This window comes from Micromonospora sp. NPDC049301 (genome assembly GCF_040678715.1).
Classification (GTDB): domain Bacteria; phylum Actinomycetota; class Actinomycetes; order Mycobacteriales; family Micromonosporaceae; genus Micromonospora.
Genome location: NZ_JBFAQO010000018.1, coordinates 1 through 56,349 on the forward strand (window position 1 = coordinate 1; position 56,349 = coordinate 56,349).

General features: G+C 72.6%; 55 protein-coding genes and 1 pseudogene (1 of these 56 only partly in view). 18 read left to right on the forward strand and 38 right to left on the reverse strand.

All coding sequences use genetic code 11. The annotated features are described in order from the left end of the window. Nucleotides 1–95, forward strand: a pseudogene (locus AB0K07_RS29955) (phytochelatin synthase); the annotation flags it as partial. A gap of 67 nt (nt 96–162) precedes the next feature. On the opposite strand, the gene AB0K07_RS29960 reads toward AB0K07_RS29955, so the two are convergent. Continuing rightward, nucleotides 163–822, reverse strand: a complete 660-nt coding sequence (locus tag AB0K07_RS29960) for a DedA family protein (protein WP_363760740.1) — start codon at nt 820–822, stop codon at nt 163–165. A gap of 281 nt (nt 823–1,103) precedes the next feature. Here AB0K07_RS29960 and AB0K07_RS29965 point away from each other — a divergent pair, with 281 nt between their 5' ends. Then, nucleotides 1,104–3,956 carry an aconitate hydratase gene (locus AB0K07_RS29965; protein WP_363760743.1) on the forward strand — a complete coding sequence of 951 codons (2,853 nt, stop codon included), beginning with the start codon at nt 1,104–1,106 and terminating at the stop codon, nt 3,954–3,956. A gap of 81 nt (nt 3,957–4,037) precedes the next feature. On the opposite strand, the gene AB0K07_RS29970 is transcribed toward AB0K07_RS29965, so the two are convergent. The 9 genes from AB0K07_RS29970 to AB0K07_RS30010 form a co-directional block, all read right to left on the reverse strand. After that, a complete protein-coding gene (locus tag AB0K07_RS29970) occupies nt 4,038–5,267 on the reverse strand; it encodes a sigma-70 family RNA polymerase sigma factor (RefSeq protein ID WP_363760877.1) in 1,230 nt (409 codons plus the stop codon). A gap of 54 nt (nt 5,268–5,321) precedes the next feature. After that, nucleotides 5,322–5,657: a YciI family protein gene (locus tag AB0K07_RS29975; protein ID WP_363760746.1), complete on the reverse strand. Its 336-nt coding sequence runs from the start codon at nt 5,655–5,657 to the stop codon at nt 5,322–5,324. Between the two features lie 96 nt (nt 5,658–5,753). Continuing rightward, nucleotides 5,754–6,365 (reverse strand): ATP/GTP-binding protein, encoded by a 612-nt coding sequence (locus AB0K07_RS29980; RefSeq protein WP_363760749.1) that lies wholly within the window; start codon nt 6,363–6,365, stop codon nt 5,754–5,756. After that, nucleotides 6,346–6,732: a DUF742 domain-containing protein gene (locus AB0K07_RS29985; RefSeq protein ID WP_363760752.1), complete on the reverse strand. Its 387-nt coding sequence runs from the start codon at nt 6,730–6,732 to the stop codon at nt 6,346–6,348. The genes AB0K07_RS29980 and AB0K07_RS29985 overlap by 20 nt, the downstream gene beginning before the upstream one ends. A gap of 5 nt (nt 6,733–6,737) precedes the next feature. Continuing rightward, entirely contained in the window at nt 6,738–7,160 is a 423-nt protein-coding gene (locus AB0K07_RS29990; RefSeq protein ID WP_363760755.1) for a roadblock/LC7 domain-containing protein, read from the reverse strand. A gap of 90 nt (nt 7,161–7,250) precedes the next feature. Then, nucleotides 7,251–9,836, reverse strand: coding sequence for a nitrate- and nitrite sensing domain-containing protein (locus AB0K07_RS29995; protein WP_363760757.1), 2,586 nt, complete (start codon nt 9,834–9,836; stop codon nt 7,251–7,253). Between the two features lie 124 nt (nt 9,837–9,960). Continuing rightward, nucleotides 9,961–11,577 carry a prenyltransferase/squalene oxidase repeat-containing protein gene (locus AB0K07_RS30000; protein WP_363760760.1) on the reverse strand — a complete coding sequence of 539 codons (1,617 nt, stop codon included), beginning with the start codon at nt 11,575–11,577 and terminating at the stop codon, nt 9,961–9,963. Next, entirely contained in the window at nt 11,570–12,487 is a 918-nt protein-coding gene (locus AB0K07_RS30005; RefSeq protein WP_363760763.1) for a terpene synthase family protein, read from the reverse strand. The genes AB0K07_RS30000 and AB0K07_RS30005 overlap by 8 nt, the downstream gene beginning before the upstream one ends. After that, the gene (locus AB0K07_RS30010) at nt 12,484–13,821 is read right to left on the reverse strand and encodes a cytochrome P450 (protein WP_363760880.1); all 1,338 of its coding nucleotides are present in this window, start codon (nt 13,819–13,821) and stop codon (nt 12,484–12,486) included. The genes AB0K07_RS30005 and AB0K07_RS30010 overlap by 4 nt, the downstream gene beginning before the upstream one ends. A gap of 460 nt (nt 13,822–14,281) precedes the next feature. Here AB0K07_RS30010 and AB0K07_RS30015 point away from each other — a divergent pair, with 460 nt between their 5' ends. Continuing rightward, nucleotides 14,282–14,530 (forward strand): DUF2630 family protein, encoded by a 249-nt coding sequence (locus AB0K07_RS30015; RefSeq protein ID WP_363760766.1) that lies wholly within the window; start codon nt 14,282–14,284, stop codon nt 14,528–14,530. 49 nt (nt 14,531–14,579) lie between these two features. Here the strand turns inward: AB0K07_RS30015 and AB0K07_RS30020 are convergent, their stop codons facing one another. From AB0K07_RS30020 to AB0K07_RS30030, 3 genes are all read right to left on the reverse strand, one after another. Beyond that, on the reverse strand, nt 14,580–15,512 hold the full coding sequence (locus AB0K07_RS30020) for an RIO1 family regulatory kinase/ATPase (protein WP_363760769.1): 933 nt from the start codon (nt 15,510–15,512) through the stop codon (nt 14,580–14,582). 223 nt (nt 15,513–15,735) lie between these two features. Then, complete coding sequence (locus tag AB0K07_RS30025) at nt 15,736–16,380, reverse strand: HAD family hydrolase (RefSeq protein ID WP_363760772.1); 645 nt, start codon at nt 16,378–16,380, stop codon at nt 15,736–15,738. Between the two features lie 65 nt (nt 16,381–16,445). Continuing rightward, nucleotides 16,446–17,303: a carbon-nitrogen hydrolase family protein gene (locus AB0K07_RS30030; RefSeq protein WP_363760775.1), complete on the reverse strand. Its 858-nt coding sequence runs from the start codon at nt 17,301–17,303 to the stop codon at nt 16,446–16,448. Between the two features lie 88 nt (nt 17,304–17,391). Between AB0K07_RS30030 and AB0K07_RS30035 the strand changes: the two genes are divergently transcribed. The 6 genes from AB0K07_RS30035 to mug all read left to right on the forward strand — a co-directional run bounded on the left by AB0K07_RS30035 (nt 17,392) and on the right by mug (nt 21,703). After that, nucleotides 17,392–17,964, forward strand: coding sequence for a helix-turn-helix domain-containing protein (locus AB0K07_RS30035; protein WP_363760778.1), 573 nt, complete (start codon nt 17,392–17,394; stop codon nt 17,962–17,964). A gap of 86 nt (nt 17,965–18,050) precedes the next feature. Continuing rightward, nucleotides 18,051–18,971, forward strand: coding sequence for a TIGR04222 domain-containing membrane protein (locus AB0K07_RS30040; protein WP_363760781.1), 921 nt, complete (start codon nt 18,051–18,053; stop codon nt 18,969–18,971). Further along, a complete protein-coding gene (locus tag AB0K07_RS30045; RefSeq protein WP_363760784.1) occupies nt 18,968–19,786 on the forward strand; it encodes a DUF692 domain-containing protein in 819 nt (272 codons plus the stop codon). The genes AB0K07_RS30040 and AB0K07_RS30045 overlap by 4 nt, the downstream gene beginning before the upstream one ends. After that, a complete protein-coding gene (locus tag AB0K07_RS30050; protein ID WP_363760787.1) occupies nt 19,783–20,355 on the forward strand; it encodes a hypothetical protein in 573 nt (190 codons plus the stop codon). The genes AB0K07_RS30045 and AB0K07_RS30050 overlap by 4 nt, the downstream gene beginning before the upstream one ends. Continuing rightward, nucleotides 20,340–21,101 (forward strand): SDR family oxidoreductase, encoded by a 762-nt coding sequence (locus AB0K07_RS30055; protein ID WP_363760790.1) that lies wholly within the window; start codon nt 20,340–20,342, stop codon nt 21,099–21,101. The genes AB0K07_RS30050 and AB0K07_RS30055 overlap by 16 nt, the downstream gene beginning before the upstream one ends. Beyond that, nucleotides 21,098–21,703: a G/U mismatch-specific DNA glycosylase gene (gene mug, locus AB0K07_RS30060; RefSeq protein ID WP_363760793.1), complete on the forward strand. Its 606-nt coding sequence runs from the start codon at nt 21,098–21,100 to the stop codon at nt 21,701–21,703. Before AB0K07_RS30055 ends, mug begins: the two co-directional genes overlap by 4 nt. Nucleotides 21,704–21,720: 17 nt before the next feature. On the opposite strand, the gene AB0K07_RS30065 is transcribed toward mug, so the two are convergent. From AB0K07_RS30065 to AB0K07_RS30075, 3 genes are all read right to left on the reverse strand, one after another. Next, nucleotides 21,721–23,697, reverse strand: coding sequence for an ABC transporter ATP-binding protein (locus AB0K07_RS30065; protein ID WP_363760883.1), 1,977 nt, complete (start codon nt 23,695–23,697; stop codon nt 21,721–21,723). A 113-nt stretch (nt 23,698–23,810) separates the two neighbouring features. Then, the gene (locus AB0K07_RS30070) at nt 23,811–24,578 is read right to left on the reverse strand and encodes an enoyl-CoA hydratase/isomerase family protein (RefSeq protein ID WP_363760796.1); all 768 of its coding nucleotides are present in this window, start codon (nt 24,576–24,578) and stop codon (nt 23,811–23,813) included. Nucleotides 24,579–24,624: 46 nt separating this feature from the next. Next, entirely contained in the window at nt 24,625–24,852 is a 228-nt protein-coding gene (locus AB0K07_RS30075; protein WP_007462679.1) for a helix-turn-helix domain-containing protein, read from the reverse strand. Nucleotides 24,853–25,071: 219 nt separating this feature from the next. On the opposite strand from AB0K07_RS30075, the gene AB0K07_RS30080 reads away from it, so the two are divergent. Further along, nucleotides 25,072–25,671 (forward strand): cadmium resistance transporter, encoded by a 600-nt coding sequence (locus tag AB0K07_RS30080; protein ID WP_363760799.1) that lies wholly within the window; start codon nt 25,072–25,074, stop codon nt 25,669–25,671. A gap of 40 nt (nt 25,672–25,711) precedes the next feature. Here the strand turns inward: AB0K07_RS30080 and AB0K07_RS30085 are convergent, their stop codons facing one another. After that, on the reverse strand, nt 25,712–27,316 hold the full coding sequence (locus AB0K07_RS30085; RefSeq protein ID WP_363760802.1) for an ABC-F family ATP-binding cassette domain-containing protein: 1,605 nt from the start codon (nt 27,314–27,316) through the stop codon (nt 25,712–25,714). Between the two features lie 263 nt (nt 27,317–27,579). Here AB0K07_RS30085 and AB0K07_RS30090 point away from each other — a divergent pair, with 263 nt between their 5' ends. Beyond that, entirely contained in the window at nt 27,580–28,503 is a 924-nt protein-coding gene (locus AB0K07_RS30090; RefSeq protein WP_363760805.1) for a neutral zinc metallopeptidase, read from the forward strand. A 64-nt stretch (nt 28,504–28,567) separates the two neighbouring features. Here the strand turns inward: AB0K07_RS30090 and AB0K07_RS30095 are convergent, their stop codons facing one another. The 11 genes from AB0K07_RS30095 to AB0K07_RS30145 all read right to left on the reverse strand — a co-directional run bounded on the left by AB0K07_RS30095 (nt 28,568) and on the right by AB0K07_RS30145 (nt 37,513). After that, the gene (locus AB0K07_RS30095; RefSeq protein ID WP_363760808.1) at nt 28,568–28,933 is read right to left on the reverse strand and encodes a hypothetical protein; all 366 of its coding nucleotides are present in this window, start codon (nt 28,931–28,933) and stop codon (nt 28,568–28,570) included. 163 nt (nt 28,934–29,096) lie between these two features. Continuing rightward, nucleotides 29,097–29,759, reverse strand: coding sequence for an acVLRF1 family peptidyl-tRNA hydrolase (locus AB0K07_RS30100; protein WP_363760811.1), 663 nt, complete (start codon nt 29,757–29,759; stop codon nt 29,097–29,099). A 52-nt stretch (nt 29,760–29,811) separates the two neighbouring features. After that, complete coding sequence (locus tag AB0K07_RS30105) at nt 29,812–30,444, reverse strand: LysE family transporter (protein ID WP_363760814.1); 633 nt, start codon at nt 30,442–30,444, stop codon at nt 29,812–29,814. Nucleotides 30,445–30,822: 378 nt separating this feature from the next. Further along, complete coding sequence (locus tag AB0K07_RS30110) at nt 30,823–31,263, reverse strand: metal-sulfur cluster assembly factor (RefSeq protein WP_363760817.1); 441 nt, start codon at nt 31,261–31,263, stop codon at nt 30,823–30,825. Continuing rightward, nucleotides 31,260–31,733 (reverse strand): Fe-S cluster assembly sulfur transfer protein SufU, encoded by a 474-nt coding sequence (gene sufU / locus AB0K07_RS30115; protein ID WP_363760820.1) that lies wholly within the window; start codon nt 31,731–31,733, stop codon nt 31,260–31,262. The genes AB0K07_RS30110 and sufU overlap by 4 nt, the downstream gene beginning before the upstream one ends. Further along, nucleotides 31,733–33,037, reverse strand: coding sequence for a cysteine desulfurase (locus AB0K07_RS30120; RefSeq protein WP_363760823.1), 1,305 nt, complete (start codon nt 33,035–33,037; stop codon nt 31,733–31,735). Before AB0K07_RS30120 ends, sufU begins: the two co-directional genes overlap by 1 nt. Nucleotides 33,038–33,057: 20 nt before the next feature. Beyond that, nucleotides 33,058–33,831, reverse strand: a complete 774-nt coding sequence (gene sufC / locus AB0K07_RS30125) for a Fe-S cluster assembly ATPase SufC (RefSeq protein WP_363760826.1) — start codon at nt 33,829–33,831, stop codon at nt 33,058–33,060. Next, complete coding sequence (locus AB0K07_RS30130; RefSeq protein ID WP_363760829.1) at nt 33,831–34,157, reverse strand: non-heme iron oxygenase ferredoxin subunit; 327 nt, start codon at nt 34,155–34,157, stop codon at nt 33,831–33,833. Before AB0K07_RS30130 ends, sufC begins: the two co-directional genes overlap by 1 nt. Next, nucleotides 34,157–35,299, reverse strand: a complete 1,143-nt coding sequence (sufD, locus tag AB0K07_RS30135; protein WP_363760832.1) for a Fe-S cluster assembly protein SufD — start codon at nt 35,297–35,299, stop codon at nt 34,157–34,159. The genes AB0K07_RS30130 and sufD overlap by 1 nt, the downstream gene beginning before the upstream one ends. A 64-nt stretch (nt 35,300–35,363) precedes the next feature. Next, entirely contained in the window at nt 35,364–36,794 is a 1,431-nt protein-coding gene (sufB, locus tag AB0K07_RS30140; RefSeq protein ID WP_074312771.1) for a Fe-S cluster assembly protein SufB, read from the reverse strand. Next, on the reverse strand, nt 36,791–37,513 hold the full coding sequence (locus AB0K07_RS30145; RefSeq protein WP_363760886.1) for a transcriptional regulator: 723 nt from the start codon (nt 37,511–37,513) through the stop codon (nt 36,791–36,793). Before AB0K07_RS30145 ends, sufB begins: the two co-directional genes overlap by 4 nt. Nucleotides 37,514–37,689: 176 nt before the next feature. On the opposite strand from AB0K07_RS30145, the gene AB0K07_RS30150 reads away from it, so the two are divergent. After that, nucleotides 37,690–38,655 carry a COX15/CtaA family protein gene (locus AB0K07_RS30150; RefSeq protein WP_363760834.1) on the forward strand — a complete coding sequence of 322 codons (966 nt, stop codon included), beginning with the start codon at nt 37,690–37,692 and terminating at the stop codon, nt 38,653–38,655. A gap of 398 nt (nt 38,656–39,053) precedes the next feature. Here AB0K07_RS30150 and AB0K07_RS30155 read toward each other — a convergent pair whose 3' ends face one another. The 3 genes from AB0K07_RS30155 to AB0K07_RS30165 form a co-directional block, all read right to left on the reverse strand. Continuing rightward, the gene (locus AB0K07_RS30155; RefSeq protein ID WP_363760837.1) at nt 39,054–39,971 is read right to left on the reverse strand and encodes a hypothetical protein; all 918 of its coding nucleotides are present in this window, start codon (nt 39,969–39,971) and stop codon (nt 39,054–39,056) included. Nucleotides 39,972–39,985: 14 nt separating this feature from the next. Beyond that, complete coding sequence (locus AB0K07_RS30160; protein ID WP_089019865.1) at nt 39,986–40,321, reverse strand: hypothetical protein; 336 nt, start codon at nt 40,319–40,321, stop codon at nt 39,986–39,988. A 324-nt stretch (nt 40,322–40,645) separates the two neighbouring features. Continuing rightward, a complete protein-coding gene (locus AB0K07_RS30165) occupies nt 40,646–41,599 on the reverse strand; it encodes a heme o synthase (protein WP_363760841.1) in 954 nt (317 codons plus the stop codon). A 265-nt stretch (nt 41,600–41,864) separates the two neighbouring features. Here AB0K07_RS30165 and tkt point away from each other — a divergent pair, with 265 nt between their 5' ends. The 6 genes from tkt to pgl all read left to right on the forward strand — a co-directional run bounded on the left by tkt (nt 41,865) and on the right by pgl (nt 50,478). After that, the gene (gene tkt / locus AB0K07_RS30170) at nt 41,865–44,003 is read left to right on the forward strand and encodes a transketolase (protein ID WP_363760844.1); all 2,139 of its coding nucleotides are present in this window, start codon (nt 41,865–41,867) and stop codon (nt 44,001–44,003) included. A gap of 16 nt (nt 44,004–44,019) precedes the next feature. After that, complete coding sequence (tal, locus tag AB0K07_RS30175; protein ID WP_363760847.1) at nt 44,020–45,198, forward strand: transaldolase; 1,179 nt, start codon at nt 44,020–44,022, stop codon at nt 45,196–45,198. A gap of 67 nt (nt 45,199–45,265) precedes the next feature. Next, complete coding sequence (locus AB0K07_RS30180; protein ID WP_363760850.1) at nt 45,266–46,915, forward strand: glucose-6-phosphate isomerase; 1,650 nt, start codon at nt 45,266–45,268, stop codon at nt 46,913–46,915. Nucleotides 46,916–46,917: 2 nt separating this feature from the next. Continuing rightward, nucleotides 46,918–48,468 (forward strand): glucose-6-phosphate dehydrogenase, encoded by a 1,551-nt coding sequence (zwf, locus tag AB0K07_RS30185; RefSeq protein WP_363760889.1) that lies wholly within the window; start codon nt 46,918–46,920, stop codon nt 48,466–48,468. A 61-nt stretch (nt 48,469–48,529) separates the two neighbouring features. Further along, entirely contained in the window at nt 48,530–49,546 is a 1,017-nt protein-coding gene (locus AB0K07_RS30190) for a glucose-6-phosphate dehydrogenase assembly protein OpcA (protein WP_363760853.1), read from the forward strand. A 161-nt stretch (nt 49,547–49,707) separates the two neighbouring features. Continuing rightward, complete coding sequence (gene pgl, locus AB0K07_RS30195; protein ID WP_363760856.1) at nt 49,708–50,478, forward strand: 6-phosphogluconolactonase; 771 nt, start codon at nt 49,708–49,710, stop codon at nt 50,476–50,478. A gap of 59 nt (nt 50,479–50,537) precedes the next feature. Here pgl and AB0K07_RS30200 read toward each other — a convergent pair whose 3' ends face one another. From AB0K07_RS30200 to AB0K07_RS30230, 7 genes are all read right to left on the reverse strand, one after another. After that, nucleotides 50,538–50,879, reverse strand: coding sequence for an RNA polymerase-binding protein RbpA (locus AB0K07_RS30200; RefSeq protein WP_210918114.1), 342 nt, complete (start codon nt 50,877–50,879; stop codon nt 50,538–50,540). A 137-nt stretch (nt 50,880–51,016) separates the two neighbouring features. Then, nucleotides 51,017–51,277, reverse strand: coding sequence for a preprotein translocase subunit SecG (gene secG / locus AB0K07_RS30205; protein ID WP_363760859.1), 261 nt, complete (start codon nt 51,275–51,277; stop codon nt 51,017–51,019). 95 nt (nt 51,278–51,372) lie between these two features. Continuing rightward, nucleotides 51,373–52,164 carry a triose-phosphate isomerase gene (gene tpiA, locus AB0K07_RS30210; protein WP_363760862.1) on the reverse strand — a complete coding sequence of 264 codons (792 nt, stop codon included), beginning with the start codon at nt 52,162–52,164 and terminating at the stop codon, nt 51,373–51,375. Continuing rightward, on the reverse strand, nt 52,165–53,364 hold the full coding sequence (locus AB0K07_RS30215; RefSeq protein WP_363760865.1) for a phosphoglycerate kinase: 1,200 nt from the start codon (nt 53,362–53,364) through the stop codon (nt 52,165–52,167). Further along, nucleotides 53,361–54,365, reverse strand: a complete 1,005-nt coding sequence (gene gap, locus AB0K07_RS30220) for a type I glyceraldehyde-3-phosphate dehydrogenase (RefSeq protein WP_363760868.1) — start codon at nt 54,363–54,365, stop codon at nt 53,361–53,363. Before gap ends, AB0K07_RS30215 begins: the two co-directional genes overlap by 4 nt. Before the next feature lie 263 nt (nt 54,366–54,628). Then, nucleotides 54,629–55,609, reverse strand: a complete 981-nt coding sequence (whiA, locus tag AB0K07_RS30225) for a DNA-binding protein WhiA (RefSeq protein ID WP_074312802.1) — start codon at nt 55,607–55,609, stop codon at nt 54,629–54,631. Between the two features lie 54 nt (nt 55,610–55,663). Beyond that, nucleotides 55,664–56,349: the 3' portion of a 2-phospho-L-lactate transferase CofD family protein gene (locus tag AB0K07_RS30230; protein ID WP_363760871.1), read on the reverse strand. 325 nt of this gene lie beyond the right edge of the window; the window shows 686 of its 1,011 coding nt (coding positions 326–1,011); its start codon lies beyond the right edge, outside the window — the gene reads right to left on this strand; it ends in the stop codon at nt 55,664–55,666.

Genomic DNA, 56,349 nt, shown 5'->3' on the forward strand with positions numbered 1-56,349 from the left:
TCGCCGACTCCGCCGACCCGAACACCGCCTCCTACGAGGTCACCGTCGGGCACCTCGCCGACTGGATCGCCACCCGCGGCTACGCCACCAGCTGACCCGCACCACACAAACGGCAAGGGCCGGACCCCCACCAGGGGTCCGGCCCTTACGTCATACCCGGGGTCAGTGTTCGCCGCTGCCGGTGCGGACCGGCTCGGCGTCCGGAGTCGGGTCGGCCGCCTCGATCCGGTGGGCCCGTCGGCGCAGCCACCACGTGCTGGCTAGGCCGGCGAGCACCGCGAGGGCCAGCCCGGCCCAGGAGATGTCCTTGAGCCAGTGCTCGGCCGCGCGGCCCACCGTGAACAGCAGGTAGGTGGTGCCGAACGCCCAGACCAGCCCGCCGGCCGCGTTGGCCACCAGGAACCGGCGGTATGGCACGTGCAGCGCCCCGGCGAGTGGGCCGGCCAGGATCCGCAGGAGTGCCACGAACCTGCCGAAGAAGACCGCCCAGACTCCGTGCCGGGCGAAGCTCTGCTCGGCGCGGGCGAGCTGTGCCGGGCCGAGGTGTCGGGGGAAGCGTCGGCCCAGCCGGGCCAGCAGTGGGCGGCCACCTCGGCGGCCCACCGCGTACCCGATGGAGTCCCCGATGATCGCGCCGGTGGCGGCGGCGGTGGCGACCCACTCCGGTTCCACCACGCCGGTGGCGGCGAGCAGGGCGGAGCTGACCAGAACGATCTCGCCGGGCAGCGGGACGCCCATGCTCTCCACGCCGATGACCCCGGCGACGAGCAGGTAGACCGCGATCGGCGGCAGCGCCACGAGCCAGTGCTGAACGTCGAACACCGTCGACCCCTTCCCCGTCCGGCCTTGAACCCTACCTGCGGCCGACCGACCGGATCTGCCCCCGCCGATCACTCGGCCGGGCGCCCGTGGCGGCCCGCACGTCCGCTAGCGCGTCCTAGGAGGCTAGGGATGAGGCGTCGCTCGGACTCACGCCGGGTTGCGAAACTAGCAAGACGGACGTACGGTTTTGTTGAGAGCGGAATCGCTGGTAAGTGTCACCTAACCTCGGCGGCATCTTGGCCGGTGCGACAGACTGCTCAGGACTACTCACGGTCGCTGGTGTGAAGGAGTACGACGTGGCGAGCCTCGACACCTTCGGTGCGAAGACCCAGCTACGCGTCGGAGACGCGAGCTACGAGATTTTCAAGATCGACAAGGTGGACGGCCACGACCGGCTGCCGTACAGCCTGAAGATCCTGCTGGAGAACCTGCTGCGGACCGAGGACGGCGCGAACATCACCGCCGACCACATCCGCCAGCTCGGCGGGTGGGACCCCACCGCCGCCCCGAGCGTGGAGATCCAGTTCACCCCGGCGCGGGTGCTCATGCAGGACTTCACCGGCGTGCCCTGCGTGGTCGACCTGGCCACGATGCGCGAGGCGGTGCGTGACCTGGGCGGCGACGCCACGAAGGTCAACCCGCTCGCCCCGGCCGAGCTGGTCATCGACCACTCGGTGATCGCCGACCTGTTCGGCCGCGAGGACGCGTTCGCGCGCAACGTCGAGCTGGAGTACGAGCGCAACAGGGAGCGCTACCAGTTCCTGCGCTGGGGCCAGACCGCGTTCAACGAGTTCAAGGTCGTCCCGCCGGGCACCGGCATCGTGCACCAGGTCAACATCGAGTACCTGGCCCGCACCATCATGGAGCGCAACGGCCAGGCGTACCCGGACACGGTGGTCGGCACCGACTCGCACACCACGATGGTCAACGGCCTGGGTGTGCTGGGCTGGGGCGTCGGTGGCATCGAGGCCGAGGCCGCGATGCTCGGCCAGCCGGTCAGCATGCTGATCCCCCGCGTGGTGGGCTTCAAGCTGCACGGCGAGATGCCGGCCGGCACCACCGCCACCGACCTGGTGCTCACCATCACCGAAATGCTGCGCAAGCACGGCGTGGTCGGCAAGTTCGTCGAGTTCTACGGCCCCGGCGTGAGTGCCGTGCCGCTGGCCAACCGGGCCACCATCGGCAACATGTCCCCCGAGTACGGCTCCACCGTGGCGATCTTCCCGATCGACGGTGAGACGGTCCGCTACCTCCAGCTGACCGGTCGCGACGAGCAGCAGGTCGCCCTGGTCGAGGCGTACGCCAAGGAGCAGGGCCTCTGGCACGACCCGGAGGCCGAGCCGGACTACTCCGAGCGCCTCGAGCTCGACCTGAGCACCATCGAGCCGTCGCTGGCCGGCCCGAAGCGCCCGCAGGACCGGGTGCCGCTGGGCAGCGCCAAGACGCTGTTCCGCTCGGCGCTGACCGACTACGTCGCCGACGACGAGGCCGGCGAGCGCGACCTGAAGCCGGGCGTGCCCCGTGAGCAGCTGCCGATCGGCGCCAACGGCCCCGCCGACGAGGCCAGCGCCGAGTCCTTCCCGGCCAGCGACCCGCCGGCCAACGAGTTCAGCGACCCGGCCGACGAGCCGCGCGACCTGGAGACGGCCGCGGTCGGCTCCGGCGGCCGGGCCACCGACCCGATCCGGGTCACCAGCGCCGACGGCGTCGAGTACGAGCTGGACCACGGCGCCGTGGTGATCGCCGCGATCACCTCGTGCACCAACACGTCCAACCCGCAGGTGATGATCGGCGCGGCGCTGCTGGCGCGCAACGCGGTGGAGAAGGGCCTGACCCGCAAGCCGTGGGTCAAGACCACGCTGGCGCCGGGCTCCAAGGTGGTCATGGACTACTACGAGCGGGCCGGCCTCACCCCGTACCTGGACAAGCTCGGCTTCAACCTGGTCGGCTACGGCTGCACCACGTGCATCGGCAACTCCGGCCCGCTGCCGGAGGAGGTCTCCGCCGCGGTCAACGAGAAGGACCTCGCCGTCGTCTCGGTGCTCTCCGGCAACCGGAACTTCGAGGGCCGGATCAACCCGGACGTCAAGATGAACTACCTGGCGTCCCCGCCGCTGGTGGTGGCGTACGCGCTCGCCGGCACGATGGACATCGACCTGGCCAACGAGCCGATCGGCGAGGACAGCGAGGGCAACCCCGTCTTCCTGCGGGAGATCTGGCCGAACAGCGCGGAGATCCAGGACGTCATCGCCCAGGCGATCGGCGCCACCGGCTTCAGCGCCGCGTACGCCGACGTCTTCGCGGGCGACGAGCGCTGGCAGTCGCTGCCCACCCCGACCGGCGACACCTTCGCCTGGGCGGACGACTCCACCTACGTGCGCAAGCCCCCGTACTTCGAGGGCATGCGGCAGGAGCCGAGCCCGGTCGCGGACATCGCCGACGCCCGCGTGCTGGCCAAGCTGGGTGACTCGGTGACCACCGACCACATCTCGCCGGCCGGCTCCATCAAGGCCGACTCCCCCGCCGGGAAGTACCTGGCCGAGCACGGCGTGCCGCGGCACGAGTTCAACTCGTACGGCTCCCGCCGGGGCAACCACGAGGTGATGATCCGGGGCACCTTCGCCAACATCCGGCTGCGCAACCAGCTGGTCCCGGGGGTGGAGGGCGGCTTCACCGTCAACCACCTCACCGGCGAGCAGACCTCGATCTACGACGCCTCCACGGCCTACCAGGAGGCCGGTATCCCGCTGGTCGTGCTGGCCGGCAAGGAGTACGGCTCCGGCTCGTCGCGGGACTGGGCGGCCAAGGGCACCATGCTGCTGGGCGTCCGGGCGGTCATCGCCGAGTCGTACGAGCGGATCCACCGCTCGAACCTGATCGGCATGGGCGTGCTGCCGCTGCAGTTCCCGATGGACACCACCGCGGAGTCGCTCGGCCTCACCGGTACGGAGACGTTCACCATCACCGGGGTGACCGCGCTCAACGACGGCGAGACCCCGCGCACGGTGAAGGTCACCACGGACACCGGCGTGGAGTTCGACGCGGTGGTCCGGATCGACACCCCGGGTGAGGCGGACTACTACCGCCACGGCGGCATCCTGCAGTACGTGCTGCGCCGCATGATCGCCAACTGACGTACCGACGTCACCAGGGCCCCTGACCGCCGCGAGCGGTCAGGGGCCCTGCCGCGTGAGGGGCCCGCGTGGCCGGGCGGGCTACGGCGCGAGCTCTCCGGCCCGGCGCAGCAGGGCGCGACGCTCGGCCGGCGAGTCCACCGCCGCCGCGGCCCGCCGGAACAGGGTGGCGGCGCGCGGCCGGTCGCCCTGCCGGGCCACCAGGTCCGCCTCCACCGCCACGGCGAGCGGGTAGCCGTCCAGCCGGCCGCCGGCCCGGGCCGCGTCGAGCAACGCCAACCCGGCGGCCGGACCGTACGCGTAGCCGCGCGCGACCGCGCGGTTGAGCGCCACCACCGGCGACGGCCGGATGCCGGCCAGCGCGTCGTAGGCCCGCGCGATCGCCGGCCAGTCGGTGGCCTCGGCGGACGTGGCGGTGGCGTGGCAGGCGGCGATCCGGGCCTGCCACGCGTACGGCCCGTCGTCGCGCACCCGGGCCAGCGCGGCGAGCCCGTCGGCGATCCCGCTGTGGTCCCACCGGCGGCGGTCCTGCCGGTCGAGCGCCAGCAGGTCGCCGGCGGCGTCGCGGCGGGCGTCCCGGCGGGAGTGCTGGAACAGGAACAGCGCCAGCAGCGCGGCCACCTCGGACTGCTCCGGCATCAGCCGGTCGAGCAGTCGGGCCAGCCGGACCGCCTCGTCGGCGAAGGCCGGTTCGCCGTCGGCGACGTAACCCCGGGTGAAGAGCAGGTACAGCACGGCCAGCACGCCGGGCAGCCGTTCGGCCAGCGCCGGCCCGCTCGGCACCCGGTACGGGATGCCGGCCTGTGCGATGCGGGTCCGGGCCCTGGTCAGCCGTCGGGTCATCGTCGACTCGCTGACCAGCAGGAGCCGGGCGATGGCGGCGGTCGGCACACCGCAGACGGTGCGCAGCGTCAACGCCACCCGGGCCTCGATCGCGAGCGCCGGGTGGCAGCACGTGAAGATCAGTCGCAGCCGGTCGTCCACCACGTCCTCCCTCACACCGGGCCCGGGTTCCCCGTCGGTGGGCGTGAGCACCGCCAGGTCGTGCAGCTTGCGGCGCTCCACGGCGGCCCGGCGCAGCACGTCGATCGCCCGGTTGCGGGCCACCGTCATCAGCCAGCCGCCCGGGTTGGCCGGAACGCCGTCGCCGGGCCAGCGTTCCAGGGCGACGGTCAGCGCCTCCTGGGCGCAGTCCTCGGCCAGCGCCCAGTCCCCGGTCACCCGGATCAGGGTCGCGACGATCCGTGGGTACGCCTCGGCCCCGGCGGCCGCGACGGCCTCCGCCGCCGCGGCCGCCCCGGCGCCGGTCACCCGGGCGGCGCTTGCGCGCCGCTCGGCGGCCGGCGCGTCGGTGGGGGCCACCGGTCAGGCGGGCAGGCCGGCGTACGGGCGCAGTTCCAGCCGTCCCTGCCGGGCCATCGGGTGGGTCCGCGCCACCTCGATCGCCTCGTCGAGGTCGGCGCAGTCGAGCAGGTCGAAGCCCACGATCACCTCCGTGGTCTCGGCGAACGGCCCGTCGGAGACGAGCAGCTCACCGCCGCGCACCCGGACCGTGGTGGCCGCGGTGGTCGGCGCCAGCGCGTCGCCGTGCACGCGGCGGCCACGGGCGTCGTTCTCGGCGACCCACGCGTGGATGTCGGGTAGCTCGGTCGGGTCGGTGTCCGGTTCGGTGTCGGTGCAGACGAACATCATGTACTTCATCTGAGCGCTCCCTGGTGTGTCCGGGTATCGCCAGCATGACGATCGGCCGCGGCCGTAGCGGACACCGGGGTGCCGGGAAATCTCGCCGGTGGTCGGTCAGTTCCCGCCGGCGGCGCGGCGGCGGGCCTCCCGGGTCTTCATGGCGTGCTCCATCAGCGTGACGAGCACCTCCTTGCTGGACTCGCGCTGACGGGCGTCGCAGAGCAGCACCGGCACCCCCGGGTCCAGGTTCAACGCGGACTGCACCTCGTCGAGCCGGTAGTTCCGGGCCCCCTCGAAGCAGTTCACGGCGACCACGAACGGCGTGCCCCGGCCCTCGAAGTAGTCGATCGACGGGAAGCAGTCGGCCAGCCGCCGGGTGTCGGCCAGCACCACCGCGCCGATCGCGCCCAGGGCAAGCTCGTCCCAGACGAACCAGAACCGGTCCTGCCCGGGCGTGCCGAACAGGTAGAGCACCAGGTCGTCACTGATGGTGATCCGACCGAAGTCCATCGCCACGGTGGTGGTGGTCTTCTCCTCCACCCCGGACAGGTCGTCGATGCCGACCCCGGACTCCGTCAGCACCTCCTCGGTGCGCAACGGCCGGGTCTCGCTCACCGCGCCGACCATGGTGGTCTTGCCCACGCCGAAGCCACCGGCGACCAGGATCTTGATCGCGGTGGGCAGTGGGGTCGCTCCCGCCGGCCGGTCAGAGTGCCCGTAGTCCATTGATTACCGCCTCGAAGATGCTGTTGTCGGGAAGACCGGCCGTGGTCTGTGGCTCGCGGACCTGCACCAGGCTGCGGGCCGCGAGGTCGCCGAGGAGCACCCGGATGGTGCCCACCGGCAGGTCGAGATGGGCGGCGATCTCGGCGACGGACTGTATTCGTTGGCACAGTCCGACGATCGCCAGGTGCTCCGGACCGAGGCCGACCTCGGGTGTGACGTCGGCTCGGGTCGCGGTGACCAGGGAGATCAGGTCGAACGTGCCGGTGACCGGGCGGGCCCGCCCGCGCGTCATCGCGTACGGGCGGACCACCGGGCCCGCATGGTCATCCACCCACTGGTGGTCCGCGGACTCTCCCTGCACCGTCATCGCCGCTACTTCTCGCCGGTCGGCTGGTCGGCGCCACGGGATGGGGAGGCCACGTACTTGCCTACCCGGGTGACCAGCATCGCCATCTCGTAGGCGATCAGGCCGACGTCGGCGTCCTCGCTGGCCAGCACCGCCAGGCAGGCGTTGCGCCCGGCCGCGGTGACGAACAGGAACGACGACTGCATCTCGATGATGGTCTGCTGCACCTGCCCGCCACCGAAGCGCTTGCCGGCGCCCCGGGCCAGGCTCTGGATGCCGGCCGCCATCGCCGCGAGGTGCTCGCCGTCGTCCCGGCTCAGCCCCTGCGAGGAGGCCATCAACAGCCCGTCGGTGGAGAGCGCCACCGCATGCTCGGCCTGCTTCACCCGGCCCACAAGATCATCCAGCAACCACGTCAGGTCGGCACTCGAAGCCGTCTTCTGGGCCACTCGTCGTCCTCTTCTCCCCCGGCTGTTGTCGCCGTACTCGTCTGGGGCTGACCGTCACACCGCGCGGAAACCCGCATCACCGGCGCCCGGTCAGGTAGTTTGCGGGTCCTCGTCGGTCGGCTCGGGCGTTTCCGCCGGCGGGGCGCCGGAAGCGCCGCCGAGCAGTCGCGCCGCGTCGGTCCGACCTCGCCGCGTGCCGGTCTGGTAGGAGCTCATCATTCGGCGCACCTGCTCGGGCGGGCGCGCCACGTCCTCCTCGTCGGTCTCCGTCGCCGCCGGGTCGTCGCGCAGCTCGGGCACGATGCTCGCCTGCCGGACCCGCACCGGGAGGCCGGAGTCCGTCCGGTCCGGCTCGGCCCGGGCGGGCGCGGGCCCGCCGTCCGCGCCCGGCTCGCCGGGACGGGTGCTCTCCGGTGATCCGGCCCGGTCGACCGCGGGCAGGCCGGTGGGCACCGTCGGGCCCTCCAGGGCCGGTTGACCGAGGGCGCGTCGGGCCCGGCTGGGCAGCTCCGACGAACCGTTGGCCGGCATCGTGCGCTGGCGGGTGGGCAGGGCGTCCAGGTCCGTTCCGTCGGTCTGCACCGTCGGGCTGGTGGTGTCGGTCTGCGCCGACGCGTCGGCCGGGACCGCCGCCGAGGAGGCCGGGGTCAGCAGGTCCGGGACGTCCGGCGTCGGCGGTGCGGCCAGCGCGAGGCTGGCCGGGCGACCGCTGTCGGCGGGGCCGGTGGTCGGCGACGAGCTCAGCGGTATGGCGGGCGACCCGGTCCGCATCGCGCCGGAGTCCTCCGGGGCCGCGCCGTTCTCGGTGACCAGGTCCAGCGGGATCAGCACGACCGCGGTGGTGCCGCCGTACGCCGACTCCTTCAGCCGTACGCGTACGCCGTGCCGCTCGGTCAGCCGGCTCACCACGTAGAGGCCGAGGCGGGCGGCGTTGGCGAGGTTCAGCTCGGACCGGTCGACGATGCGGTGGTTCGCCGCGGCCAGGTCCTCCTCGCTCATGCCGAGGCCGCGGTCCTCGATCTCGATGGCGAAGCCGTTGGCCACCAGCTGACCACGAACCTCCACCGTGGTGTGCGGCGGGGAGAACGACAGGCCGTTCTCGATCAGCTCGGCGAGCAGGTGGATGATGTCGCCGACCGCGCGGCCGGCGAGCGAGACCGGCCCGAGCGGCAGCACGTTGACCCGGGTGTAGTCCTCCACCTCGGCCACCGCGCCGCGCACCACGTCGACCATCGGCACGTTGCGCCGCCAGGCCCGACCCGGGGTGGAGCCGGAGAGCACGATCAGGTTTTCCGCGTTGCGCCGCATCCGGGTGGCCAGGTGGTCGACCCGGAACAGGTCCTCCAGCTCCTCCGCGTCCTGTTCGCGCCGCTCCATCGCGTCCAGCAGGGTGAGCTGGCGGTGCACCAGCGCCTGGGTGCGCCGGGCCAGGCTGAGGAAGACCTCACGGACGTTGCGGCGCAGGTCGGCCTGCTCGACGGCGGTACGCAGCGCGGTCTCCTGGACCGCGTTGAACGCCTTGCCGACCTGGCCGATCTCGTCGGTGCCGAACTCCAGCGGCGGCGCCTCGGTGGCCACGTCGACCTCCTCGCCGTGGCCGAGCCGCTCCACCACCCGCGGCAGCCGCTCGTCGGCGAGTTGCCAGGCGGCCTGCCGCAGCCGGTCGAGCTGGCGCAGCAGGTTACGGGCCGTGGTGATCGAGATGACGACGGATGCGATGACGGCGAGCAGGCCCAGGCCGGTGGCGAGCACCAGCCGGACGACGACCATCACGGCGACGCCGGTGGCCCGGCCCACGATGCCCTCGCCGCCGTCGGCGACCGCGTCGTTCACCTCGGCGAGCGCGGGCTCGACGGTGCTGCGCCACTGCTCGGCGCTGATCGGCAGCTGGGTCGCCGGCCGTCCCTCGCGGATGATGCCGTCCTGCACGGAGCGCAGCCGGGTGAACGCCTCGCCCTCGACGAGCTGCTGGTAGCGGCGCTGATCGGAGTCGGCGAGCCGGGCCCGGGTCTCCTCGCCGAGGAACCGCTCGGCGCCGACCAGGCTGACGTAGCGGGCGTACTCCGGCCCGCTCATCCGGCCGTTGCCGAACAGGCCGCTGAGCAGCGCGTCCTCCTGGGAGATCAGCTCCTTCATCCGGTTCAGCTGGATCAGGGCGGCCGCGTCGGCGGCGATCTCCTTGTCGTCCAGGCTGCCGGTCACGTCGTAGACCTGGAAGATCGACTCGATGGCGCCGGTGTAGGCGTCCGCGGCGGCGATCCGATCGATCTTGCGGCCCAGCACCTCCGCCCGGGTCTGCTCGAGGGCGTTGATCTCGGCGACCGTGGCGTCCAGCTGGGCGTCGAGGGCGGAACTGCCGGCCACGTCGACCTGCCAGTTGCGGATCGAGCTGGCGAAGTCGGCCGCCAGCTGCGCGGTCTTGCGCTGCTCGGCCTCCAGCGCGGCCCGCTGCCCGGCGTCGGGGTTGCTCAGGTACGCCTGGGTCAGCCGCCGCTCCAGCTGGAGCTCCTGGAGCAGCGGTTCGCTCGGCGAATAGACCTTGCTGTTGAGCAACTGGACACCGAGCAGGTTGAAGCCGTCCCGCAGGGTGACCCATGCCGCGAACATCCAGAGCGCGACCAGGGAGAGCAGCAGGGCGACAACCTTGGTGCGAATACTGGTACCGCGAGAACGCATTGAACCGTCCCAGGCCGGGCGTTGACTCAGCTCATCAACGAATGATCATGGAGGGCGATGTCCCACCGCAGCGGGGCATACGGGGCTGAGGCTCTGCGTACGCTAGCAGTGTCCACACAACCCCTCAAGTTGTTGTTTTTGTTGCCTGGTAACCGCAATCCACCACCGAACGGTCGACACCCGCGGACCGGGCGCTGACCAGGCGGCAGGCGCCCAGCACTGCCGCGCGGACGATGGCGGTAGGACAGTACAACTCCTTGCCGTACCACAGTGGAGGGTGCTTCCGGCCGGACGGTTCGTGCAGGTAGGCGTGCCCACGGGCCATTGCGTCGTCGACCCGCGGCCCCGCCGCCGGCGCCGCCAGCAGGATCCGCAGGGCGTACGCGGTCTCCTCGGCGGTGCCGGCCCACCGCCCCCACGATCCGTCGGCGCGCTGGCTGTCCAGCACCCACAGCGCCGCCCGGTCGACCGCCTCGGCCGCCGCCGCGCCCCGCCCGAACTCGGCCAGCGCCAGCACGCAGCAGGCGGTGGCGTAGTACGGCGAGGCGTGCCAGCGGTCCTGCCAGCCGCCCTCGGCACGCTGGTGTCCGGACAGCACGACGCTGAGCCGGTCGACCGCCCGGTGGTACCGGGCGTCGGCGTCCGGGTGGCCGGCCACGTGCTGGCCGAAGGCGTCCAGCACGTGCGCGTTCGTGGTGACCGAGAAGCCGTCCTCGCCCGGCCAGGTGCAGAAGCCCTCCGCCGTCTCGTACGCCCACAGGCTGCCCGGGTCGGCCGGGCGGCCCAGCCGGGCCAGCGCGTCCAACGCCACCGAGGTGGTGTCGGCGTCGGTCGGCAGGCCGTCGCCGGTGGCGATGCCCTCGGCGCCGGTGGCACCGGCCAGGCTCTCCAGCAGGGCGCCCGGCGGGTTGACCGCGATGCCGGCGCGGCGCAGTCCACTGAGCACCCAGGCCCGTTCGAAGACGGTGATCGGTGCCGGGCAGGGCACCGGGCCGCCGCCGTCGCGGATCAGCTCCCGCAGGAAGGCGTGCGCGGCGGGTCCGGCGTCCGGGCCGGCCGTGGTCAGCCAGGCCGCGGTGGCGGCGGGCGAGGCGCCGACGGCGGTCAGGGTGAGCCCGGCGTCGCCCGGCGCGGCGTCCAGCACCTCGTAGAAGTGGGCCAGCTTCGGCGGCAGCGTCGCCCCCGCGGCCACCGCCGCCCGTACCGCGCCCAGCCGGCCGGGGCCGAGCCCGGCGGGCAGCCCCAGCGGAGGTCGGGGCAGCTGGTCCGCGGTCTCCCGGTCCAGCCCGGCCAGCCGGTCGTTGATCGACTCGACCAGCGCGGGGACGATGAGGTCCAGCGCCGGGGTGTCCGGTAGCTCCCGGGCGTCGGTGGCGAGCAGCGTGCCGGTGAGCGCGCGCAGCCCGCGGGCCACCGCGGCGAGCAGGTCCGTCCCGGCCCGGCCGTCGGCCAGCGCGGCGAGCAGCGCGTCGGTGGCGCTCAGCGTGGGGACGAGGGCGTACCCCTCGGGCGGGCCCCACGCGCCGTCGGGGCGCTGGCCGCGCAGCAGGAACCCGATCCGCTGGTGGTGCCCGGCCAGCCACGGCGCGCCGGCGACCAGCCGTCCGGTCTCGTACACCGACGGGGCGACCTGCCCCCACGGCCGCAGCACCAGACCCGCGATCAGCTCGCGGGCGGCGTCGGTGGCCGGTTCGCGGCCGGTGACCGGCCCGGCCAGGACCCGGAACGCGCCGTCACTCATCGCGCACCCCCCAGAAGTCCGACAGCTGGTAGAAGCCGCCGGTGAAGGAGATCTGCCGGTGCAGGTAGTCCGCCTGGCGCGGCGAGCGCTCGGCGAGGGCGGCCAGCTCCGCGCGGGAACGGGCGGTCAGCTCGGCCAGCCGGGCGTGCACCTGCGCCGGGTCGGCGACCAGCAGCAGCGCGTTCAGGTCGCCCCACTCGGCGTCCCGACCGTGCGTGGCCAGGTCGTTGACCAGCCGCAGCACCCGCTGCACGCCGCGCCCGACGGCCAGCAGATCGCTCAGCTGAGCGAGGGTCTCGTCGTCGCCGGTGGCGATCCAGTGGGTGACGTTGACGAAGGAGCAGGCGAGGTTGTCGGCGTTGTCCAGGTAGCCGTCCAGGTCCGGCAGGCGCTGCCCGGTGGACGGGTCGTCCGGAAGCTTCTTCCAGTCCCACTCCCGGGCCACCGCGGCGAGCATCCGGGCCAGCTCGTCGCGCCAGACCGGCCGCAGCCGGGCGAAGGCCGGCACGGCGGCGAGCTCGTCGCGCAGGTCGGCCAGCAGCCGCGCCAGGTGCCGACCGGGCGGTGGCGCGGCGCCGTCGGCCACCGCCAGGCAGTCGGTCACCACCTCCCGGACGTCGTCGGCGGACCGGGCGAGGTAGTCGACCTGCCAGTCGGCGGCGAAGACCCACAGCAGGGTACGGGTGGTGATGCGCAGCTCGGCGGCCGTGTGCCAGGGCGCGGTGAAGGCGATGGCGGTGGCCACCGAGCTGAGCAGCGCCGGGTCGAACGGCGCGGCGTCGAACAGCTCGGGGTGGGCGGCGGTGACGTCCTGCAGGTCGCGTACGCCCCGTACGGCCAGCGCGCACACCCGGCCCTGCTCGGCGACGGCGTCCCGACCGGTCTGCACCGGCCGCGGCGCCCCCGTCACGGTGCGACCGGCCGCTCGACGGGGGTGAGGACCAGCTTGGCCCGCTGCTTGGGTTGCAGCGAGGCGCCCATCCGGGGCGTCAGGTCGACCGGCTCCTGCAACCGGAAGCGGTAGCGGCTCAGCACGGTGCTGACGATGAGCTGGGCCTCCAGCAGGAACAGGTACTGCCCGAGGCACTGGTGCGGGCCACCGCCGAACGGGAAGTAGGAGTAGCGGTAGGGCCGCCGGGGCTTCTCCGGGGCGAAACGCTCCGGGTCGAAGAGTTCCGGGTCGTCCCAGAACGTCGACATCCGCTGGGTGACGTACGGGCTGACCAGCACGGTGCCGCCGGCCTTGATCCGGACCCCGCCCAGCACGTCGTCACCGACCGCGGTCCGCGGGATCATCCAGCCGGCCGGGTAGAGCCGCAGCATCTCGTCCAGCACCATCCGCCCGTAGCGCAGCTGGGGCAGGTGCTCGCGGCCGACCCGGCCGGCGCCGACCACCCGCTCGATCTCGTCGGTCATCCGCTCGGCCACGTCCGGCCGGGAGGACAGCACCGGCCAGAGCCAGGACAGCAGGGCGATAGTGGTCTCGGTGGCGGTGGAGAACATCGCCACCACGTCGCCGCGGATGGCGTACTCGTCGGGTTGCCGCCCGTCCGCGCGGGGTCGGCAGAGGGTGGAGATGATGTCGTCGCCGTCGGTGGGCCGGGCCCGGGCCTCCCGGATGATCGGCAGCACCACCTCGTCGATGGTCCGCACCGCCTCCCGGAAGGGCCGGTCGCCGGGCATCGGCACCGCGTACGGCACGAAGGGCACCAGCAGGCGCGGGAGCATAGCGGTGGTGACGGTGTCCAGCGCCTCGCTGATCCGCAGCGCGTCCGGCACCGAGATCCGGTCGGCGAAGAGCACCCGCATGGTGGTACGCAGCACGATCCGGGTCAGCTCGGCGCCGCCGTCGATCGGGCGGCCCTCGCGCGCCGGCTCCAGCCACTCGTCGACCGCTTCGTTGATCGCGTCGGCCATCCTGTCGACCAGCGTCTCGGCCCGTTTGGCGGTGAACAGCGGTTGCAGCGCGCCCCGGCTGGACTCCCAGACCTCACCCTCGGCCACCAGGATCGCGTCGCCGACGATCCGGCGGACCGGGCGCCAGAGCAGCCCGTCCCCGTCGCGGGTGTAGTTGGCAACGTTGTCCCTCAGCACCCGTTGCAGATGCTCGGGGTGGCTGACCAGGTAGGGCCGGAACGAACCGAGGTTCAGTCGGACGACCTCGCCGGCGGCGTCGTCCGCGAAGCCGACCAACGCGCCGAGCGGGTCGCGGACCAGCGCGGGCAGGACGCGACGGAGCGGAATCATCCGGGGTTCGGTGCTGACGGGGGCGGGGCCGGCATCGGACACCTGCGACATGGAACCACTTCTCCTCGGCGTCCCACCGACCGTAGCGGTCCACTTCGGTCGGTCGGGACTGTGGAACTTTCACCTTCTGGGCGACGGAAGCATCTCACCAAACGCGAGGCACCTCCAGACCTGTGGTCGGTGAGATTCCACCACCGTTCCTGGCTCGTGGCGACGACACCGTCGCCCCGGCATCCTGAGTGGACGGTCAGGATGAGCCCCAGGCGCAGGTGGGAGCCGCACCGAGCCACGCCGGTGTCCGGCCGGGTCGGCCCAGCCCCGCCGACCGCCAGGTGGGACGGCGACACCGGGACGAACCGGGACCGGTGGACCCTCCGGGCCGAGCCACGGTGACCGGAGACCAACCGGTACCCCCGAATCCGGGCGACGCCGGGCACCCTGTGCCAGGCTCTGTGACATGGACGACAAGACCATCCTGAACCGGATCTCCGAGCTGGTCGACGAGGAGCACAAGCTGCGTGCGGCGGCTCAGACCCACGAGTCGGGCACCGAAGGCGAGGCCAGCGAGCGGCTGCGCGACCTGGAGGAGTCCCTCGACCAGTGCTGGGACCTGCTGCGCCGCCGGCGGGCCGCCCGGCAGACCCACGGCGACCCGGATTCCCAGGGCGAACGCCCCAAGCCGGAGGTGGAACGCTACCTGCAGTAATCGGCGCGAAGGGTCGGACGGCCGGTGGAGGCCGCCCGACCCGTCCCGGTCAGCGAACGCCCGCCTCGCGCAGCAGCTCCCCGGTCAGGGCGACGGGATCGGCCTGCTCGGCGGCCAGCCCCCGGGCCACGAACCAGGCGCCGACGACCCGTACGTCGCGGGCCAGGAACTCGGGCCCCTGCGGGTTCGCCACCACGTCGACCACCTGGGGCAGATCGATCACGACCAGCCGACCGCGGTGCACGAGCAGGTTGTACGGCGACAGGTCGCCGTGCGCGTAACCGGCCCGGGCCAGCACCCGTAGCGCCTCCACCAGCTGATCCCACAGGTCGCGCAGCTCGGTCGGACCCGGCCGCAGCTGGGCCAGCCGGGGCGCGGCCTGCCCGGACTCGGCGTCGCCGACGAACTCCAGCATCAACTCGGTGCCGCGCAGCTGCACCGGGTACGGCACGGCGATCCGGTCGTGCCCGGCGCCGATCTCCCAGAGCCGGGCCAGGGCGTCGAACTCGGCGGCCGCCCACTGCCCGGCGATCATCTGCCGGCCGAAGGCCGTCCGGCCGGCCATCGCCCGGTTCTCGCGGGACCGGCGCACCCGCCGGCCCTCCAGGTAGCCGGCGTCGCGGTGGAACAGCCGGTGTTCGACGTCCCGGTAGCGCTTGACCGCCAGCAGGCAGGACCGGTCCGTGTCGGGCACCGCCCGGCGGACCAGGTGCACGTCCGCCTCCTTGCCGGTCTTCAGCACACCCAGCTCGGTGTCCTTCGCGGCCAGCTCGGTGACCAGCCAGTCCGGATGCGGCTCCGGGCCGTGCACGGCGTCGTCCCAGGACGACCAGCGCTCGCCGGTGTCCGGATCAGGTTCGCCGTCGGGGTCGGCGGGCGACTCGGTGGGCCGCCCGCGCTTCAGAAACTGCGGCTCGTCGTCGTCGAAGCGACTCTTGCCGCGGGTCCGGCGCTCCAGCGCCGGAAGGTCGTGATCGCGCACTGTGGTGAGGTTCCCTTGGTCGAGGCTGAAGAAGGCAGCTGGAAGCGACCTGCGAAGACGGCCATGACCGACCCCCTCTCCTCGACCGGGCGCGCGCCCGGGGTGCACGTTGCGTCGACCATGCTCGCCGCCACCCCGGCGGCCGGTCAACCGAATTACCGCTGCGCCGCCGTGACCAACCGGGGCCGGCGGCCCGAGCGGCGGCACCGCGCGGGACGACCCGTCAGCCGGCGAGCACGGTGGCGACCGCGGCGATCAGCCCGTCCACCGACCGGCTCGGCGCGAACCGGGTGTCCGACCAGGTACGCCCCCGGTGCAGCCAGACGCTGGGCAGCCCGACCGCGGCGGCGCCGCCGATGTCCGCCTCCGGGCTGTCCCCGACCACCCAGGCGCCGCGCAGCGGCATCCGGACCCGCTGCGCGGCGAGCGCGAAGATCCGCGGGTTCGGCTTGCTGACCCCGGCCTCCTCGGAGATCACCCAGTCGGCCACGTAGCGGTCCAGGCCGGTCTGGCGGATCTTGGCGTCCTCGACCCGTACCGTTCCGTTGCAGACCACCACCGGCACCCACCCGGCGTCGTCGGCGATCCGCAGCGCGCAGGCGGTCAGCGGATCGAGCCGGGTTTGCGACACCACCCCGTCGTGCAGCTCCTCCACCAGGTCGATCGAGGGGATCCGCAGCTCGTAGCGGTCCCGGATGGCGTCGGCCAGATCCCACCGGTCGGTCAGCCCGTCGGCGTCGATCGAGATCAGCCAGTCGATGTCCGTGGGGGGCGCGCCGATGCCGCTCAGGAAGCGCTCACCCCAGCGGCGGAACGGCCCGGCCCGGTCCAGCAGGGTGTTGTCCAGGTCCAGCAGGAGCAGTGGCACTCGGGCACCCTACGGGACCGACGTGTCCGCCAACAGATCCGGCGGGTGTCGACCTGACGGTGTGCTCAACCGGACATCGACGCCCGCGGGCCGCCCTGGTCGGGCAGTCGATCGGCGAGCATCGAATGGGCCGCCCGGGTGGCGGCCAGCGTGGCCGGGTCCAGCGTCGCCACCAGCACCGCGGTGCCCTCGTCGGCGCCCCGGGCCAGCGCACGTCCCTGCGGGTCGTAGATCGCCGCGCCGCCGTTGAAGCGCCACGGATCGGTGCCGCCGACCGCGTTGGCGAAGACGACGAACATGGTGTTGTCCAGGGCGCGCGCCGCGTAGTACAGGTCCCGACGGTGCTCCGAGCCGACCAGGTAGCCGCTGGGGCAGAGGTAACCGTGCGCGCCGTCGAGGGCGGCGGCGCGGCCGTGCTCCGGGAAGCAGCCGTCGTAGCAGATGCCCAGGCCGAGCCGCCAGTCGTCGATGAGCAGCGTGGCGCCCCGGGTGCCGGGGCTGAACAGGTCGGCCTCGCTGCCCCACAGCTGCTGCTTGTCGTACCCGACGCGGACGTCGCCGGCCCGGTCGACCACCAGCGCGGCGATGGTCCGCCGGCCGTCCGGGTGCCGGACCGCGGCGCCGACCACCACGGTGACGCCGGCCTCGCGCGCCGCCGCGCGCAGCGGATCGAGCCGGGGGTCCGCGACCGCCCCGGCCGAGTCGGCGGCGACGTCGGTGCCGGCCGGGTCGGCGGCGAGGACCGGCGGGTGGTACGCGCAGAGGTACAGCTCGGGCAGGACGGCCACCCGGGCGCCCTGCCCGCCGGCCCGACGGACCAGGTCAGCGCCGGCCACCGCGTTGCCGGCGACGTCGCCGGGGGTCGGCGTGGCCTGGACGGTGGCGACGGTCAGCGGGGCGGCGGGGGTGCGGGGCGCGATCATCGGGCGATGGTAACGGTGCCGGCTCCGGCGACATACCAAGCCGTACGTACGGTTTGCGTGACGCGTGGTGACCTGCGACGATCGACGCGTGCCCAGAGTAAGCCAGGATCAGCTCGACGCGCGCCGGCAGGAGATCCTCGCCGCCGCGCGAGCCTGTTTCGCCCGGCACGGCTACGAGGGGGCCACCGTACGCCGCCTCGAGGAGGCCACCGGGCTGTCCCGGGGTGCCATCTTCCACCACTTCCGCGACAAGGACTCGCTCTTCCTCGCCGTCGCCGAGGACGACGCCGCGGCCATGGTCGAGACGGTGGCCCGCAACGGTCTGGTGCAGGTGATGCGCGACCTGCTGGCCGTCGCCGTCTCCCCCGACACCACCGGCTGGCTCGGCAGCCAGCTGGAGGTCTCCCGCCGGCTGCGCACCGATCCCGCGTTCGCCCGACGCTGGGCGGAGCGGTCCGCGGCGATCGCCGAGGCGACCCGGGACCGGCTGGCCCGCCAGCGGGACGCCGGTGTGCTGCGCGAGGACGTGCCGATCGACGTGCTGGCCCAGTTCCTGGAGCTGGCCTACGACGGCCTGGTGCTGCACCTGGCGATGGGCCGGCCGGCCGGCGACCTGGGCGCCGTGCTCGACCTCGTCGAGGAGGCGGTCCGCCGCCGCTGACCGTCCCACCCGGACACCGGGCCGCCAACCGTGGCGCCGCTGCTCCACAATGAGGCCGCCGATCCCTCCGGCGACAGGAGCAGCCGATGATCGTCCACGCAGCGTCGGGCGACACCTGGGGCATCCCCGGCCCGACCTTCCTCCGGTTCTACCTCGTGGCGACCGCCGTGGTGGTCGCGCTCGCGGTGCTCTACCGGATCCGCCTCGCGGCCGGATCGGTGGACGCCCCGACGGGTCCGCTCGACCCGCAGCAGGTCGCGTACCTCAACGGTGGGCCCGGGCTCGCCGTGCACGCCGCGCTCGGCGGGCTGCGCGGCAGCGGCGCGATCGCCGTGGGACCCGACCGCCGACTGGTCACCACCGGCCCCACGCCGTCCGGGCTGACCCCACTGGACCAGGCCATCCACTGGGCCGCCCACCAGCGCGCCCGGGCCCGGGACCTGCCGCAGGACCAGCGGGTCCGCGACGCGCTCGAGCAGCTCCGCACCGGCCTCGAACAGCGCGGGCTGCTGCCGAGCCAGGAGCGGCGGGCCGCCGCCCGGCGGTGGTCCCGGCTCCTCGCCGCCCTGCTGGTGCTCGGCGTGGTCCGGCTGTTCGCCGGTCTGACCAACGGGCGGCCGGTGGGCTATCTGCTGCTCACCCTGATCGGGGTACTGGCGGCGGTGCTGCTGCTCTGGCGGGTGCCGCAGACCACCCGGGCCGGTCGTGCCGCACTGCGCGACCTGCGCCGCCAGCACGCCCACCTGGCCCCGGCCTCGTCGCCCGCGTTCGCCACCTACGGCGCGGCCGGCGCGGCGATGGGCGTGGCCCTGTACGGCACGGCGTCGCTCTGGGCCCTCGACCCGGGCTTCGCCGAGCAGGCCGAGATCCAGCGCCAGGCCCTCGGCGGCGGCTGGACGTCGAGCTCCGGCAGCGGATCGTCGGGCGTCGGGGGCAGCTCCTGCAGCGGCGGCAGCTCCTGTGGCGGTGGCGGCGGCTGCGGCGGCGGCGGCGGGTGCGGCGGATGACCGGCCCACACGGCGTCGGCATCGGCTGGCGCCCGGAGATCGCCGGCTTCGTGGCCGAGCTGCCCGGGCTGCGCTTCGTCGAGGTGGTGGCCGAGTCGGTCCCCGCGACCGGGCCGCTGCCGCCGGGCCTGGCGCAGCTGCGCGAGCGCGCGGTGACCGTCGTACCGCACGGGGTGCGACTCTCCCTCGGCGGCGCCGAGCCCGTCGACCCGGCCCGGGTCGCCCACCTGGCCGCCGTGGCGCAGCGGCTCGACGCTCCGCTGGTCAGCGAGCACATCGCCTTCGTCCGGGCCGGCGGCCTGGAGGCCGGGCACCTGCTGCCGCTGCCGCGCAGCCGGGAGGCGGTCGACGTGGTCTGCGCCAACGTCGCCCGGGCGCAGGCCGAGCTGCCGGTGCCGATCGCGCTGGAACCGATCGCCGCGCTGGTCGACTGGCCCGACGACGAGCTGAACGAGGCGGACTTCCTCACCGAGATCCTGGACCGGACCGGGGCGCTGCTGCTGCTGGACGTGGCCAACGTGCACGCCAACGCCCGCAACCGGGGCACCGACCCGCTCGCGCTGCTGGACCGGCTGCCGCTGGACCGGGTCGCATACGTCCACGTGGCGGGGGGCGCGGAGCACGGCGGCTTCTACCACGACACGCACACCGACCCGGTGCCGCCGGCGGTGCTGGAGCTGGTCGGCGCGCTCTGCGCCCGGCGGCGACCGCCCGCGCTGCTGCTCGAGCGCGACGGCGACTACCCGCCGGCGGCCGCGCTCCACGCGGAACTTGACGCCCTGGCCGCTGCCGCCGGCTTCCCGGCCGTGACATGACCGGCACGTCACCATCCGCCGCCGACGGACCGACGGCAGCCGGCGACCCGACCACCGGCCGGCTCGCCCGACGGCAGGCGGAACTGGTCGCGGCGCTGGTCGCCGGGGGGCCGCCACCGCCCGGGTTCGCGCCCGCGCCGTTGGCCGCCACCCGGGCGGCGCTGCTGCGCAAGCGGGCCGGTGAGGTGGCCCGACACTGGCCGCTGCTCGCCGCCTGCCTCGGCGTCGACTGGCCGGCGACCTTCGCCGGCTGGGCCGCGAACCGCCCCACCCTCGGGTCGCTGCGCGACGGCTGGGACCTGGCCCGGGCGTTGCGCGAGCGGGGCGCGCTGCCCCCGGCGGGCGCGGAGGAGCTGGCCGCCCGGGAGGCGGGCCTGCGCTACGACGGGCGCCGCGCGCCGCGTCCCCGTCGGCTGCCGGCCGTGGCCCGCGCCGGCGGCGCCGTCGCGGTGCAGATCGCCGGCCGGGTACGCCTGCTGCGCCCCGCCCCGCGTCCCCCGGCGGCGCATCCCGTCGGTGGCGACGGTGTACCGGATGCGGCAGGATCGGCGGCATGGATCTCGGACTGACCGACCGGGTGTACGTCCTCACCGGCGCCTCCCGTGGCCTGGGTTACGCGACGGCGCAGTGCCTGGTCGCCGACGGCGCCCGGGTGGTGCTCTCGGCCCGGGACGCCGACGCGGTGGCCGCCGCCGCCGCACGGCTGGGCGGACCGGAGCGGGCGGTCGGGCTGGCCGCGGACCTCGCCGACCCGGAGACCCCCGGGCAGCTCGTCGAGGCGGCCCGGCGGCACTTCGGTCGACTCGACGGCGCACTGATCTCGGTCGGCGGCCCGCCCGCGGGCAAGGCCGCCTCGATCAGCGACGAGCAGTGGCGGGTCTCCTTCGAGACGGTCTTCCTGGGCACCGTCCGCGCGGTACGCACCATCGCCGGCGAGTTGACCGACGGCGGCGCGATCGGGCTGGTGCTCTCCACCTCGGCCCGCGGCCCGGTGCCCGGCCTCGGCATCTCCAACGGCCTGCGGCCCGGTCTGGTCGGCGTCGCCAAGGACATCGCCGACGACCACGGCCCGCGCGGCGTACGCGTGGTCGGCCTGCTGCCCGGCCGGATCCTGACCGACCGCAACCGGGAGCTGTTCGCCGCCACCGGCGACCCGGAGCGGGCCCGCGCCGAGGCGGAGGCCTCCATCCCGCTGCGGCGCATCGGTGACCCGGCCGAGTTCGGTCGGGTGGCCGCGTTCGTGCTCTCCCCCGCCGCGAGCTACCTGACCGGCCTCACCGTGCCGGTCGACGGTGGCGCCCTGCGCGGGCTGTGACACCCGACCCCGTCCGGCGAGCCACCGACGCCGCCGGACACCCCCGGCCGACCCGGGCGGAGCTGGCCGCCGCCGCGGACCGGACCATCCCCGACGTGCTCGCGCCGGGGCTGGCGGTGCTCTTCGTCGGCATCAATCCCGGCCTCTGGTCGGCCGCCACCGGCTGGCACTTCGCCCGGCCCGGCAACCGGTTCTGGCCGGCCCTGCACCGGGGAGGATTCACGCCTCGGCAGCTGCACCCGAGCGAGCAGGCCGAGCTGCCCGCCCTCGGGCTCGGCATCACCAACATGGCCGCCCGGGCCAGCGCCCGCGCCGACGAGCTGACCACCGAGGAGCTGCTCGACGGGGCCCGGCTGCTGACCGCCACGGTGGCCCGGTACCGGCCGCGCTGGGTGGCGGTGGTCGGTGTGACGGCGTACCGGATCGGGTTCGGCCGGCCGAAGGCCACCTTCGGGCCGCAGCCGGAGTCGCTGGCCGGGGCGCGGCTGTGGGTGCTGCCCAACCCGAGCGGGCTGAACGCCCACTTCACGCCGGCCACGCTGGGCACTGCGTTCGCCGAGCTGCGCGAGGCGACCGGCCTGCCGGACCGCCGCGCGACCTGACCGGACAGCGGCCGGGGTCAGTTGGCCACGGCTGGCGGCAGCGCCTCGTCGGCGACGTAGGTGCCCAGCGGCATGACCACGGGCTCGGGGCCGGTCGCGTCCACGTACGGGGTGGGCGAGTCGGCGACCGCGAACTGGGTGCGGTACAGCTCGGCGTAGAGCCCGCCGACCGCGACCAGCTCCTCGTGCCGCCCGCGCTCGACGATCCGCCCGCCGTCCAGGACCAGGATCTGGTCGGCGTCGCGGACGGTGGAGAGCCGGTGCGCGATCACCAGTGCGGTCCGCCCGGCCAGCGCCACCGACAGCGCCCGCTGCACCGCCGCCTCACTCTCCGAATCCAGGTGTGCGGTCGCCTCGTCGAGGATCACGATCGACGGGGCCTTGAGCAGCAGCCGGGCGATGGCGATCCGCTGCTTCTCACCGCCGGAGAACCGGTAGCCACGCTCCCCCACGGTGGTGTCCAGCCCGTCGGGCAGCGACCGGACCAGGTCGGCGACCTGGGCGCCGGCCAGCGCGGCCCAGATCTCGTCGTCGGTGGCGTCCGGCTTGGCGTAGCGCAGGTTCTCGGCGATCGTCTCGTGGAACAGGTGCGAATCCTGGGTGACGACGCCGATCTCGTCGCGCAGGGAGGCGAGTGTCGCGTCGCGCACGTCCACGCCGCCGACCAGCACCTGACCGTCGGTGACGTCGTAGATCCGGGAGATCAGCATCGACAGGGTCGACTTGCCGGCGCCGGACGGGCCGACCAGGGCCACCATCTGCCCCGGCTCGACGCTGAACGAGACGCCCTTGAGCACCGGCTCGTTGACGGTGCGGTCGAGCGTGGCGACCTCCTCCAGCGAGGCGAGGGAGACCTCGGCGGCGCTCGGGTAGCGGAACCGCACGTCGCGGAAGTCGACCCGGCCGGCGCTCCGGGGGACGGGCACCGCGTCGGGCTTCTCCACGATGCCCGGCTTCAGGTCGAGCACCTCGAAGACCCGGTCGAAGGAGACCAGCGCGCTCATCACGTCCACCCGGACGTTGGAGAGCGCGGTCAGCGGGCCGTACAGACGGGTGAGCAGCAGCGCGAGGGTCACCACGGTGCCCGCGCTGACGCCGCCGGTCACCGCGAGCCAGCCGCCGAGGCCGTAGGTGAGAGCCTGGGCCAGCGAGGCGACCAGCAGCATCGCGACGAAGAACGTCCGCGAGTACATGGCGGACTGGATGCCGATGTCGCGCACCCGCTCGGCCCGGCCGGCGAACCGGCGGGCCTCGATCTCGGGCTGGCCGAAGAGCTTCACCAGCAACGCGCCGGCCACCCCGAACCGCTCGGTCATGGTCGCGTTCATCTTGGCGTCGAGGTTGTACGCCTCGCGGGTGATGTCGGCCAGCCGCCGGCCGACCCGGCGGGCCGGAATGATGAAGATCGGCAGCAGCACCAGCGAGAGCGCGGTGATCTGCCAGGAGAGGGTGAACATCACCGCGGCGGTGAGCACCAGCTGGATGACGTTGCTGACCACCCCGGACAGGGTGGACGTGAACGCCCGCTGGGCGCCGAGCACGTCGTTGTTGAGTCGGCTGACCAGGGCGCCGGTCTGGGTACGGGTGAAGAACTGCAACGGCATCCGCTGCACGTGGTCGTAGACCCGGGTGCGCAGGTCGAGGATGATGCCCTCGCCGATCCGGGCGGAATACCAGCGCTGGGCCAGCGAGAGCAGCGCGTCGGCGACCGCCAGCGCGGCGATGAACAGGGCCAGCCGGACCACCAGCTGGCCGGCCTCGGTGCCGCCCCGGTTGATCGCGTTGATCACGTCACCGGCGAGCACCGGGGTGGCCACGCCGATGATGGCGGCCAGCACCACGGTGGCCAGGAAGACGATGATGTCGCGCCGGTAGGGCTGGGCGAAGGCGACGATCCGCCGGGCCACCCCGCGCTTCAGCCGGTGGGTGGAGACCTCGTCGCGGTTACGCATCGACCGGAGCATGCTCCATCCCGCCATGCCACCGCCGGACATCGGGTTGGACACCACTCACCTCCGGGTCGTCGGGCGGACCGCCTCGTCAGGTCAATTGTCCCGACGACTGTGACAACCTCGGTCGTAACCCGGATCTTCCCGTACGGTCCTTACTATTCTCCCTGGCCGGCGAGGTCGCGCAACCGGCGGGTCTGCGCCTCCCGCTCGGCACGCTGCTGGTCGGCGTGCGACCGCCCGGCCGCGCCGGCGAGCAGCGCCTTGATCTCCACCACCGCGTCGCGGGCACCGGCGAGCAGGCCGGCGGTCAGGTCCCGGACCGCGCCGTCCAACTCGGTGGGTGGCACGACCAGTGTGGCCAGCCCGATCCGGTCCGCCTCGGCGGCGTCCAGCCGACGGCCGGTCGCGCAGATCTCCAGTGCCCGGGAATAGCCGACCAACTCGACCAGCCGCTTCGTGCCGGCCAGGTCGGGCACCAGACCGAGGGTCACCTCGGCCATCGACAGCTTCGCGTCGGTGGCCAGCACCCGCAGGTCACAGGCGAGAGCCAGCTGGAACCCGGCCCCGATCGCGTGACCCTGCACGGCGGCGACGGAGATGACGTCCGGGCGGTGCAGCCACGTGAAGCCGGCCTGGAACTCGGCGATCCGGTCCGCGCACTCCTGCTCGGGCAGCGTGGCCAGCTCAGCGAAGGACCCGGGGCCGGAAGCACCGGCCACCGAGAGGTCGAGACCGGCGGAGAACGCACGGCCCTCGCCCCGGACCACCACCACCCGTACGTCACCGGGCAGGTCGCGAGAGAACTCGCTCATCGCCCGCCACATCGCGGGAGTCTGGGCATTGAGCACGTCGGGCCGGCACAACGTCACCGTGGCAACCGGCCCGTCGCAGGTCAGCCGGACCCCGGTCGCCTCGGCGGTCACCGGGCGGCCCGGGGAGCGGCGCTGTCGGACGACGCTGGGGGGCGGGTCACGCCTTCTTGCGGCGCCGGGCACCGCCGCGCTGACGCAACTGCACCCCGGACTCAGTGAGCACTCGGTGGATGAACCCGTAGGAACGGCCGGTCGAGGCCGCCAGCGCGCGGATGCTCTCCCCCGAGGTGTACCGCTTTACCAGGTCCTTGGCGAGCGTCTGACGCTCGGCTCCGACGATCCGGCGACCCTTCTCAGTGCTGGTGGCTGTGCCAGTGGCTGCCATGCTGTGTCCTCACGTCCCAGACTGTGCGGTTCGGATACGGTCCCACCTATTAGACCGCCTCGAACGATCATGCGCCAGATATCAACTCTTCGCCAACCGACACGCTATGCAATGTCAGCTTCCCGATAGAGTGATCCTGGCGATCCGTCCCGCCGCACCGGCCGGGCGTACCACCGTCGCCGCACGGCGATGCCCGCCGACGACCCGTACCCTGCGGTCGTGATCGACCTTCTCGGCAGCGCGGTCGGGGCGGCAGTGGTCTTCGCCGCCACCGACATCGACGACATCGTCATCCTGACCCTGTTTTTCGTCACCGCCCGCCGCACCGGCCGACCGCGGGCCTGGCAGATCGTCGCCGGGCAGTACCTGGGCATCGGGGCGCTGGCGCTGGCCAGCGCGGTGGTCGCCGCCGGCCTGCTGGTGGTGCCCGACCCGTGGACCGGGCTGCTCGGGCTGCTGCCGATCGCGCTCGGGATCCGCGCCCTCGTGCGGCGCGACGGCGACGAGGCGCCCGCCGTGGTGGCCTCCACGCTCGGGGTGGCCGGGGTGACGATCGCCAACGGCGCCGACAACGTGGCCGTCTACGTCCCCGTGTTCCGCGCCCTCGGCCCGGCCGACAGCGCGGTCTTCCTGCTGGTCTTCGTGCTGCTCATCGCGCTGTGGTGCGCCGTCGGCGCCTGGCTGGGCGGGCACCCCCGGGTGGTGCGGCTGGTCGAGCGCGCCGGCCACTGGCTGGTGCCGGCGATCTTCGTCGGCATCGGGGTGGTGATCCTGGTCAGCTCCGGCGTGCTCGACCGGCTGGTCGACCTGCTGGGCTGAGAGCGGCCGGACGGGCCGCCCCCGCACGAGACGCGACCGGTCAGGCCAGCTCGACCAGCTCGAGCAGGTCGTCGCTCCAGGCGTCCTCGTCGCCGTCGGGCAGCAGGATCGCCCGGTCCGGCTTGAGCGCCAGCACCGCGCCCGGGTCGTGGGTGACCAGCACGATGGCACCCGGGTAGTTGGCGATCGCGTCGAGCACCTGCTCCCGACTGACCGGGTCGAGGTTGTTCGTCGGCTCGTCGAGCAGCAGCACGTTGGCGCCGGAACAGACCAGGGTCGACAGGGCCAGCCGGGTCTTCTCGCCGCCGGAGAGCACGCCGGCCGGCTTGTTCACGTCGTCGCCGGAGAACAGGAACGCGCCGAGGATCTTGCGCAGATCGGTGTCGGACTGCTCCACGGCGGCGGCGCGCATGTTCTCCAGCACCGTCCGCTCCACGTCCAGCGTCTCGTGCTCCTGGGCGTAGTAGCCCAGCCGCAGCCCGTGCCCGGCGTGCACCTCGCCGGTGTCCGGCGTCAGCAGGCCGCCGAGCATCCGCAGCAGCGTCGTCTTGCCGGCGCCGTTGAGCCCGAGGATGGCCACCCGGGAGCCGCGGTCCACCGCGACGTTGACGTCGGTGAAGATCTCCAGCGAGCCGTACGACTTGGACAGGCCGGTCGCGGTGAGCGGGGTCTTGCCGCACGGCGCGGGGTTGGGGAAACGCACCTTGGCGACCCGGTCGGCGACCCGTACCTCCTCCAGGCCGGAGATCAGCTTCTCGGCACGGCGGGCCATGTTCTGCGCGGCGACGGTCTTGGTGGCCTTGGCCCGCATCTTGTCGGCCTGCGCCATCAGCGCGCCGGCCTTCTTCTCCGCGTTGGCCCGCTCCCGGCGGCGGCGCCGCTCGTCGGTCTCGCGGGCCTCCAGGTACGCCTTCCAGCCCAGGTTGTAGACGTCGACGACGGAACGGGTGGCGTCGAGGAACCAGACCTTGTTGACCACCGACTCCAGCAGCGCGCCGTCGTGGGAGATCACGATCAGGCCGCCCTTGTGGTTGGCGAGGAAGCCGCGCAGCCAGGTGATCGAGTCGGCGTCGAGGTGGTTGGTCGGCTCGTCGAGCAGCAGGATGCCGCCGCCGTTCTCGCCGGCGTCGCGGAACAGGATCCGGGCCAGCTCGATGCGCCGACGCTGACCACCGGAGAGGGTGCCGATGGTCTGCGCGAGCGCGCGGTCCGGCAGGCCCAGGTTGGCGCAGATCCGGGCGGCCTCGGCCTCGGCGGCGTACCCGCCCAGGGCGGCGAACTGGTCCTCCAGCGCGCCGTAGCGGCGGACCAGCTTCTCGTCGGCGTCCTCGGCGAGCTTGGCCTCGATCTCCTGCATCTGGGACATCAGCACGTCCAGGCCACGCGCGGAGAGCACCCGGTCGCGACCGGTCACCTCCAGGTCGCCCGTGCGCGGGTCCTGCGGCAGGTAGCCGATGGCACTGCGCTGGTCGATCTGGCCGGCGTACGGCTGCCCCTCGCCGGCGAGCACCTTCAGCGTGGTGGTCTTGCCGGCGCCGTTGCGACCGACCAGGCCGATCCGATCACCGGGCTGCACGCGCAGGGTGGTGTCGGACAGCAGGATCCGGGAACCGGCACGCAGTTCCAGGCCGGTGGCAGTGATCATGTTTGCGGGCTCGCTCTCGGGGTTTGGAAGGCTGACTCGGGGCACGCGAAACGGCCGGCGGGCTCAAGGGGCCCGACGGCGCGGGGCGGTTCAGCCTTCGCAGCGCAGCACCCGACAAGTGTACCGGGCCCCGCCGGACGGCCCTCCCGGATTACCGATCAAGATCATCGGGTACCGGAACGCCTGTCCGGACCCCGTCCGGCACTCGATAGACGAAACGACACACGAAAGACACTCACCGGCATACGGCGATCGGGGTCACCATGGAACTCAACGAGCGGGCCGAGCTCGACACCTCCCAGGCCAACGACCTGGGCCGGGGTAGCGGCGGGTCGGGCGGCGGCATCGGCATCCCCATCCCCGGCGGCGGCGGCCGGGGCGGCATCATCGGCATCGTGGTGGCCGTTCTCGTCGCCCTGCTCGGCGGCGGGTTCGGTCTCAACGCCATGACCAACGGCGACGAGGGCGGGCAGGCCGGAGGCACCGACCTGGAGCAGTTGTGCTCCCGCGACAACCCCGAGCGCCTCGACGACGCGCGCTGCCGCAACCTGCTCTACGTCAACAGCATCCAGGCCTTCTGGCAGAAGGCGTACCCGGAGCTGGGCAACGGCAAGTACGAGCCCACCGACACCAACTTCTTCCAGAGCGCCGTGAACACCGGCTGCGGGCAGGCCGACTCGGGCGTCGGCCCGTTCTACTGCCCCGCCGACAAGCAGGTGTACATCGACCTGAGCTTCTACGACGAGTTGGCCTCGCGGTTCGGCGCCAAGGGCGAGTTCGCCCAGCCCTACGTGCTCGCCCACGAGTACGGCCACCACATCCAGAACCTGCTCGGCACCAACGAGAAGGCCGGCCAGGGCGACCAGAGTGGCCCCCGCTCCGCCTCCGTACGGCTGGAGTTGCAGGCCGACTGCTACGCCGGCGCCTGGGCCAAGCACGCCACCGAAAGCAAGGACAAGACCGGCCAGGAACCGCTGTTCACGTCGATCACCCAGGCCGACATCAGCGAGGCGGTGCAGGCCGCCGAGGCGATCGGCGACGACAGCATCCAGGAGCGCTCCGGCGGGCGGGTCAACCCCGACCAGTTCACCCACGGCACGTCCGAGCAGCGCAAGCGCTGGTTCACCCAGGGCTACGACCGCGGCGACCCGAAGACCTGCGACACCTTCGGCACCGACCAGCTCTGACGCCTCACCGGATCGTGGCAGGCCCCTCGGCGGGCCTGCCACGATCATTCTCAGGCGATGCCCGTCAGTCGAGCCGCGAGACCTGGTAGTGGCTGATGAGCCAGGCGTCGCCGACCCGCCGCACGATCACGCCGAGGTGGACGGTCAGCGCCGGTCGGTCGGTGAAGCCGAACTCCACCTCCAGGTAGCCGAGGACCAGGTCGTCGGCAAGACGCCGGGTCTCCCGGATGTCGTATCGGGCGGTCAGGCCGAGCGGCTGGGCGGCGTAGTACGCGGCGACGCCGTCACGGCCGACGGTGTACGGGTGCAGACCCTGGAAGATCGCGTCGTCGGTGAAGTACGACGCGACGCGACCCGGCTCGTGGGCGTCGACCGCCGACCGCCACCGGTCGAGGACGCTCCGCAGGATCTCGCCGTCGGCACTGGACATCATGTTCTCCCTGCTCTGTCGGGTGGATGAGGGACGCACGTCCAGCCTGTCCGCGTCGTCGACCTGGAAGAGCCCCCACGTCCGATCGCCGGCGCGACACCGTGCCGGGAACGCCGTTCTGCGTGGCGGCCGTCTCTGTCGTTGGCGCCGTCGACCGCCGCCGTCACTCGGCGCGTCCGGGTTCCGGGTCGCGCAGCCGGATCCGTACCGCACGGGCCGCGGCCACCGCGCCGACCAGCACGGCGTGTCGAGGCTCCGGCACGTCGAGCAACCGCTCGGCACGCAGCGGCACGAGCGGGGCCAACCGCCGGTCGGCCAGTACGGTGTCCACCGCCCGCCGATCGCCGCCGCACACCACCGCGGCGAGAGTCGCCGCCTCCGGCAACAGCAGCCGTACGGCCAACTCCGCCGCGTCACCCAGCGCCGCCTTGGCCTGGTTGTCGCGCCGACGGGCGAACCGCTGCTGCGACCAGCCCCCCGCGGCGGTGCGCCCCTGCACGTACCGGGTGTCCACCTTGGAGACGACGAGGCCGGCGCCGTCGGCCACGCCGACGGCCACGGCGCCCTTGCGGGCCAGCAGCAGGCCGATCCGGCGGGGCGCGACGGCGGAGGCAACGAACCCAGGCACGTCGACGCCGGCCGGCGCGCCCGGCGGGGCGTACAGCTCGGCGGTGGTCCCGTCGGGGGCGGTGAGCAGCAGGCCGTACTCCCGCGCGGTGGTGGTCGGCGGGCCGTGCCGGTCGGCGAAGCCCTCGACCCAGCGGCCGACGCGGGCCGGGTCGACCTCGACCCACCGGCCGCCCCCGGCTGCGGGTCGACTGGTCACCGCCCGACCGTACGGCACGGCGGGCCCGGCCGGGCGGTCGGGCGGTGACCGCTCAGTCCGGCAGCAGCGCGGCCACCGCCAGCGCGGCGATGAGCGCGCTGGAGACCAGGCCGGTGACCAGCCGGCCGCGCGGCCCGGTCAGCGCCCGGCCGACCACCGTGCCGCCACCGGCGATGAGCAGCTGCCAGCTCGCCGACGCCAGGAACACGCCGGCCACGAAGAGCGCCGCGGGGACCGCGCCCGGATCGGCGGTGTCCTGACGGCCGAGCACCAGCGCGGTGAAGTAGAGCACCGTCGTCGGGTTCAGCAGGGTCAGCCCGAGCAGGGCCGCGTAGGCCCGACCCGGAGTGCCCATGCCCCGAGCGGCGGGTGCCGCCGGTGCCGCCGGCGAACGGTGGGCGGACCAGGTACGCCAGAGGCCGTGCGCGGCGAGCCCCAGCAGGACCACGGCGGCGACCACCCGCAGCGGGCCGGCGGCCGGCGCGACGACCCCGGCCAGGCCGGCGCCACCGAGCGCGGCGACCGCCGCGTAGAGCCCGTCGGCCGTCGCCACCGCGAGCGCCGCCGCGGCGCCGACCCGGAACGAGGTACGGGCACTGAGCCCGAGGATGAGGATCGCGATCGCGCCGACGGGGATGGCGACGCCGTAGCCGGCCACCAGGCCGGCGAGGAACGCCCCGGTCACGACGACGGGCGACGGATCGAGGCGGCCCAGGGCGCGGTGCGCTGTCGACGCGCGGCGGTGGCCGCGCGGACAGGAACCTGCTTCGGGTACGCCTCAGTCACCCCGTCATCCTGGCCGCCGAAGCCTCGCCCTCGCCACCAGATTTCCCGCGCCCCGCCCCGCGGCGCGCCGCGCCGCGCCGCGCCGCGCGCTCGATCCAGGAAGTAGTGGTCACACGGCTCGCCGATGCCACTCGATCCTGGATCGAGCACGATCTTGGGATGTGGCACTTGGCGGGCCGCACGATTCCCCGCCGCAGGGTGGCCGAGGCGGGAAAAGGTCGAGCGCGACGCCCCGATGGGGCGTCGCGCTCGACGGGCAGAGCCGACCGGGGTCGGCTCAGACGTTGAAGCCGAGGGAACGGAGCTGGTCCCGACCCTCGTCGGTGATCTTGTCCGGACCCCATGGCGGAAGCCACACCCAGTTGATCCGGATGTCGTTGACCAGGCCGCCGCCGGGGCCGGTGGTCAGCGCCTGCCGGGCCTGGTCCTCGATCACGTCGGTCAGCGGGCAGGCCGCCGAGGTGAGCGTCATGTCCAGGGTGGCGACGTTCTCGTCGTCGACGTGCACGCCGTACACCAGGCCCAGGTCGACCACGTTGATGCCGAGCTCCGGGTCGACGACGTCCTTCATCGCCTCCTCGATGTCGGCGATCATGGCCTTGCTGACGCCGGCCGTCGGGGTGACGGCGTCGCCGGTCGTCGCGGCGTCGGCCTGCGGCGCCGCCGTGACGTCACCGGCCTCCGGCGTCGCTTCGGTAGCCGTGTTCTCGCTGCTCATGCCTTCACCTCCGGGCTCACGCCCACACCGGCGCGTGCCGCGGCATCCTTGAACGCCATCCACGGCAGCAGCGCGCACTTGACCCGAGCGGGGTAGCGGGCCACACCCGCGAAAGCCACCCCGTCACCGAGCACGTCCTCGTCCGGCGTGACCTGGCCACGGCCGGACATCAACTCGACAAACGCCTCGTGCACCTCGAATGCTTCCCCGGCGCCCCGACCGCGCAGCAACTCGTGCAGCACGCTCGCCGACGCCTGGCTGATCGAGCAGCCCATGCCGTCGTACGAGATGTCGTGCAGCACGGCACCGTCGGTGGCCACCCGGACGATGACCTCGTCGCCGCAGGTCGGGTTGACGTGGTGCGCCTGACCGACCTGGTCGCCCGAGTCGTCGGCGTCGCGCAGGCCACGCCCGTGCGGGTGCTTGTAGTGATCCAGGATGATCTCCTGGTAGAGCTGGTCGAGTCGCATCAGTCGAACACCTTCCGCACCTGCTCCAGACCCGCCACCAGAGCGTCGATCTCCTCGGTGGTGGTGTAGAGGTAGAACGAGGCCCGGGTCGTCGCCGGGACGCCGAACCGGCTGCACACCGGCTTCGCACAGTGGTGGCCCACCCGCACCTGCACGCCGAGCGAGTCGAGCACCTGACCCACGTCGTGGGGGTGCACGTCACCCAGCGCGAACGAGATGGTGCCGCCCCGGCCCACCGGCACGGTCGGGCCGAAGATCCGCAGGTCGCGTACGGAGCCGAGGGCGTCCAGCGCGTACGCCGTCAGCTCCTTCTCGTGCCACTGGATGGCCGGCATCCCGATCCCGGTGAGGTAGTCCACAGCCGCGCCGAGCGCGACCGCCTCGGCGATCGGCGGGGTGCCCGCCTCGAACCGGGCCGGCGGGGCGGCGAACGTCGACCGGGCCATGGTGACGGTCTCGATCATCGAGCCGCCGCCGAAGACCGGCGGCATCGCCGCCAGCAGCTCGCCCCGGCCCCAGAGCACACCGATGCCGGTCGGGCCGCACATCTTGTGCCCGGTGAAGACGATGAAGTCGGCGTCCAGGTCGACCACGTCGATGGGCAGGTGCGGCACCGACTGCGAGCAGTCCAGCAACAGCAGCGCGCCGACCTCACGGACCCGCGCGGTGATCCGGGAGGTCGCGTTGATCGTGCCCAGGATGTTCGACATGTGCACCAGCGAGACGATCTTCGTCCGCTCGTTGACCAGGTCCTCCAGGCCCGACTCGTCCAGCCGGCCCTGATCGGTGACCGGGAACCAGCGCAGGGTCGCTCCGGTCCGTTCGCAGAGCAGCTGCCACGGGACGATGTTCGAGTGGTGCTCCATCTCGGAGATCACCACCTCGTCTCCCGGGCCGAGCCGGAACCGCGGGTCACCGTCCGGGCGCAGCGAGGCGTTGGAGAACCCGTACGCCACGAGGTTGATCGCCTCGGTGGAGTTCTTGGTGAACACCACCTCGTCCGGGCTCGGCGCGCCGATGAACGCGGCGACCTTGGCCCGCGCCCCCTCGTACGCCTCGGTGGCCTCCGTGCCCAGGGTGTGCACCGAGCGCGACACGTTGGCGTTGTGCCGCGCGTAGTGCTCCCCGAGCACGTCGAGCACCTGGCGGGGCTTGTGCGAGGTGTTGGCGCTGTCGAGGTAGACCAGCGGGTGCCCGTTGACCTCCCGGTCGAGGATCGGGAAGTCGGCGCGCACCCGGGCCACGTCGAAACGCGGCACGTCGTCGTACTGCGGCATCCCCTGCGGGATCGCGATGCTGGTCATCTCGGCAGCGCCTCTCCCGCTCAGGCCCGGGCCGTGCCGGCCCCGGCGGCGTACCGCTCGTAGCCCTCGGCCTCGAGCTTGTCGGCCAGCTCGGGGCCGCCCTGCTCGACGATCCGGCCGGCCACGAAGACGTGCACGAAGTCCGGCTTGATGTAGCGCAGGATCCGCGTGTAGTGGGTGATCAGCAGCACGCCGGTGTCACCGGTGTCGCGGACCCGGTTGACGCCCTCGCTGACCACCCGCAGGGCGTCCACGTCGAGGCCGGAGTCGGTCTCGTCGAGGATCGCGATCTTCGGCTTGAGCAGCTCCAGCTGGACGATCTCGTGCCGCTTCTTCTCACCGCCGGAGAAGCCCTCGTTGACGTTGCGCTGGGCGAACGCCGGGTCCATCTGGAGGCGCTCCATGGCACCGCGCAGCTCGCCACCCCAGGTGCGCAGCTTCGGGGCCTCGCCGTCGATGGCGGTCTTCGCGGTCCGCAGGAAGTTCGCCACCGAGACGCCGGGGACCTCGACCGGGTACTGCATGGCCAGGAACAGGCCGGCGCGGGCCCGCTCGTCGACGGTCATGGCCAGCACGTCCTCGCCGTCGAGGGTCACCGAGCCGCCGGTGATCTCGTACTTGGGGTGACCGGCGATCGAGTACGCCAGGGTGGACTTGCCGGAGCCGTTCGGGCCCATGATGGCGTGGGTGCTTCCCGAATTAACAGTCAGGTCTACCCCATACAGGATCGGCTTGAGCTCACCCTCGGGCAGCTTGACCGACACCTTCAGGTCGCGGATCTCCAGGGTGCTCATTATCGGGTCACTCCATTACTCGGCGTCAGGCTGAGGTAGATGTCGCCGTCGCGGACTTCGACGGGGTAGACGGGTACGGGTTCGGTGGCCGGCAGCCCGGTGGGCTGCCCGGTGCGCAGGTCGAAGCGCGAGCCGTGCAGCCAGCACTCGAGCGTGCAGCCGTCGACCTCCCCCTCGGAGAGGGCGACCGAGGCGTGCGAGCACTCGTCGTAGGCGGCGTAGAACTCGCCGTCCTCGCCGTGCACCAGCGCGATCGGGGTGCCGTCGACGTCCGCGCTGATCGCGGTGCCCTTCGGCACGTCCTCGGTGGAGCAGATCCGGATCATCAGGCGCCGGCCTTCGTCAGGCGGGCCTCGATCGCGTCGCCGAGCCGCTCGCGCAGCGACTCCACCGGGATCTTGTTGATCAGCTCGGCGAAGAAGCCACGGACCACCAGGCGGCGGGCCTCGCCCTCCGGGATACCCCGGGCCATCAGGTAGAACAGCTGCTCGTCGTCGAAGCGGCCGGTCGCGCTGGCGTGGCCGGCGCCGGCGATCTCGCCGGTCTCGATCTCCAGATTGGGTACGGAGTCCGCCCGCGCGCCGTCGGTGAGCAGCAGGTTCCGGTTGATCTCGTACGTGTCGGTGCCGGTCGCCTCGGCCCGGATCAGCACGTCGCCCACCCAGACGGTGTGCGCGTCCTCGCCCTGCAGGGCCCCCCGGTAGCCGACGTAGCTGCGGCAGTCCGGCACGCTGTGGTCCACGAGCTGCCGGTGCTCCAGGTGCTGGCCGGAGTCGGCGAAGTAGACGCCGTACAGCTCGGCCTCGCCGCCCCGGCCGGTGTACTCCACGGAGGTGTACTGCCGGACCAGGTCACCGCCGAGGCTGACCTGGACGTGGGTCACCCGGGCGTCCCGACCCAGCTTGATCTTGAGGTGCTGTGCCTGCACCGCGTCGTCGGCCCAGTCCGCGACGGTGACCAGGGTCAGCTTCGCCCCGTCGGCCACGGAGACCTCGACGTTGTCGGCCAGGGTCGCCGAGCCGACGTGCTCCAGGACCAGGGTCAACTCGGCGAACCGGCCGACCTCGACGAAGGTGTGCCCGAAGGCCAGGCCCTCGGCGCCGCCGCCGACCACCCGCAGGCTCACCGGCGCGCCCACCACGACGTCGCTGGCCACCGTGAGCAGCAGCGCCTCGCCCGCACCGCCGTAGGCGAGCGCGCTGACCCGGTCGACCGGGGTGAGCACGCTGCCCACCCGCGGGTCGTCGGTGCCGATCCGCTCGACGGCCACACCCTCGGGCAGGTCGCCGTACTCGTGCCGGACCGTGCCGGTCGCGGCCTGCGGCTCACCGGCCAGGCCACGCAGCCGCTTGAGCGGGGTGAAACGCCAATCCTCCTCCAGGCCGGTGAGGGCCGGGAAGTCGGCGACGTCGTACGAGCGCAGCGCCTGCGACTTGGTGCTGGGCGGCGCGGAAGCCTGGGTAGTCATCTCTTCCTTGGTCTGTTCTCTGCTGTGACGACGGTGTCAGGTCGGCCGGACGGGACGGACGGGGTCAGCCGACCGCGCCCTCCATCTGGAGTTCGATGAGCCGGTTCAGCTCCAGCGCGTACTCCATCGGGAGCTCCTTGGCGATCGGCTCGATGAAGCCGCGCACGATCATGGCCATCGCCTCGTCCTCGCTCAGGCCCCGGCTCATCAGGTAGAAGAGCTGGTCGTCACTGATCTTGGAGACGGTCGCCTCGTGCCCCATCGACACGTCGTCCTCGCGGATGTCGACGTACGGGTAGGTGTCCGAGCGGGAGATGGTGTCGACCAGCAGCGCGTCGCACTTGACCGTGCTCCGGCTGTGGTGCGAACCCTCCAGCACCTGCACCAGACCCCGGTACGAGGTACGGCCGCCGCCCCGGGCGATCGACTTCGACACGATGGTCGAGGAGGTGTGCGGCGCGGCGTGCACCATCTTGGCGCCGGCGTCCTGGTGCTGGCCCTCGCCGGCCATGGCCACCGAGAGCACCTCGCCCTTGGCGTGCTCGCCGGTCATGTAGACCGCCGGGTACTTCATCGTCACCTTGGAGCCGATGTTGCCGTCGACCCACTCCATCGTCGCGCCCTCGTGGCACACGGCGCGCTTGGTGACCAGGTTGTAGACGTTGTTCGACCAGTTCTGGATGGTCGTGTAGCGGCAGCGCGCGTTCTTCTTGACGATGATCTCCACGACCGCGCTGTGCAGCGAGTCGGAGGAGTAGAGCGGCGCGGTGCAGCCCTCGACGTAGTGCACGTACGCACCCTCGTCGACGATGATCAGCGTCCGCTCGAACTGGCCCATGTTCTCCGTGTTGATCCGGAAGTAGGCCTGCAGCGGGATCTCCACGTGCACACCCTTCGGCACGTAGATGAACGAGCCACCGGACCACACGGAGGTGTTCAGCGCGGCGAACTTGTTGTCGCCGACCGGGATCACCGTGCCGAAGTACTCCTTGAAGACGTCCTCGTGCTCGCGCAGCGCCGTGTCGGTGTCCAGGAAGAGAACGCCCTGCTCCTCAAGGTCCTCACGGATCTTGTGGTAGACGACCTCCGACTCGTACTGCGCCGCGACACCGGCCACCAGCCGCTGCTTCTCCGCCTCCGGGATGCCCAGCCGGTCGTAGGTGTTCTTGATGTCCTCCGGCAGGTCCTCCCAGCTGGTGGCCTGCTTCTCGGTGGACCGCACGAAGTACTTGATGTTGTCGAAGTCGATCCCGGTGAGGTCGGCGCCCCAGGCCGGCATCGGCTTGCGGCCGAACAGCCGAAGGCCCTTCAGGCGCAGGTCGAGCATCCAGGCCGGCTCGTTCTTCTTCGCCGAGATGTCCCGCACCACCGCCTCGTTGATGCCACGCTGGGCGACCGCCCCGGCGGCGTCCGGGTCGGACCAGCCGTACTCGTAGCGACCCAGCGCAGCGAGCTGCTCTTCCTGGGTCAGGGGCTGGACGATCTGCTCGGTCATTTATCTGTCCTCACAGTGGTGACGGGATTACCGGATTGGGCGCGGCTCGGCTGGGTCGGAATGTGCGTGGTGCACACCCCGTCGCCGTGCGCGATGGTGGCCAGGCGCTGCACGTGGGTGCCGACCAGACGGGAGATCACCGCGGTCTCGGCCTCGCACAGCTGGGGAAACTCGGCGGCCACGTGCGCCACCGGGCAGTGGTGCTGACAGAGCTGGCCGCCGGAGGCGATCGTGGTCGCGTTGGCAGCGTAACCCTCGGCGGTGAGCGCTCCGGCGAGTGCCTCCGCCCGCGCGAGCGGGTCGTCGCCGGCATCCTCCATGGCGGTCCGGCAGCGGGCTTCCAGGGCGGCCACCTGCTCGGTGGCGAACGCCTCGACCGCGTCCGAGCCGCCGCTGCGGGCGATCCACCGCAACGCCGCGGTGGCCATGTTGTCGTAGTGGTGGGTGCCACAGCGAACCCGACCGGCCTCGGTCAGCAGGAACACCTTGGCCGGGCGCCCCCGGCCGCGGCTGCCCTGCACGGTCTGCTCACGGGCGACCACGTCACCGTCGGCGAGCATCGCGTCCAGGTGCCGGCGGATCGCGGCGGGGCTGAGCCCGAGCGCCACGCCGAGCTGCGCGGCCGTGGTGGCACCACGCTCCAGCAGCAGCTGGGTGACCCGGCCCCGGGTGGAGACCTCGGTCGGTGCGGTGCCGTCGAGCGCGGCCGACGTGGCCACGACCGGCGCGGACGCGGACGCACCGACGGCCGGACCGGCCGTCGGCTGCTGCCCGGAGAGCGCCGCCGCGTTTTTCACAACGCCAACGTTACGTAATTACCCGGAGGGTCGCAAACCCGGGCCCCGGTGATCCGAACCACCGACCCGGCGGAGTCGAACGAACCTCGATCACTACGGTGCGTAGGATTTGCGCCGTGAACCGATACGTCCGTCCGGTCTCCGGCACCCTGCTGCGCCGCCTCGCGCTCACCTCGATCATCGCGAACGTGGGCATCGTCGTCACCGGCGGGGCCGTCCGGTTGACCGCCTCGGGCCTCGGCTGCCCGACCTGGCCCCGGTGCACCGACGCGTCGTACGTCACCACGTCCGAGATGGGCGTGCACGGAGTGATCGAGTTCGGCAACCGGATGCTGACCTTCGCGGTGGGCCTGATCGCGCTGGCCACCGTGCTGGCCGTGCTCGCGCACCTGCCCCGCCGGCCCGGGCTGCTGGCGCTGGCCGTCGCGGTCTTCCTGGGCATCCCCGCCCAGGCGGTGATCGGTGGCATCACCGTGCTCACCAACCTCAACCCGTGGGTCGTCGGGCTGCACTTCCTCGCCTCGATGGCGGTGATCGCCGCCGCGTACGCGCTTTGGCGGCGGATCGCCGAGCCGGACGGGCCCACGATGGCCGTGGTGCCGGCACCGCTACGCGCGCTGGCCCGGGTCACGACGGGCGTCGCCGTCGCGGTGCTGGTCGTCGGCACCTGGGTCACCGGCAGCGGCCCGCACGCCGGCGACCACGGCGCCGCCCGCAACGGGCTGGACCCGGAGACCATCTCCCAGGTGCACGCCGATGGCGTCTTCCTGCTGATCGGCCTCTCGGTGGCGCTGATCTTCGCGTTCCGCGCGGTCGGCGCACGGCAGGCCACCCGGGCCGCGGTGATCCTGCTCGCGGTCGAGCTGGGGCAGGGCGTGATCGGCTTCGTGCAGTACTTCACCCACGTGCCCGCGGTCCTGGTCGGCGCGCACATGCTCGGCTCCTGCCTGGTGCTGCTGGCCACCCTCGCGGTGCAGTGGTCCACCCGCGAACGCCGCCCGGTCGCCCCCGCACCCCAGGCCGCCACCCCCGCCGAGGCCGAAGCCGTCCCGGCCACCGCCTGACCCTCACGCGCCCCGCGCCCCCGCGCCCCGCGCGACCACTACATCCAGGATGTTGCGCGATCTTGGCGCTGGCGGGGCCCACGACGCGACCGTGCCGGCGCGAGGCCCGCCACGCGACCTCGCCGGCTGCGGCCGGCGGCGTGATCTCGCCGGCCGAGGCACCACCATCCGCACGCTTTGCTCTGCTTCAACGACCGCAACACCCACCGTCCGGATATCGGACGCCGGGTGTTGCGTCGGTTGAAGCAGAGCAAAGGAGGCTCGACCACCATCGGCGGGTCGCGTTCGCCGGGCCCGAGATCCGCGCAACGTCAAGGAACGTGTGGGGTCGTGGGCGCTGAGGCAGCACCTTCCCTGACGTTGCGCGGATCGGGACGGCGGGGGACGCCTGGGCCGGGTCAGCCCCGGCGGGCCAGGTGGGTGGCGATCGCCTCGGCGAGGCGGCCGGGGGCGCCCTCGGCGTGACCGAGGAACAGCGAGGGCTCGGTCAGTTCCAGCTCGACCAGGACCGGGTCGCCGTCCGGGCCAGGGATCAGGTCGACCCGGGCGTAGAGCAGCTGATCCGTGCCGCCCGGCACCACCGCCAGGGTCTTCTCCGCCACCGTCAGCTGTGCCGGGGCCGCGGTGCGGGCGGTGATCTCCTCGGCCTTGTAGAGCCCGTCCGGGCCGAGGTCCGGCCCGGTCAGCATGGGGCCCTTGCGGATCGCGTGGCTGAACGCGAGCCCGTTCGGGCCGGCCAGGAAGAGCAGCGCCGTCTCGCCCTCGGTGTCGACCGCCGTCAGGTACGGCTGGACCATGGTCAGCCGGCGGGCGTCGGAGAGCCGGCGTACGTGCGCCCCGGCGAGTTCGCGGTGCTCCGGGTCGGCCAGGTCGTACCGGCCGGTGTCCTGGCTGCCCGCGCTGACCGCCGGCTTGATCACGTACTCGCCGGTGTCGGCCGGCGGCTGCCAGCTCTCCCCCGGCTCGACCCAGGACGTCGGCACGGTCGGCACCCCGGCCGCGCTCAGCTCGGCCAGGTAGCGCTTGTCGGTGTTCCAGCGCACCACGTCGGCCGGGTTGACCAGCGTCGGCACGGAGGCGGCCCAGGCGACGAACTCGTCGCGGCGCAGGGCGTAGTCCCACGGTGAGCGGAGCACGACGAGGTCGTAGGAGGACCAGTCGACGTCGGGGTCGTCCCAGACGACCGCCTCGGCGGCGATACCGCGGGCGGCGAGCGGGGCGAGGACGAACCGGTCGTCCGGGTCGAGGTCGGCCAGTTCGGTACAGGTGACGAGAGCGACCCGGGGTTCCCCCCGGGCCGGCTGGTGGTTGGTCAATTCAGGTGCCTATCTCAGCGGGCCATCGTGCGCCGGGCCATCGACCGCCAGAGGTCGTTGCTGGGGCGCATCTGGTCCATCAGTTCACGCTCCCAGGCGTTCTCGACGGTGACTCCCGCCTTGGCGCACGCCTCCCGCGCGGTGACGGTGTCGTCGGCGAACTGGTCGCCCCACTCACCGTCGGTACCCACCAGGACGATCCGCGCCCCACGCTTGCCGACGTACTCGATGACCGCCTTCGCCCCGCCGTGTCCGGCGGCGAACGCCCTGAGGCCCGCGACCAGGCCGTGGGGCGCCTGCTCGCCGGCGGTCTGCTCGGCCGTCAGCGTCGTATCGGAACCATCTGCCATGACGCGAAGCCTAAGCAGAGTCGCACTCATAAGGGCGAGAACCATGAACGTTTTGTGATGCCAATTACCTACAGGTTTAAGGAAGACCACAGGTTGACTGTCCGGTTTTGTCCAGACTTAACAGGTCAAAACGCCCGGGTAAATCAGGACTCAGTCACCGCAGGTTGAGCCGATCCGGCTCATGTTGAAAGTTACCCTGATGTGACGTTAAACCTGGACAACTCATCCATAGCCGTGATTAGTCGAGGAATCATCACCAACGCGAAGCGCTGGCCGCGGGCCGGAGCTACCGGCCGGAGGAGGGAACCCGCGGCGTAAAGAGGGTCAGATCAGCGCGTCGAGCGCGACGGCCACGAAGACGATCGTCAGGTACGTCGTCGACCAGTGGAACAGCCGCATCGGCTTGACCGCCTCGCCGCGCGTCGCCCGCCGGCAGAGCCGGTGCGCCTCGACCACGAAGATGGCGCCGACCACCAGGGTCGGCACGCCGTAGATCGCGCTCAGCCCCAGCGGCCAGACCGCCAGCGAGGTGAGCACGGTGAGCCAGGCGAAGATCAGGATCTCGGCGTTCACCCGGCGGGTCGAGGCCACCACCGGCAGCATCGGGATCCCGGCCCGGGCGTAGTCGTCCTTGTACTTCATGGCGAGGGGGTAGAAGTGCGGCATCTGCCAGAAGAAGACGACCGCGAACAGCCCCCACGCGGCGGGCGCCAGCGAACCGGTCACCGCCGCCCAGCCGATCAGCACCGGCGCGGCCCCGCAGGCCCCACCCCAGAAGGTGTTCGTCGGCGTCGAGCGCTTGAGCCAGAGGGTGTAGACGACGTCGTAGTAGGCGATCGCGGCGAGGGTCAGCCCGGCGGCGAGCAGGTTGGTGAACACCGCCATCAGGACGACCGACACCGCCGCCAGCACCAGACCGAAGATGAGCGCGTTGCGCGGCGACACGGTGTGCGCCGGCAACGGTCGACGCTTGGTGCGCCGCATCAACTGGTCGATGTCCCGGTCGATGTAGCAGTTGAGCACGCTGGCCGCCCCTGCGGCGAGCGAGCCGCCCACCAGCACCACGGCCATCAGCCACAGCGACGGCAGGCCGCCTTCGGCGAGCATCATCGCCGGGACGGTGGTGACCAGCAGCAACTCCACGATCCGCGGCTTGGTGAGCGCCACGTACGCCGAGAGGATCGCGCGCACGTCCCGCCGCCCCACCGGACCCTCGATCGCCCGCGCCGGGGGCCGCCCGGCAGGGTTGCTCGCGGGGCGCTCGGTGATCATGCTCACGGATTGCCACCTTCCGGCATCGGCACGGGGAGATCGGATTGGCGGGCCCGCTCGGGGCCCGCACACCGACCCACACACTACGCGTTGTCGTTTTGGCTGCCCGGCCGACCCGACAACGGTGCGGGCCGTCACACCACCGGGTTGAACGACACGACGGGCCGTCACGTACTGCACACCATGCAGAGATCCCCGGGCGGACGTTTAGGCACGCTCGATAGGGTCACCAGTGAGGGTTCCGCCCATCTTGCCGAGGAGCACAACCATCGTGGCTGCCAACCGACCCGAGCACTCCGCACTCAACTGGACCGATCTCGACCGCCGGGCCGTCGACACCGTCCGCGTGCTGGCCATGGATGCCGTGGAGAGATCCGGCAACGGCCACCCGGGCACCGCGATGAGCCTCGCGCCCGCGGCCTACCTGCTCTTCAACCGGGTCATGCGGCACAACCCGGCCGACCCGAACTGGCCCGGCCGGGACCGGTTCGTGCTCTCCGCCGGGCACTCCAGCCTGACCCTCTACATCCAGCTGTTCCTCTCCGGCTACCCGATGAGCCTGGATGATCTGCAGTCGCTGCGGCAGTGGGGCTCGCTCACCCCGGGTCACCCTGAGCACGGGCACACGCCGGGCGTGGAGACCACCACCGGCCCGCTCGGCCAGGGCCTGGGCAACGCGGTCGGCATGGCCATGGCGGCCCGCCGCGAGCGCGGCCTGTTCGACCCGGAGACCGAGCCCGGCGCCTCGGTCTTCGACCACGACATCTGGTGCATCGTCTCGGACGGTGACATCGAGGAGGGAATCAGCCACGAGGCCAGCGCCCTCGCCGGGCACCAGCAGCTGGGCAACCTCACGGTGATCTACGACGACAACGAGATCTCGATCGAGGACGACACCCGGATCGCCAAGAGCGAGGACGTGGCCGCCCGCTACGAGGCGTACGGCTGGCACGTGCAGACCGTCGACTGGCGCAGCGGCGACGCCGACCAGGGCGACTACCACGAGGACGCGGAGGCGCTCTACCAGGCGCTGCTGGCCGCCAAGGCGGAGACCGGGCGTCCCTCCTTCATCGCCCTGCGCACCATCATCGGCTGGCCCGCCCCCAACAAGCAGAACACCGGCAAGATCCACGGTTCGGCGCTCGGCGCCGACGAGGTGAAGGCCACCAAGACCATCCTCGGCTTCGACCCGGACAAGACGTTCGACGTCAACGAGGAGGTGCTCGGCCACGCCCGGACGGTGATGAGCCGCGGCTCGGCCGCCCAGCAGGAGTGGACCACCGCGTTCGACGCCTGGAAGGCCGCCAACCCGGAGCGCACGGCGCTCTACGAGCGGATGGCCGGCCGGGTGCTGCCCGAGGGCTGGGCCGACGCGCTGCCCACCTTCCCCGCCGACGCCAAGGGCGTGGCCACCCGGGCCGCCTCCGGCAAGGTGCTGGAGGCGCTCGCGCCGGTGCTGCCGGAGCTGTGGGGCGGCTCGGCCGACCTCGCCGAGAGCAACAACACCACCATGAAGGGCGAGCCGTCCTTCATCCCGGCCTCCCACGCCACCAAGGACTTCCCAGGCCACGAGTACGGCCGGACGCTGCACTTCGGCATCCGTGAGCACGCCATGGGCGCGATCCTCAACGGCATCGCCCTGCACGGCGGCACCCGCCCGTACGGCGGCACGTTCCTGGTGTTCAGCGACTACATGCGCCCCTCGGTGCGGCTGGCCGCGCTGATGAAGCTGCCGGTGACCTACGTCTGGACGCACGACTCGATCGGCCTCGGCGAGGACGGCCCGACCCACCAGCCGGTGGAGCACCTGACCGCGCTGCGCGCCATCCCCGGGCTGGACGTGGTCCGCCCGGCGGACGCGAACGAGACCGCCTGGGCCTGGCGGCTGGCGCTGGAGCACACCGACCGGCCGACCGCGCTGGCGCTGAGCCGCCAGCCGCTGCCGACCCTGGACCGGGAGGTCCTGGGCGACGCGGCCGGCGTGGCCAAGGGCGGCTACGTGCTGGCCGAGGCGTCCAACGGCAAGCCTCAGGTGATCATCGTCGGCACCGGCTCGGAGGTGCAGCTCTGCCTGACCGCCCGGGAGCGCCTGGAGGCCGACGGCACGCCCACCCGGGTGCTTTCGATGCCCTGCCAGGAGTGGTTCTACGAGCAGGACGAGGCCTACCGGGAGTCGGTGCTTCCGCGCGGGGTAAAGGCACGGGTGAGCGTGGAGGCGGGCATCGCGATGTCCTGGCGCGGCGTGGTCGGCGACCTCGGCGAGAGCGTCAGCCTGGAGCACTACGGGGCGAGCGCCCCGCACACCGTGCTCTTCGAGCAGTTCGGGTTCACCCCCGACCGGATCATGGCGGCGGCACACGCCTCGCTGGCCCGGGTGGGCGACATCACCGGTTACACGACCGGCAACTGAGGGGAGCGTGGACGGCATGACGGACAGGCTGAGTGAGCTCACCGCCAAGGGTGTGGCGGTGTGGCTCGACGATCTTTCCCGGGTACGACTGAGCACCGGTGGGCTGGACCAGCTCCGCCGGGAGAAGCACGTGGCCGGGGTGACCACCAACCCGACGATCTTCGCCAAGGCGCTGAGCGACGCCGACGAGTACAACTGGCAGCTGCGCGACCTCGCCATGCGCGGGGTGGACGTCGAAGAGGCGGTACGCATGCTCACCACGTACGACGTGCGGTGGGCCTGCGACGTGATGCGCCCCTCGTACGACGGCAGCGCGGGCGTCGACGGCCGGGTCTCCATCGAGGTGGACCCGCGGCTGGCGCACGAGAGCGAGCGGACGGTCGCCGAGGCCAAGGCGCTGTGGTGGCTGGTCGACCGGCCCAACCTCTTCATCAAGATCCCGGCCACCGAGGCGGGCCTGCCGGCGATCACCGCCACGCTGGCCGAGGGGATCAGCGTCAACGTGACGCTGATCTTCGGCCTGGACCGCTACTCGGCGGTGATGGACGCGTTCCTGGCCGGCCTGGAGCAGGCCAAGGCGAACGGGCACGATCTGTCCACCATCGGGTCGGTGGCGTCCTTCTTCGTCTCCCGCGTCGACTCGCAGGTCGACAAGCGACTTGAGAAGATCGGCTCCGACCAGGCGAAGGCGCTGCGGGGCAAGGCCGCCATCGCCAACGCCCAGCTGGCGTACGAGCGCTACGGCCAGGTGTTCTCCTCCGACCGCTGGCAGGCGCTCGCCGACGCCGGCGCGCACCCGCAGCGGCCCCTGTGGGCCTCCACCTCGACGAAGAACCCGGACTACCGGGACGTCATCTACGTCGAGGAGCTGATCGCCCCCGGCACGGTCAACACCATGCCGGAGTCGGTCATCCACGCGTACGCCGACCACGGTGAGACCCGCGATGACACCATCACCGGCTCCTACGACGCGGCCCGGCAGGTCTTCGCGGACCTCGAGTCGGTCGGGGTGGACATGGCCGACGTGATCGCCACCCTGGAGCGCGAGGGCGTGGAGAAGTTCGAGACCAGCTGGCAGCAGCTGATCGACGGTGTCCGCAAGTCGCTGAAGGCGGCGGCCACCGGCAAGGGCTCGCCGAACGCGGCCGCCAAGGGCAACGCGAAGGCCGCCGAGCAGGCCGGGGGTAACGCATGAGCGAGCGAATCAGCAAGCTCAGCGTCCGGGAGTCTCGTGCCGCTGCCGAGCGTAGCGAGGTGGCGGCATGAGCGACCTCCTGGGTGGGGCGGCCGAAGCGGCCGCCGGGCTCGCCGTCCACGGCGCGGACGCCGTCGACAAGTCCGCTCCCGCCTCGACGCGGGACGCCCTGGTCAGGGCCGAGGTCCCGGGCCGGCTCGCGGCGAAGGACGCGAGCCTCTGGGGTCCGGACGCCGAGGCCGAGGCGAAGGTCCGGCTCGGCTGGATGGACACGCACCAGCGCAGCCGGGAGCTGCTGGCGCAGCTGGCCGAGCTGACCGCGGAGCTGGCCGACCTGGACCACGTGGTGCTCGCCGGCATGGGCGGCTCGTCACTGGCCCCCGAGGTGATCGCCCGCACCATGGGCCGGCCGCTGACCGTGCTGGACACCACCGACCCGGGCCAGGTCCGGGCGGCGCTGGGTGACCGGCTGGAACGCACCGTCGTCGTGGTGGCCAGCAAGTCCGGCTCGACGGTGGAGACCGACAGCCACCGCCGCGCCTACTGGCAGGCGTTCCTGGACGCCGGGATGACCGAGGCGGAGGCCGGTCGGCACTTCGTCATCGTCACCGACCCCGGCTCGCCGCTGGAGACCACCGCCACCGAGATGGGCGCGTTCACCGTGCTCGCCGACCCGAACGTGGGCGGCCGGTACTCGGCGTTGACCGCGTTCGGCCTGGTGCCCTCGGCGCTGGCCGGGGTCGAGGTTGCCGAGCTGATCGACCAGGCCGACGCGCTGGCCGAGTCGCTCGCCGGGGAGCGGGACAACCCCGCCCTCGCGCTCGGCGCCGCGCTGGGCGCCGCCGCCACGCTGGCCCGGGACAAGGTCGCACTGGTCTCCGACGGCACCGGCATCGAGGGGTTCGGCGACTGGGCCGAGCAGTTGATCGCCGAGTCGACCGGCAAGGCAGGGGTCGGCATCCTGCCCGTGGTGGTGGAGTCCCCGCAGAGCCCCGGCGCCTCCGGCCCGGACGTGCTGACCGTCAGCTACGGCGGCGCGCTGGCCCCCGGCGACTCGCCGGGCGGTGGCGGCAATCCGGACGTGGCGGTCAACGGTCCGCTCGGCGCGCAGTTCCTGGCCTGGGAGTACGCCACCGCGGTGGCCGGGGTGGTGCTCGGCATCGACCCGTTCAACCAGCCGAACGTCACCGAGTCCAAGGAGAACACCAACAAGATCCTGGCCGCGGGCCTGCCGGCGGAGACGCCGTCGTTCACCGAGGGCGCGATCGAGGTGTACGCGCCGCAGGGCGCCCCGGGTGACCTGGCCGGCGTGCTGCGCTGGCTGCTCGACGGGCTGGGCGACGACGGCTACCTGGCGGTCATGGCGTACCTGGACCGGTTCGCCGACGCGGACGCGGCCCGGCTGCGGCCGCTGCTGGCCGAAGCGGCCGGCCGGCCGGTCACCTTCGGTTGGGGGCCGCGGTTCCTGCACTCCACCGGTCAGTACCACAAGGGCGGCCCGCAGGTGGGCAGCTTTCTCCAGGTGACGGGCGCGGTCGCCGAGGATCTGCCGGTGCCGGGCAAGCCGTACACCTTCGGCGAGTTGCAGGCGGCGCAGGCCGCCGGCGACCGGCAGGCGCTGGCTGGCCGGGAGCGGCCGGTCCTGCGGCTACACCTGACCGACCGGGCCGCCGGCGTCGCCCAACTGCTCGACGCGGCCGGTGAGCTGCGGGCGTGAGGATGGACGACGTGACACAAGCGGAGCGAGGAGGCGGCGTGAATCCGCTGCGCGACCCGCAGGACCGCCGGCTGCCCCGGATCCCCGAGCCGTGCGCTCTGGTGATCTTCGGGGTGACCGGCGACCTGGCCCGCAAGAAACTGCTCCCCGCGGTCTACGACCTGGCCAACCGGGGTCTGCTCCCGCCCGGTTTCGTGGTGCTCGGCTTCGCCCGCCGCGACTGGGGTGACGGCGACTTCGAGACGCTGGCCTGCGAAGCGGCGCGCAAGCACGCCCGTACCCCCTGGCGGGACGAGGTCTGGGCGCGACTGGCCGGCAACATCAAGTTCGTGGGTGGGTCGTTCGACGACGACGCCGCCTTCGACCATCTCGCCACGACACTGGACGATCTGCGGCAGAGCCACGGCATCACCGGCAACGCGGCGTTCTACTTCTCCATCCCCCCGGCCGCGTTCCCCGTCGTGCTCAAGCAGTTGGCCCGCACCGGGATGGCCGACAACGAGAAGTCCGGCGGCTGGCGCCGGGTGGTGGTGGAGAAGCCGTTCGGCAACGACCTGCCCTCGGCCAAGGCGCTCAACGACCTGGTCGACGACGTCTTCACCCGTCAGGACGTCTTCCGGATCGACCACTACCTGGGCAAGGAGACGGTCCAGAACATCCTCGCCCTGCGGTTCGCCAACAACCTGTTCGAGCCGCTGTGGAACTCCAAGTACGTCGACTCGGTGCAGATCACCATGGCCGAGGACGTCGGCATCGGCAGCCGAGCGGGCTTCTACGACACCGTCGGCACTGCCCGTGACGTACTCCAGAACCACCTGCTCCAGCTCCTGGCCCTGGTGGCGATGGAGGAGCCGACCAGTTTCGACGCCGACGAGATCCGCACCGAGAAGCTGAAGGTTCTCAAGGCGATCACGCTGCCCAGGGACGTGGCCCGGGACACCGTCCGCGGCCAGTACCTGCCCGGGTGGGTCGGCGGCGAGCGGGCGGTCGGCTACCTGGAGGAGCAGGGTGTTCCCGCCGACTCCACCACCGAGACGTACGTGGCGGTGCGGCTGGGCATCCAGAACCGCCGCTGGGCCGAGGTGCCGTTCTACATCCGGGCCGGCAAGCGGCTGCCCCGGCGGGTCACCGAGGTCGCCATCATGTTCAAGAAGGCGCCCCACCTGCCGTTCAACGACGCCGACATGGAGTCGCTGGGCAACAACCAGCTGGTCATCCGGGTGCAGCCCGACGAGGGTGTGGTGCTCAAGTTCGGCTCGAAGGTGCCGGGCACCACGATGGAGGTCCGCGACATCGCGATGGACTTCCAGTACGGCGAGGCGTTCACCGAGTCCAGCCCCGAGGCGTACGAGCGGCTGGTGCTGGACGTGCTGATCGGCGACCGCACGCTCTTCCCGGACGCGGCGGAGGTCGAGCAGAGCTGGCAGGTGATCGACCCGCTGGAGCACGCCTGGGCGGGCACCAGGCCGGAGCCGTACCGCGCCGGCGAGTGGGGGCCGCGGGCGGCCGACGAGATGCTGGCCCGCGAGGGCCGCGCCTGGCGGCGGGCGTGAGCGAGCGCAGCGAGCGAACCAGCAGGCACAGCAGCGTGAGCGAGCAGACCAGGAGGCTCCAGTGATCGGGCTGTGGGACACCACCGGCAACGAGGTGGTCAAGGCGCTCGCCGCCGAGCGGCGCAGCGCCGGCGGGGTGGCCAGCGGCATGGCGCTCACCCTGATCGTGGTGGTGGACGAGAAGCGGGTCCGGGAGGCGGAGGCGGCGGCGACGATCGCGGCCGCCGCCCACCCGTGTCGGCTGGTGGTGGTGGTCCGCTCCGAGATCGAGCGGGACCGCAACCGGCTGGACGCGGAGATCGTGGTCGGTGGCCGGCTCGGCCCGTGCGAGGCGGTGGTCACCCGGATGTACGGACGGCTGGCCCTGCACGCCGAGTCGGTCGTGATGCCGCTGCTGGTCCCGGACGTGCCGGTGGTCACCTGGTGGCACGGCGAGCCGCCGGCCGAGATCGCCACCGACTTCCTCGGCGTGGTCGCCGACCGGCGGATCACCGACGCGGCGCAGGCCGCCGACCCGGTGGAGGCGCTGCGGCAGCGGGCCCGGGACTACGCCCCGGGCGACACCGACCTGGCGTGGACCCGGATCACCCCGTGGCGCACCCTCGTCGCGGGGGCGTTCGACACCACCGAGGCGAAGGTCACCGAGGCGACCATCGTCGCCCCGCCGACCGACCCGACGGCCGCGCTGATGGCCGGTTGGCTGTCCAGCCGGCTCGGCATCACCCCGCGCCGCGTGGACACCACCGAGTTCCCGCGGATGCGTGAGGTGGAGCTCACCTGCGCCAACGGCGACCACCTGACGCTGACCCGCGAGGACAGCATGGCGGTGTTCCGGCGGAGCGGCCAGGACGACCGGACCCTGCCGCTGGTGCGTCGGCCGCTCGGTGACGAGTTGGCCGAGGAGCTGCGCCGGCTGGACGCCGACCAGGTGTACGCGGAGGCGTTGGGCGCGACCGCCGGGCTGCGTGGGCTGGAGCAGCGTCCCCCGCAGCGGGTGCACGTCTGGAAGGATCCGGCCACCGCTCAGCGCGCCGAGGCCGGCGTCACCGCGCACGCCGGCACGAGCGGCGAGCGCTGAGCCGCCGGCGTCCGGGGCACGACATCGGGGCAGGGCCGGGGTGATCCCCGGCCCGACCCCCGGAACCTCCGGGGCACCCCACCCCGCCACCTCCGGGCGCACCGGCCCGGGCACGACGCGACAGCGACCGCTCCCGCGGTCGGGAAACGAAGGCACAACCCATGAGTGAGGCGACTGTCGCCGTCCACGCCGACGCCGACCTGCTGGCGCAGGCCGTGGCGGCCCGACTGCTGGTGAAGCTGCTCGACGCCCAGGCCGACCGGGGCGAGGCCTCGGTGGTGCTCACCGGTGGGCGGATCGCCGCGGCCGTGTACCGGGCGGTGGCGCAACTGCCGGCCCGCGACGCGGTGGACTGGTCCCGGGTCGACGTGTGGTGGGGCGACGAGCGGTTCCTGCCCGCCGGCGACCCGGAGCGCAACGAGACCCAGGCCCGGGCCGCCCTGCTGGACGTGGTGCCGCTGAACCCGGCCCGGGTGCACCCGATGCCCGCCTCCGACGGCCCGGCCGGCAACGACCCCGAGGCGGCCGCCGCCGCGTACGCCGAGGAGCTGGCACGCGCCGCCCGCCCCGGGCACGCCGTGCTGCCGCACTTCGACGTGCTGATGCTGGGCGTCGGGGAGGACGGGCACGTCGCCTCGATCTTCCCCGAGCACCCGGTGCACTACGAGAGCCGGCCGTGCAGCGCGGTGCGGGGCAGCCCGAAGCCGCCGCCGGTGCGGACCACGCTCACCCTGCCGGCGATCAACACCGCCGAGGAGGTCTGGCTGGTGGCCGGCGGCGCGGACAAGGCGCGCGCGGTGGGCATGGCGCTCGCCGGGGCCGGGCCGGTGCAGTTGCCGGCCGCCGGGGTGCACGGCGTGAGCCGTACCCGCTGGCTGCTGGACCGGGCGGCGGCGGCCGACGTACCGGCCCGGCTGCGCAGCCTCCGCTGAGCCGCGCATTCCGTACCGAAGGAAGGGCCTCTCGTCGAGTCGACGGGGGGCCCTTCCTCTCACTCGCCTCGGCGGCGGCGCAGCGCGGCGAGGGCCTCGGCGAGCAACGCCTCCCCCTCCTCGGCGGTACGCCGCTCCTTCACGTACGCCAGGTGGCTCTTGTACGGCTCGGCACGGGCCCTCCCGGGCGGGTTCTGCGCGTCCTGCCCGGCGGGCAGGCCGCAGCGGGGACAGTCCCACAGGGGCGGCGCCACGGCGTCCGCCGCGATCCGGATGCTGGTCCGGTGGTCGTTGCGGCACCAGTAGGTGACGTCCTGTCGGGGGGCGGGAGGGTGTCGCTCGTCCGGCCGGACGGGCGCGGACCCGATCCGGGCGCCGCGGATGACGTTGCCACTTGGCACGGCTGCTCGCTCCTGTCGTCGGAGGGACCCGCCGTCGTCGGGGTGGGCGGCGGGCGACGCGGTGCAGCGGAGAAAAGCCTGCGCGCGGCCCGTCTGGTGACGGACCGCGCGCAGATTGTACGACTTGACGGGCCTGCTCAGGCGCCGCTGTTCATCTGGAGGCGGAGCCAGAGCCCCAGCCCGATGATGGAGGCGAACCAGACGACGCTCACCAGAACGGTGTAGCGGTCCAGGTTCTTCTCCGCCACCGAGGAGCCGGCGAGGCTGGAGCTGACGCCACCGCCGAACATGCTCGACAGACCGCCGCCCTTGCCGCGGTGCAGCAGGATAAGCATGGTGAGCAGGATGCTCGTGATGATCAGCAACACGATCAACGTGTATGCGAACCAGATCGGCATGGCTGGGGTCAGTCCTCTCGTAGCGATCCTCGCCCGGTCTGATCGGGCACGGCGGCACCGACCGGCGGACGGGCGGGGTCAAGGATACCGAGCGATCAGCGGGCGATGTGCTCCGGGAACCGGCAGATCTGCGCGAATTCCTCCGCGTCCAGGCTGGCGCCCCCCACCAGGCCCCCGTCCACGTCCGGCTGGGCCATGATCGTCGCGATGTTGGACGCCTTGACCGAGCCGCCGTAGAGGACCCGGACCTGGTCGGCGGTGTCCTGGTCGAAGCGCTCCGCCAGCCGCTGACGGATCGCCCCGCAGACCTCCTGGGCGTCCTCCGGGGTGGCGGTCTTGCCGGTGCCGATCGCCCAGACCGGCTCGTACGCGATCACCACCTGCCGGACCTGCTCGGCGGTGAGCCCGGCGAGGCCCCCGTCGAGCTGGCTGGCGCAGTGCGCCACGTGGTTGCCCTGGTCGCGGACGTCCAGCCCCTCCCCCACGCAGAGGATCGGGGTCAGGCCGTGCGTCAGCGCAGCCTTCACCTTGGCGTTGACCAGCGCGTCGTCCTCGTGGTGGTAGGCCCGCCGCTCGGAGTGCCCGACGACCACGTACGAGCAGCCGAGCTTCGCCAGCATGGGGCCGGAGATGTCCCCGGTGTACGCGCCGGAGGCGTGCGGGGAGAGGTCCTGCGCGCCGTAACCGATCAGCAGTTTGTCCCCGTCCACCGCCGTCTGCACGGTGCGCAGGTCGGTGAAGGGCGGCAGGACGACCGTCTCCACCTCGGTGAGCTGCTTCTCGGTGAGGCTCGCGGCCAGCTTCTGCACCAGCAGGTTGGCCTCGAGGTGGTTGAGGTTCATCTTCCAGTTGCCGGCCATCAGTGGCCGGCGGGCTGTGCTCGCCATTCAGTTCTCCAGGGCCGCGATGCCGGGGAGGGTCTTGCCCTCGAGGTATTCCAGGGAGGCGCCGCCGCCGGTGGAGATGTGCCCGAAGGACGACTCGTCCAGCCCCAACGCACGCACCGCCGCCGCGGAGTCGCCGCCGCCGACCACGCTGAACGCGTCGGCCTTGGTGATCGCCTCGGCGATCCCCCGGGTGCCCGCCGCGAACGCCGGCATCTCGAACACGCCCATCGGGCCGTTCCAGAAGACCGTCTTCGCCTGGGACAGCGCGGCGGCGAAACCGGCCACCGTCTCCGGGCCGATGTCCAGACCGAGCCGGTGGCTCGGGATGCCGTCCACGCGGACCGTGTCGTGCGCGGCGTCCGGGGCGAACGCGTCCGCCACCACCACGTCGACCGGGAGCAGGATCTTGCCGCCGGACCGCTCCAGCAGGTTGCGGCAGGTCTCGACCATGTCCTTCTCCAGCAGCGAGGTGCCCACCTCCAGGCCCTGGGCCTTGAGGAAGGTGAAGCACATCCCGCCACCGATGAGCAGCCGGTCGACCGTGGGCAGCAGGGCCTCGATCACCGCCAGCTTGTCGGAGACCTTGGAGCCGCCGAGCACCACCACGTACGGCCGCTCGGGCTCGCTGGTGAGTTTGGAGAGCACCTCGACCTCACGCAGCACCAACCGGCCGGCCACGTGCGGCAGCCGGGCCGGCACGTCGTAGACGCTGGCGTGCTTGCGGTGCACGGCGCCGAACGCGTCGTCGACGTAGGCGTCGCCGAACGCGGCGAGCTGGTCGGCGAAGGCGCCCCGCTCGGCGTCGTCCTTGCTGGTCTCGCCGGCGTTGAAGCGCAGGTTCTCCAGCAGGGCGACCTGGCCGTCGGCCAGGGCCGCGACGGTGGAGCGGGCGGAGTCGCCGACGGTGTCGGTGGCGAAGTGCACCGGCGCGCCGAGCAGCTCACCGAGCCGCCCGGCGACCGGGCGGAGGCTGAACTGCGGGTCCGGCGCGCCCTTCGGGCGGCCCAGGTGCGAGCAGACGACCACCTTCGCGCCGGCCTCGACCAGCGCGCCCAACGTCGGCAGCACCGCGCGGATGCGGCCGTCGTCGGTGATGTCACCGGACTGCTTGTCGAGCGGGACGTTCAGGTCGGCGCGCACCAGCACGCGCCGACCCGACACCCCCTCGGCGAGCAGGTCGTCGAGGGTACGGATGCTCACAGCGAGCTACCCACCAGCTTGACCAGGTCGACGAGGCGGTTGGAGTAGCCCCACTCGTTGTCGTACCAGCCGACGACCTTGACCTGGTTGCCGACCACCTTGGTCAGCGGGGCGTCGAAGATGCACGACGCCGGGTCGGTCACGATGTCGGTGGAGACGATCGGGTCCTCGTTGTAGACCAGGATGCCCTTGAGCGGGCCGTCCGCGGCGGCCTTCAGCGCGGCGTTGACCTCGTCCACGGTGGTCTCGCGACCCACGTTGACGGTGAGGTCGGTGACCGAGCCGGTCGGGATCGGCACCCGCAGCGCGTACCCGTCGAGCTTGCCCTTCAGCTCCGGCAGCACCAGGCCGATGGCCTTCGCGGCGCCGGTGGAGGTCGGAACGATGTTCAGCGCGGCGGCCCGGGCCCGGCGGAGGTCCTTGTGCGGGGCGTCCTGGAGGTTCTGGTCCTGGGTGTACGCGTGGATCGTCGTCATCAGACCGTGCTGGATGCCGAACGTGTCGTGCAGGACCTTCGCCATCGGGGCGAGGCAGTTGGTGGTGCACGAAGCGTTGGAGATGATGGTGTGCTTCGCCGGGTCGTAGGCGTCGTGGTTGACGCCCATGACGACCGTGACGTCCTCGTTCTTCGCCGGGGCGGAGATGATGACCTTCTTGGCCCCGCCGTCGACGTGCGCCTTGGCCTTGGTGGCGTCGGTGAAGAAGCCGGTGGACTCGATGACGACGTCGGCGCCGACCTCGCCCCACGGCAGCGACGCCGGGTCCTTCTCCGCGTACGCCTTGATGGTCTTGCCACCGACGGTGATCTCGTCGGCGGTGGCCTTGACCTCGTAGGGCAGGCGACCCAGGATGCTGTCGTACTTGAGCAGGTGGGCGAGCGTGGCGTTGTCGGTCAGGTCGTTCACCGCCACGACCTCGATGTCGGCGTCGGACGCCAGCACTGCCCGGAAGAAGTTACGGCCGATCCGGCCGAAGCCGTTGATGCCAACCCGGATGGTCACAGGTCCCATCTCCTCGCGTTCTGGTCCGCCGGCTTCAGACAACGGGCCGGCGGAGTGGTGTGCGCCGACCGTTGGAGCCGGCCGTTGACGGTTCATCTCGGCCACCCCGCCGCGGTCTGAGGACCTGACCGCCCGAGGCGGTGGGCACGACGAGGAGTGCCTGTGTCGGCCCCCTTGCCGTACGCAGCGACCTTATCCGAGCGTGCGGGGCCACGCTGCGCCGGGTCGTGCTCCCGGGCGCACCGTGCGGCCCCACCGTCCTATCAGACCACGAGCATGTCGGGCGTGACGGCTGCTTCGGTATCCGGGATGCCGAGGTCCCGGGCCCGCTTGTCGGCCAGCGCCAGCAGCCGGCGGATGCGCCCGGCGATGGCGTCCTTCGTCAGCGGAGGCTCGGCCAGCGCGCCCAGCTCCTCCAGCGACGCCTGCCGGTGCTCCAGGCGCAGCCGACCAGCGTCGGTCAGGTGGTTGGGCGCCTCGTCGGCGAGGATCTCCAGCGCCCGGGTCACCCGGGCGGCGGCGGCCACCGCGGCACGCGCGGAGCGGCGCAGGTTGGCGTCGTCGAAGTTGGCCAGCCGGTTGGCGGTGGCCCGTACCTCGCGGCGCACCCGGCGCTCCTCCCAGGCCAGCACGCTGGAGTGCGCGCCGATCCGGGTGAGCAGCGCGGCGATGGCGTCGCCGTCCTTGACCACCACCCGGTCCACCCCGCGCACCTCGCGGTTCTTGGCGGTGATCCCGATCCGACGGGCCGCGCCGACCAGCGCCAGCGCCGACTCGGGCCCGGGACAGGTGATCTCCAGGGCGCTGGACCGGCCGGGCTCGGTGAGCGAGCCGTGCGCCATGAACGCGCCCCGCCAGGCGGAGACCGCGCAGCAGACGTTCGCCGCCACCACGTGCGGGGGCAGCCCGCGTACCGGCCGGCCGCGCACGTCCAGCAGGCCGGTCTGCCGGGCCAGGGCCTCGCCGTCCTTGACCACCCGCACGATGAAGTGGCTGCCCTTGCGCAGGCCGCCGGAGGCCAGCACGTGGATCTCGCTCGGGTACCCGTAGACCTCCGCGATCTCCCGGCGCAGCCGGCGGGCGACCGCCCCGGTGTCCAGCTCCGCCTCCACCACCACGCGGCCGGAGACGATGTGCAGCCCCCCGGCGAAGCGCAGCAGCGCGGCCATCTCCGCCCGCCGACAGCAGGGCTTGGGCACGTCGACCCGACTCAGCTCGTCCTTGACCGCAGCCGTCATCGCCATTGTGCGTCCCCTCACGGACCGGTTCCGGCGTGTCGCCGGAGATTACGTACGTGTCTAACGATCGGCGCCCAGGACAGGCACCAGCGCGGCGCCCAGGGCAGCCGGATCATGGCGGGGAGTGCCGTCGACGACGGCGACGGGGGCGAGGACCAGGCGGGCACCCAGCGATTCTGCCGCACGTTCGACCGGTTCGGGGTCACCCACCGCCTTGGCATCAGCCAACACGAGATCCACCTTGAGCTCGGGAAGGTACCAGTGCAGCGCCGCGAGGTGGTCGGCGACGGAGAGCCCGAGGGTCTCCTTCTCCGCCGCGAGGTTCAGGGTGACCAGGCGGCGGGCCGGGCTGGACACGATCGCGTCGGCCAGCTGCGGCACCAGCAGATGCGGCAGCACGCTGGTGTACCAGCTGCCCGGCCCGAAGATCAGCCAGTCCGCCGCGCCGATCGCCGCCAGCGCCTCGGCGCACGCCGCCGGGGCGGTCGGGCTGAGCCGCAGCGACTCGACCCGCCCGGTGGTGACGGCCACCTGGTGCTGGCCGCGCACGGTGCGCACCTCGTCGGGAGCGGCCGGGTCGGCGCCCCGCACCCGCGCCTCGATGCCCACCGGTTCGCGGGACATGGGCAGCACCCGGCCGACCGCGCCGAGCATCGCGCCGGCGTGCTCCAGCGCGGCCACCGGGTCACCGAGCAGCTCCATCAGGCCGCACAGCACCAGGTTGCCGACCGCGTGCCCGGCCAGCC

What these genes read in the sequence shown, in the direction of transcription:
- AB0K07_RS29975 (WP_363760746.1), bottom strand. Translation starts at nt 5,657, where the DNA reads ATGAAGTACATGATGTTCGTCTGCACCGACACCGAACCGGACACCGAC.
- AB0K07_RS29980 (WP_363760749.1), bottom strand. Translation starts at nt 6,365, where the DNA reads ATGGACTACGGGCACTCTGACCGGCCGGCGGGAGCGACCCCACTGCCC.
- AB0K07_RS29985 (WP_363760752.1), bottom strand. Translation starts at nt 6,732, where the DNA reads ATGACGGTGCAGGGAGAGTCCGCGGACCACCAGTGGGTGGATGACCAT.
- AB0K07_RS29995 (WP_363760757.1), bottom strand. Translation starts at nt 9,836, where the DNA reads ATGCGTTCTCGCGGTACCAGTATTCGCACCAAGGTTGTCGCCCTGCTG.
- AB0K07_RS30000 (WP_363760760.1), bottom strand. Translation starts at nt 11,577, where the DNA reads ATGAGTGACGGCGCGTTCCGGGTCCTGGCCGGGCCGGTCACCGGCCGC.
- AB0K07_RS30015 (WP_363760766.1), top strand. Translation starts at nt 14,282, where the DNA reads ATGGACGACAAGACCATCCTGAACCGGATCTCCGAGCTGGTCGACGAG.
- AB0K07_RS30030 (WP_363760775.1), bottom strand. Translation starts at nt 17,303, where the DNA reads ATGATCGCGCCCCGCACCCCCGCCGCCCCGCTGACCGTCGCCACCGTC.
- AB0K07_RS30040 (WP_363760781.1), top strand. Translation starts at nt 18,051, where the DNA reads ATGATCGTCCACGCAGCGTCGGGCGACACCTGGGGCATCCCCGGCCCG.
- AB0K07_RS30045 (WP_363760784.1), top strand. Translation starts at nt 18,968, where the DNA reads ATGACCGGCCCACACGGCGTCGGCATCGGCTGGCGCCCGGAGATCGCC.
- AB0K07_RS30050 (WP_363760787.1), top strand. Translation starts at nt 19,783, where the DNA reads ATGACCGGCACGTCACCATCCGCCGCCGACGGACCGACGGCAGCCGGC.
- AB0K07_RS30055 (WP_363760790.1), top strand. Translation starts at nt 20,340, where the DNA reads ATGGATCTCGGACTGACCGACCGGGTGTACGTCCTCACCGGCGCCTCC.
- AB0K07_RS30065 (WP_363760883.1), bottom strand. Translation starts at nt 23,697, where the DNA reads ATGTCCGGCGGTGGCATGGCGGGATGGAGCATGCTCCGGTCGATGCGT.
- AB0K07_RS30075 (WP_007462679.1), bottom strand. Translation starts at nt 24,852, where the DNA reads ATGGCAGCCACTGGCACAGCCACCAGCACTGAGAAGGGTCGCCGGATC.
- AB0K07_RS30085 (WP_363760802.1), bottom strand. Translation starts at nt 27,316, where the DNA reads ATGATCACTGCCACCGGCCTGGAACTGCGTGCCGGTTCCCGGATCCTG.
- AB0K07_RS30090 (WP_363760805.1), top strand. Translation starts at nt 27,580, where the DNA reads ATGGAACTCAACGAGCGGGCCGAGCTCGACACCTCCCAGGCCAACGAC.
- AB0K07_RS30095 (WP_363760808.1), bottom strand. Translation starts at nt 28,933, where the DNA reads ATGTCCAGTGCCGACGGCGAGATCCTGCGGAGCGTCCTCGACCGGTGG.
- AB0K07_RS30110 (WP_363760817.1), bottom strand. Translation starts at nt 31,263, where the DNA reads ATGAGCAGCGAGAACACGGCTACCGAAGCGACGCCGGAGGCCGGTGAC.
- sufU (WP_363760820.1), bottom strand. Translation starts at nt 31,733, where the DNA reads ATGCGACTCGACCAGCTCTACCAGGAGATCATCCTGGATCACTACAAG.
- AB0K07_RS30120 (WP_363760823.1), bottom strand. Translation starts at nt 33,037, where the DNA reads ATGACCAGCATCGCGATCCCGCAGGGGATGCCGCAGTACGACGACGTG.
- sufC (WP_363760826.1), bottom strand. Translation starts at nt 33,831, where the DNA reads ATGAGCACCCTGGAGATCCGCGACCTGAAGGTGTCGGTCAAGCTGCCC.
- AB0K07_RS30130 (WP_363760829.1), bottom strand. Translation starts at nt 34,157, where the DNA reads ATGATCCGGATCTGCTCCACCGAGGACGTGCCGAAGGGCACCGCGATC.
- sufD (WP_363760832.1), bottom strand. Translation starts at nt 35,299, where the DNA reads ATGACTACCCAGGCTTCCGCGCCGCCCAGCACCAAGTCGCAGGCGCTG.
- sufB (WP_074312771.1), bottom strand. Translation starts at nt 36,794, where the DNA reads ATGACCGAGCAGATCGTCCAGCCCCTGACCCAGGAAGAGCAGCTCGCT.
- AB0K07_RS30160 (WP_089019865.1), bottom strand. Translation starts at nt 40,321, where the DNA reads ATGGCAGATGGTTCCGATACGACGCTGACGGCCGAGCAGACCGCCGGC.
- tal (WP_363760847.1), top strand. Translation starts at nt 44,020, where the DNA reads ATGACGGACAGGCTGAGTGAGCTCACCGCCAAGGGTGTGGCGGTGTGG.
- AB0K07_RS30180 (WP_363760850.1), top strand. Translation starts at nt 45,266, where the DNA reads ATGAGCGACCTCCTGGGTGGGGCGGCCGAAGCGGCCGCCGGGCTCGCC.
- zwf (WP_363760889.1), top strand. Translation starts at nt 46,918, where the DNA reads ATGGACGACGTGACACAAGCGGAGCGAGGAGGCGGCGTGAATCCGCTG.
- pgl (WP_363760856.1), top strand. Translation starts at nt 49,708, where the DNA reads ATGAGTGAGGCGACTGTCGCCGTCCACGCCGACGCCGACCTGCTGGCG.
- secG (WP_363760859.1), bottom strand. Translation starts at nt 51,277, where the DNA reads ATGCCGATCTGGTTCGCATACACGTTGATCGTGTTGCTGATCATCACG.
- tpiA (WP_363760862.1), bottom strand. Translation starts at nt 52,164, where the DNA reads ATGGCGAGCACAGCCCGCCGGCCACTGATGGCCGGCAACTGGAAGATG.
- whiA (WP_074312802.1), bottom strand. Translation starts at nt 55,609, where the DNA reads ATGGCGATGACGGCTGCGGTCAAGGACGAGCTGAGTCGGGTCGACGTG.